This is a genomic window from Wolbachia endosymbiont of Armadillidium arcangelii (genome assembly GCF_040207875.1).
GTDB lineage: Bacteria > Pseudomonadota > Alphaproteobacteria > Rickettsiales > Anaplasmataceae > Wolbachia.
In genome coordinates this window covers 807,402-865,072 of record NZ_CP157942.1, presented here as the reverse complement: position 1 = coordinate 865,072, position 57,671 = coordinate 807,402, and the positions used below count along the sequence as shown (strand labels likewise).

At 34.6% G+C, this 57,671-nt stretch carries 47 protein-coding genes, 1 other RNA gene and 9 pseudogenes (1 of these 57 only partly in view); 39 read left to right on the top strand and 18 right to left on the bottom strand.

Going from position 1 to position 57,671, the window contains the following annotated elements; all coding sequences use genetic code 11:
• Together ABLO99_RS04325 and ABLO99_RS04320 are read right to left on the bottom strand one after the other, a co-directional pair.
• On the bottom strand, positions 1–682 hold the beginning of the coding sequence (locus ABLO99_RS04325; RefSeq protein WP_349966869.1) for an ankyrin repeat domain-containing protein. Its footprint begins 4,283 nt before the window's first position; 682 of the gene's 4,965 nt are visible here — the first part of the coding sequence; the start codon lies at positions 680–682; its stop codon lies beyond the left edge, outside the window.
• Positions 669–4,622, bottom strand: coding sequence for an OTU domain-containing protein (locus ABLO99_RS04320; protein WP_349966868.1), 3,954 nt, complete (start codon positions 4,620–4,622; stop codon positions 669–671). Before ABLO99_RS04320 ends, ABLO99_RS04325 begins: the two co-directional genes overlap by 14 nt.
• A gap of 360 nt (positions 4,623–4,982) precedes the next feature.
• Between ABLO99_RS04320 and ABLO99_RS04315 the strand changes: the two genes are divergently transcribed.
• The 10 genes and pseudogenes from ABLO99_RS04315 to ABLO99_RS04270 all read left to right on the top strand — a co-directional run bounded on the left by ABLO99_RS04315 (position 4,983) and on the right by ABLO99_RS04270 (position 11,233).
• Positions 4,983–6,260 (top strand): IS4-like element ISWpi18 family transposase, encoded by a 1,278-nt coding sequence (locus ABLO99_RS04315; RefSeq protein ID WP_349966866.1) that lies wholly within the window; start codon positions 4,983–4,985, stop codon positions 6,258–6,260.
• Positions 6,261–6,756: 496 nt separating this feature from the next.
• Entirely contained in the window at positions 6,757–6,894 is a 138-nt protein-coding gene (locus tag ABLO99_RS04310; RefSeq protein ID WP_153295389.1) for a hypothetical protein, read from the top strand.
• Positions 6,891–7,406: a recombinase family protein gene (locus tag ABLO99_RS04305; protein WP_349966864.1), complete on the top strand. Its 516-nt coding sequence runs from the start codon at positions 6,891–6,893 to the stop codon at positions 7,404–7,406. The genes ABLO99_RS04310 and ABLO99_RS04305 overlap by 4 nt, the downstream gene beginning before the upstream one ends.
• Positions 7,366–7,512, top strand: coding sequence for a recombinase family protein (locus ABLO99_RS04300; protein WP_153295385.1), 147 nt, complete (start codon positions 7,366–7,368; stop codon positions 7,510–7,512). The genes ABLO99_RS04305 and ABLO99_RS04300 overlap by 41 nt, the downstream gene beginning before the upstream one ends.
• 73 nt (positions 7,513–7,585) lie before the next feature.
• Entirely contained in the window at positions 7,586–8,029 is a 444-nt protein-coding gene (locus ABLO99_RS04295; protein WP_349966862.1) for a zinc ribbon domain-containing protein, read from the top strand.
• Entirely contained in the window at positions 8,019–8,360 is a 342-nt protein-coding gene (locus ABLO99_RS04290; RefSeq protein WP_349966860.1) for a hypothetical protein, read from the top strand. Before ABLO99_RS04295 ends, ABLO99_RS04290 begins: the two co-directional genes overlap by 11 nt.
• Before the next feature lie 218 nt (positions 8,361–8,578).
• Complete coding sequence (locus ABLO99_RS04285; protein ID WP_161794178.1) at positions 8,579–9,010, top strand: group II intron maturase-specific domain-containing protein; 432 nt, start codon at positions 8,579–8,581, stop codon at positions 9,008–9,010.
• A 14-nt stretch (positions 9,011–9,024) separates the two neighbouring features.
• Positions 9,025–9,246 carry a hypothetical protein gene (locus ABLO99_RS04280; RefSeq protein ID WP_153295372.1) on the top strand — a complete coding sequence of 74 codons (222 nt, stop codon included), beginning with the start codon at positions 9,025–9,027 and terminating at the stop codon, positions 9,244–9,246.
• Between the two features lie 77 nt (positions 9,247–9,323).
• Positions 9,324–10,040, top strand: a complete 717-nt coding sequence (locus ABLO99_RS04275) for a hypothetical protein (protein WP_349967255.1) — start codon at positions 9,324–9,326, stop codon at positions 10,038–10,040.
• A 97-nt stretch (positions 10,041–10,137) separates the two neighbouring features.
• A pseudogene (locus ABLO99_RS04270) lies at positions 10,138–11,233 on the top strand (IS256 family transposase).
• 19 nt (positions 11,234–11,252) lie between these two features.
• Here the strand turns inward: ABLO99_RS04270 and ABLO99_RS04265 are convergent.
• Positions 11,253–12,074: a hypothetical protein gene (locus ABLO99_RS04265; RefSeq protein WP_349968427.1), complete on the bottom strand. Its 822-nt coding sequence runs from the start codon at positions 12,072–12,074 to the stop codon at positions 11,253–11,255.
• A 291-nt stretch (positions 12,075–12,365) separates the two neighbouring features.
• Positions 12,366–14,915 (bottom strand): valine--tRNA ligase, encoded by a 2,550-nt coding sequence (locus tag ABLO99_RS04260; RefSeq protein WP_349968425.1) that lies wholly within the window; start codon positions 14,913–14,915, stop codon positions 12,366–12,368.
• A gap of 157 nt (positions 14,916–15,072) precedes the next feature.
• Between ABLO99_RS04260 and ABLO99_RS04255 the strand changes: the two genes are divergently transcribed.
• A complete protein-coding gene (locus ABLO99_RS04255; protein WP_349968422.1) occupies positions 15,073–15,759 on the top strand; it encodes a hypothetical protein in 687 nt (228 codons plus the stop codon).
• A gap of 100 nt (positions 15,760–15,859) precedes the next feature.
• Positions 15,860–16,175: pseudogene (locus ABLO99_RS04250) on the top strand (IS66 family transposase); the annotation flags it as partial.
• Here ABLO99_RS04250 and ABLO99_RS04245 read toward each other — a convergent pair.
• Together ABLO99_RS04245 and ABLO99_RS04240 are read right to left on the bottom strand one after the other, a co-directional pair.
• Positions 16,166–16,699 (bottom strand): annotated as a pseudogene (locus tag ABLO99_RS04245) (GTP-binding protein); the annotation flags it as partial. The pseudogenes ABLO99_RS04250 and ABLO99_RS04245 sit on opposite strands and share 10 nt — an antisense overlap.
• Before the next feature lie 396 nt (positions 16,700–17,095).
• Positions 17,096–19,567 carry an ankyrin repeat domain-containing protein gene (locus ABLO99_RS04240; protein WP_349968421.1) on the bottom strand — a complete coding sequence of 824 codons (2,472 nt, stop codon included), beginning with the start codon at positions 19,565–19,567 and terminating at the stop codon, positions 17,096–17,098.
• A 478-nt stretch (positions 19,568–20,045) separates the two neighbouring features.
• Here ABLO99_RS04240 and gltX point away from each other — a divergent pair, with 478 nt between their 5' ends.
• On the top strand, positions 20,046–21,380 hold the full coding sequence (gene gltX / locus ABLO99_RS04235; protein ID WP_349968419.1) for a glutamate--tRNA ligase: 1,335 nt from the start codon (positions 20,046–20,048) through the stop codon (positions 21,378–21,380).
• Here the strand turns inward: gltX and holA are convergent.
• From holA to ABLO99_RS04210, 5 genes are all read right to left on the bottom strand, one after another.
• Entirely contained in the window at positions 21,364–22,395 is a 1,032-nt protein-coding gene (gene holA, locus ABLO99_RS04230) for a DNA polymerase III subunit delta (RefSeq protein ID WP_349968416.1), read from the bottom strand. The two genes, gltX and holA, sit on opposite strands and share 17 nt — an antisense overlap.
• 5 nt (positions 22,396–22,400) lie before the next feature.
• Positions 22,401–22,544 (bottom strand): hypothetical protein, encoded by a 144-nt coding sequence (locus ABLO99_RS04225; protein ID WP_349968415.1) that lies wholly within the window; start codon positions 22,542–22,544, stop codon positions 22,401–22,403.
• Between the two features lie 165 nt (positions 22,545–22,709).
• Complete coding sequence (locus tag ABLO99_RS04220; RefSeq protein ID WP_349968414.1) at positions 22,710–23,519, bottom strand: metal ABC transporter permease; 810 nt, start codon at positions 23,517–23,519, stop codon at positions 22,710–22,712.
• Positions 23,513–23,860, bottom strand: coding sequence for an Mth938-like domain-containing protein (locus ABLO99_RS04215; protein ID WP_047758823.1), 348 nt, complete (start codon positions 23,858–23,860; stop codon positions 23,513–23,515). The genes ABLO99_RS04220 and ABLO99_RS04215 overlap by 7 nt, the downstream gene beginning before the upstream one ends.
• A gap of 3 nt (positions 23,861–23,863) precedes the next feature.
• The gene (locus tag ABLO99_RS04210) at positions 23,864–24,730 is read right to left on the bottom strand and encodes a 4-(cytidine 5'-diphospho)-2-C-methyl-D-erythritol kinase (protein ID WP_349968413.1); all 867 of its coding nucleotides are present in this window, start codon (positions 24,728–24,730) and stop codon (positions 23,864–23,866) included.
• Positions 24,731–24,804: 74 nt separating this feature from the next.
• Between ABLO99_RS04210 and ABLO99_RS04205 the strand changes: the two genes are divergently transcribed.
• The gene (locus tag ABLO99_RS04205; RefSeq protein ID WP_349968412.1) at positions 24,805–28,089 is read left to right on the top strand and encodes a UvrD-helicase domain-containing protein; all 3,285 of its coding nucleotides are present in this window, start codon (positions 24,805–24,807) and stop codon (positions 28,087–28,089) included.
• 89 nt (positions 28,090–28,178) lie between these two features.
• Here the strand turns inward: ABLO99_RS04205 and ABLO99_RS04200 are convergent, their stop codons facing one another.
• The 5 genes and pseudogenes from ABLO99_RS04200 to ABLO99_RS04180 all read right to left on the bottom strand — a co-directional run bounded on the left by ABLO99_RS04200 (position 28,179) and on the right by ABLO99_RS04180 (position 31,922).
• Positions 28,179–28,568 carry a cytochrome c-type biogenesis protein CcmH gene (locus tag ABLO99_RS04200; RefSeq protein WP_047758821.1) on the bottom strand — a complete coding sequence of 130 codons (390 nt, stop codon included), beginning with the start codon at positions 28,566–28,568 and terminating at the stop codon, positions 28,179–28,181.
• Entirely contained in the window at positions 28,552–29,583 is a 1,032-nt protein-coding gene (locus ABLO99_RS04195; protein ID WP_349968411.1) for a hypothetical protein, read from the bottom strand. Before ABLO99_RS04195 ends, ABLO99_RS04200 begins: the two co-directional genes overlap by 17 nt.
• A complete protein-coding gene (locus ABLO99_RS04190) occupies positions 29,576–29,938 on the bottom strand; it encodes a ferredoxin family 2Fe-2S iron-sulfur cluster binding protein (protein WP_047758819.1) in 363 nt (120 codons plus the stop codon). The genes ABLO99_RS04195 and ABLO99_RS04190 overlap by 8 nt, the downstream gene beginning before the upstream one ends.
• Positions 29,939–30,072: 134 nt before the next feature.
• A pseudogene (locus ABLO99_RS04185) lies at positions 30,073–30,810 on the bottom strand (IS481 family transposase); the annotation flags it as partial.
• 236 nt (positions 30,811–31,046) lie between these two features.
• Positions 31,047–31,922, bottom strand: coding sequence for a hypothetical protein (locus tag ABLO99_RS04180; RefSeq protein WP_047758818.1), 876 nt, complete (start codon positions 31,920–31,922; stop codon positions 31,047–31,049).
• A gap of 151 nt (positions 31,923–32,073) precedes the next feature.
• Here ABLO99_RS04180 and ABLO99_RS04175 point away from each other — a divergent pair, with 151 nt between their 5' ends.
• The 8 genes and pseudogenes from ABLO99_RS04175 (at position 32,074) to cgtA (ending at position 37,621) form a co-directional block, all read left to right on the top strand.
• Positions 32,074–32,712, top strand: coding sequence for an HAD family hydrolase (locus ABLO99_RS04175; RefSeq protein ID WP_047758817.1), 639 nt, complete (start codon positions 32,074–32,076; stop codon positions 32,710–32,712).
• The gene (locus ABLO99_RS04170; protein ID WP_047758816.1) at positions 32,712–33,188 is read left to right on the top strand and encodes an RDD family protein; all 477 of its coding nucleotides are present in this window, start codon (positions 32,712–32,714) and stop codon (positions 33,186–33,188) included. The genes ABLO99_RS04175 and ABLO99_RS04170 overlap by 1 nt, the downstream gene beginning before the upstream one ends.
• A 59-nt stretch (positions 33,189–33,247) precedes the next feature.
• Complete coding sequence (gene bfr, locus ABLO99_RS04165; RefSeq protein WP_349968408.1) at positions 33,248–33,724, top strand: bacterioferritin; 477 nt, start codon at positions 33,248–33,250, stop codon at positions 33,722–33,724.
• A gap of 1 nt (position 33,725) precedes the next feature.
• Complete coding sequence (locus ABLO99_RS04160) at positions 33,726–34,337, top strand: SURF1 family protein (RefSeq protein ID WP_349968407.1); 612 nt, start codon at positions 33,726–33,728, stop codon at positions 34,335–34,337.
• A 39-nt stretch (positions 34,338–34,376) separates the two neighbouring features.
• Positions 34,377–34,511: pseudogene (locus ABLO99_RS04155) on the top strand (zinc ribbon domain-containing protein); the annotation flags it as partial.
• 240 nt (positions 34,512–34,751) lie between these two features.
• Positions 34,752–35,336, top strand: a pseudogene (locus tag ABLO99_RS04150) (glutamate ligase domain-containing protein); the annotation flags it as partial.
• 6 nt (positions 35,337–35,342) lie between these two features.
• Positions 35,343–36,620, top strand: a complete 1,278-nt coding sequence (gene eno, locus ABLO99_RS04145) for a phosphopyruvate hydratase (protein WP_349968405.1) — start codon at positions 35,343–35,345, stop codon at positions 36,618–36,620.
• Positions 36,608–37,621: an Obg family GTPase CgtA gene (cgtA, locus tag ABLO99_RS04140; RefSeq protein WP_047758812.1), complete on the top strand. Its 1,014-nt coding sequence runs from the start codon at positions 36,608–36,610 to the stop codon at positions 37,619–37,621. Before eno ends, cgtA begins: the two co-directional genes overlap by 13 nt.
• Positions 37,622–37,681: 60 nt before the next feature.
• Here the strand turns inward: cgtA and ABLO99_RS04135 are convergent, their stop codons facing one another.
• Positions 37,682–37,954, bottom strand: a complete 273-nt coding sequence (locus ABLO99_RS04135) for a hypothetical protein (RefSeq protein ID WP_161794182.1) — start codon at positions 37,952–37,954, stop codon at positions 37,682–37,684.
• Positions 37,955–38,183: 229 nt separating this feature from the next.
• Between ABLO99_RS04135 and ABLO99_RS04130 the strand changes: the two genes are divergently transcribed.
• The 9 genes from ABLO99_RS04130 (at position 38,184) to ispG (ending at position 45,517) form a co-directional block, all read left to right on the top strand.
• Entirely contained in the window at positions 38,184–38,336 is a 153-nt protein-coding gene (locus tag ABLO99_RS04130) for a hypothetical protein (protein WP_349968404.1), read from the top strand.
• Positions 38,312–38,734 carry an ankyrin repeat domain-containing protein gene (locus ABLO99_RS04125; protein ID WP_349968402.1) on the top strand — a complete coding sequence of 141 codons (423 nt, stop codon included), beginning with the start codon at positions 38,312–38,314 and terminating at the stop codon, positions 38,732–38,734. Before ABLO99_RS04130 ends, ABLO99_RS04125 begins: the two co-directional genes overlap by 25 nt.
• A gap of 458 nt (positions 38,735–39,192) precedes the next feature.
• Positions 39,193–39,533: a transfer-messenger RNA gene (ssrA, locus tag ABLO99_RS04120) on the top strand.
• Positions 39,534–39,555: 22 nt separating this feature from the next.
• Positions 39,556–39,984, top strand: a complete 429-nt coding sequence (locus ABLO99_RS04115) for a ClpXP protease specificity-enhancing factor SspB (RefSeq protein ID WP_349968400.1) — start codon at positions 39,556–39,558, stop codon at positions 39,982–39,984.
• Positions 39,985–40,409: 425 nt separating this feature from the next.
• The gene (locus tag ABLO99_RS04110) at positions 40,410–40,688 is read left to right on the top strand and encodes a YggT family protein (protein WP_153295411.1); all 279 of its coding nucleotides are present in this window, start codon (positions 40,410–40,412) and stop codon (positions 40,686–40,688) included.
• A complete protein-coding gene (locus ABLO99_RS04105) occupies positions 40,689–42,797 on the top strand; it encodes an FtsK/SpoIIIE family DNA translocase (protein ID WP_349968399.1) in 2,109 nt (702 codons plus the stop codon). It abuts the gene before it with no gap.
• Positions 42,798–42,925: 128 nt separating this feature from the next.
• Positions 42,926–43,420 (top strand): hypothetical protein, encoded by a 495-nt coding sequence (locus ABLO99_RS04100; RefSeq protein ID WP_349968397.1) that lies wholly within the window; start codon positions 42,926–42,928, stop codon positions 43,418–43,420.
• Between the two features lie 176 nt (positions 43,421–43,596).
• On the top strand, positions 43,597–44,211 hold the full coding sequence (locus tag ABLO99_RS04095; protein WP_349968396.1) for a TRP75-related protein: 615 nt from the start codon (positions 43,597–43,599) through the stop codon (positions 44,209–44,211).
• Positions 44,212–44,236: 25 nt separating this feature from the next.
• Entirely contained in the window at positions 44,237–45,517 is a 1,281-nt protein-coding gene (gene ispG, locus ABLO99_RS04090) for a flavodoxin-dependent (E)-4-hydroxy-3-methylbut-2-enyl-diphosphate synthase (protein ID WP_047758805.1), read from the top strand.
• Positions 45,518–45,787: 270 nt separating this feature from the next.
• Here the strand turns inward: ispG and ABLO99_RS04085 are convergent, their stop codons facing one another.
• Positions 45,788–45,958 (bottom strand): hypothetical protein, encoded by a 171-nt coding sequence (locus tag ABLO99_RS04085; protein ID WP_238580339.1) that lies wholly within the window; start codon positions 45,956–45,958, stop codon positions 45,788–45,790.
• A 234-nt stretch (positions 45,959–46,192) separates the two neighbouring features.
• Here ABLO99_RS04085 and ABLO99_RS04080 point away from each other — a divergent pair, with 234 nt between their 5' ends.
• From ABLO99_RS04080 to ABLO99_RS04040, 8 genes and pseudogenes are all read left to right on the top strand, one after another.
• The gene (locus ABLO99_RS04080; protein WP_047758804.1) at positions 46,193–46,525 is read left to right on the top strand and encodes a hypothetical protein; all 333 of its coding nucleotides are present in this window, start codon (positions 46,193–46,195) and stop codon (positions 46,523–46,525) included.
• 147 nt (positions 46,526–46,672) lie between these two features.
• Positions 46,673–48,235, top strand: a complete 1,563-nt coding sequence (guaA, locus tag ABLO99_RS04075) for a glutamine-hydrolyzing GMP synthase (RefSeq protein ID WP_349968394.1) — start codon at positions 46,673–46,675, stop codon at positions 48,233–48,235.
• Between the two features lie 334 nt (positions 48,236–48,569).
• Positions 48,570–51,188: a pyruvate, phosphate dikinase gene (gene ppdK, locus ABLO99_RS04070; protein ID WP_349968393.1), complete on the top strand. Its 2,619-nt coding sequence runs from the start codon at positions 48,570–48,572 to the stop codon at positions 51,186–51,188.
• 524 nt (positions 51,189–51,712) lie between these two features.
• A pseudogene (locus tag ABLO99_RS04060) lies at positions 51,713–52,988 on the top strand (hypothetical protein).
• Positions 52,975–53,127 carry a hypothetical protein gene (locus ABLO99_RS04055; protein ID WP_349968388.1) on the top strand — a complete coding sequence of 51 codons (153 nt, stop codon included), beginning with the start codon at positions 52,975–52,977 and terminating at the stop codon, positions 53,125–53,127. The pseudogene ABLO99_RS04060 and the gene ABLO99_RS04055 overlap by 14 nt, the downstream one beginning before the upstream one ends.
• A gap of 684 nt (positions 53,128–53,811) precedes the next feature.
• Positions 53,812–55,055, top strand: a pseudogene (locus tag ABLO99_RS04050) (IS110 family transposase); the annotation flags it as partial.
• Positions 55,056–55,098: 43 nt separating this feature from the next.
• Positions 55,099–56,086: pseudogene (locus ABLO99_RS04045) on the top strand (IS110 family transposase).
• 349 nt (positions 56,087–56,435) lie between these two features.
• A complete protein-coding gene (locus tag ABLO99_RS04040) occupies positions 56,436–57,383 on the top strand; it encodes an IS110 family transposase (protein ID WP_349967103.1) in 948 nt (315 codons plus the stop codon).
• The last annotated feature ends 288 nt before the right edge of the window (positions 57,384–57,671 follow it).

Below are 57,671 nucleotides of genomic sequence, written 5' to 3'. Positions count from 1 at the left end.
AATTCTTATCTCCATCTTCTACTCGGAAAATATTAGAGCTATCTTTAAATCCTCTAGCTTCATCTTTACCTTTCCCTAAAGCAAAGTAAGTACCATTCCCCGTTCTGTTAACTTGATAAGATAAACCTATTGCATCCTTACAAAAATAAGTTGGACCATCTGCAGATTTATATTCATTGGAATCACAATGTGATTTACAACCAGGTTGGCAAAATATCTCTCCTTCTCTTGGATTATCTGGCCTAGCTCTGTTCCATTTTATATCACTACGTTTAGCATCTAATAATGCTGCATTATTATCATCTAACTTAAATTTTTCATCACATCTTATCACATTATGTTGGGAACAGGTCTCAAAAATTGATTCTTTCTTAGGACATCCTCCATCGTATTCATCACTACTCCTTCCAGGGTCAGTAGGATAAAACATTTTATGGACGAGCCTATTTATGCAGTTAACCTTAACTAATCTTTCAGTAGGAAAAACATACCTTTTAATATCAGTATAATTTTTTAAAAATTCAATGGCATCTTTAACTAACTGGTCATCAATTTGTTTCTCATCCATTAGCTCTTTTATATATTCTTTAGGTGGAATATTAAGAAATGCACGCCACCCTTCTTTAAACTTTTCCCACCCTGTTAAATGGACAATCTCATCTTCTTTTTCAACTGTCTTCACAGCCATGTAAATATCTACACCTATAAATACTACAAGCTCCTATGGGCCCAGTAATTGATGATACACCTTCTAATATTCCATAAACTTCAGCGACTTCTATGCCAATCTCTGCCACATCTGTTGTTATAGCAACACCATCACCTACTATTCCTGCTAAAGCATCCTTATTACCAGCTTTGTAAGCTTTAACCTGATTTACCAAATCATAGATCATATAACCTAAGGTGGCACGACCAAGGAAAGATGATCCTGCTTTTAGAAGTTTACCTATGCGCCTACCCCCTAAAGCAAGAAGTTCTCCTTTTGCATACGTAACTTCTGCAAGTTTACTAAGCACTGGACCACCCCCAATAAAACCTAGGTTAATAGCTACACCTTTAGCATTATCACTTATAATATCCCCTATAAGATTTCTATACATCATACCATGCATAGCCCAGCCAGATATTTTGCCTACTCTACCAAGATGATTCATGGCTTCTTTATTATTAGTAATCCTGCTGATAAAATTGCGATATTCACTCTTCTCATCATTTAAGAATTTTCTATAAGTAAGGCCTGCATCTCCTGCCACCCTCTCTATTTTTTCCTTTAATCCAGAGCTTCTTAGAATATTTTTTATTTCTTCTTTATCTTCTTTCATCTCCTTCACAATATCTCTAATCTCTGGGTCTATTGAATCCAGATCTATGTCTTTAATCTTTGCTACAAATGCTTCTTCAACATTTTTGTCTATAATTTCACCTTCAGATATCTTCTGAGAAACCTTGAAAAGCTGATCATAAAACTCAATATTCTTTACTCTTTCTGCTACCTTGTCAGCATTGAATAACTCTTTAATACATTGTTCTTTTTCTTCTTCTGTTATGTCTTCTTCATCACGTGAGTCTACACAGATCATACCTATACTACGTCTATTTCTTCCAGAGCATTGACCTACATCAAGCAACACATATTCTGAGCTATGAATTACATCAACAGAAATAAATCCTTCCTCGTTTGTTCTGCTTGTTAAAATAAGTGAATTTGCATTATGAGCTCCTTTGTCGAAAACAACACCGATAAATTTCACCTCATCACCATCTGTTAATGTTTTATAAGTAACACCTTTTTCATACTCTTTATTTATCTGGTCATTTGCTTCCTTCAACAGAGCTTTAGCTCCTTTACCCTGCCTTGATGTCTTAAGCTCCAATCCTATTGGAGTGTACTCCTCAGCATTTCCACCTTGAGCCACAAACTTAATACCATGAACTAGCATGTCAATACGTTCCCCTCTACCAGTTTGAAACTCAGTTAAAACTAATGCTCTAGTTTCCGGTGATTCTTGTAATTTTAAGTCACTATAATAACTAAACACTCCATTCAATATTCCCTGGAAATGAGCTTCTTTATTAACGAGAGTCTTAAAAGGAAATATTCCCTCTCCAATTTTTTCTAACAATCTGTTATATTCGTTTACTGACGAAGACTGAGCATCTAGTGCTTTATCAAATGTTTCTTTTAACTCATTAGGATAGGGAACATTCTTAAAAGTACCTTGAAACTTATCAACTCCTCTTTCATTATACTGCTCTAGAGAAATAGGCTCATTAGCTTTAACAGTAAGGTATCTTTCAAATTTTAACTTGTATCTAGTATCAAAATTAAGATTTAATTCGACTATTTCCCTATCTCCTATCTCTCTACCTAATCTATCAAGAGGAAGCGCTTTATTTAGTACATCCTTTCTGTTAGCTTCAACAATATTTATTACATAAACCAACTTCCCTGTATTTTCTGGAATAAGCACCATTGTTACAGCTGCGTGGCTCGCATCAAGGTTAGTTGATGATTCTTCTCTGTTTCTTTGAACTACTAGACGTACAGGTCTACCAGAATCGGGATGCACTTCGGTAGGTATATTATCTCCATAAATAAAAATGTACTTTTTTAAACTTGTTCCTGAATCTTCACTTAATAATAATGACTGCCCTAGCAAAAACCTACTGAAATAATGATTATCTCCCTTCTCTGGTGTACCAGGAAATGTATGATAAATACGCTCCAAATTATCTTTTACCCGTTCTTTTAATTCTTTTTTACCGATTGTCTGTGTGTCCCAATCCTTAGTAGATTCTAGTATATCTTGAAAAAGAGGAATTATTTCTCCCCCACGATTTGATACTTTAATATCAGAAATAGGAGATGGACTATCAAGATTGACACCAACATATAAAATATCATCTGCAGTGGTTAAAACTCGCTGAACATTTGGTTGGAAGCCTTGTGCATACTTTTCTGCTTGTTCCAAAGCCTTATCTGGAGTAGAATTAGAATCTGCTCCCGCTTTTAATTCAATAATAATGGGAATAGAATTTAATGCACGATCAGGACCACGTGGCACTAAAACAATATCTGCATAACCCCTTCCTGCAAATTGCTCTGGGTAGACTCTAAGATTATACCTATAGTGGAAATTCATGAAAACGCCTACCATAAATCCATGATGTGCTGCTTCGCGCGCTCTACTGGCATAGATTAGTGAGTCTACATATTCAGAGTGAGTTGTGTAAATCTTATCAAGAATTCTCCTTAAAGACGCTTTAACTGTTCGCTGATTGGAAATAGCTAGCTTCGCTATATCGACTTCGAGACCCCTCCATAACCCTTTTCTCACTTTTTTAAACTGAACTTCAGAATTATGTTCTATGTCCACTCCTTTATCTTTTACGTCAACAACTATTTTTCCCTGATGAACGGTATCCTTAATAATTTCTATTGATTTAACTTTAATTTTATCTAAATGATCTTCAATAAAAGAATAATGTTTGCCTAATACTCCCTTTAATTCACCTTGATCAAACTCTTGAGTGTAAGTGCGAGAACCGCTTTCTGAGATAACAAATAATTTTACTTTATCGACTACATCTTCCTGACTATTTATCTCACCATTTTTTATGACAGCTACCTTCAAAGTCTTTGCACCATCAAAGCGAAAATAAATCTCCTTGATACCTAATTTTTTGGCCACCTCTGTGTCCAGCAAAGTAGAAAAGCTCCCTAAGAAAAAGTGTGTAAAAAATCCTGCTTTTCCTACAGAGTGTAAATAAGATGGAATCTGATCCACAAATGACTGAAATCTCAGTTCAAAAGACTTAAAGTCTTCATCTTGCCGGCTTATACCGACTTCTTTACCTGCTTCCTCTATTAATAACTGTATTAGTTCAAAATCTTGTGGCTTTCCTTTACCCATGACTTTTTTTAAACCTTTCGCAAGCTCTACATCATTATCGACAATACCTCCCTCAAGACCAAAGTTATAATGATTTCGTTTACCTGGTGCGCCAACATGAAATAACTGTATTTGAATATTCCCACTGTTATATTGACTTCTAGTTGCACCAGAAACACTAATCCTTGCACTAAGCATCTTGCTCATTGCTTTTATTTCAGGTTCACCTCCCCAAGTATTGGATTTCCTCATGTTTTCTAAATAATTCTCAAAACTGCCTGTAACAAAACCTCTAAACTCGTTCTCATGAGAACTTATATGATCAACTACTCGGTTGCGAAACACGTTTCTCACTAAGTTTGCAAATGCATCATCATAATTGGCAGTACTTAAATTCCGGACCAAACTCCTAATATGATCTAAGTTTTGAGTTACAGCTTCTTCACTTCCAAACAAAGCTTCATACCTTTGCCGAAATAGAGCACCGTCGTCTCTGGCAGGTATTAAGTAAGCCATAGTAACAGACCAAAATAAGCAACTACCGTCTCCTGGAACATCGATTCTTTTAAATCTACTTTCACTTTCGGAATCAGACCTCCGATAACGCTTAAATTGAGGAAATTCTTTAGCTTGTTCTATATATTGTATTTTATCCGATAATTCGGTAATCTTTAAATTAACGCCTTCTTTTTTTAGATGATTTGTTGGATATTGTGTCTTAAACATAAAGCCCCCTTCATTATATTATGCTAAACTCACTATTTACTATCAGAGATATCAACAATATAAGCTTTCCTTATCTACATGCTAACTTGCGCATACAACATTTGTATTATAACGCAACACCTTTTTGATAGAAGCTAAAGTAGTAACAAGAAACCACCACCTGTTTTATAGAATTGCCTTATAAATACCTCTTAATTACCCAACCCTAATTGCTCACATGCTTTGCTTAATTTAACCTTAGTTAAGCCGGTACTTAAATCACTGCCATTAAGTTAAGGGAAAGTGATGGACTGTATTGTAAAATCAGGTAAGATCCACAAATTAAAAGAAGTAATGACATGAGTAAAAAAAAGAATAATCATGTTTATAAAAAATAAATTGATGAGTTTAAACTTTATAAACGCACACAGAGCATCCTCAAAAGACTTCTCACGAAAAAGAAAGCTGCCCTTCATTAATGTATTTCTCCTGATTTTTAGAAAGAGTGTAAAGTCATTACAAGTAATGCTTAATGAGTTTGTTCTGCATACAAGAAAAGATTACACAATTACGGCAAGTGCATTTACTCAAGCAAGAAAGAAGCTAAAGCATACTGCGTTTTCAGAGTTAAATGATGATATAGTTTCCCTATACTACCAAGATCAGGAATTTAAAACCCACCATGGCTTCAGAGTACTTGCATTTGATGCTTCAATACTGATTCTGCCAAAGAGCGACAAAATAATAGGCGAGTTTGGCTCAAGAGCAGTATGGAATGGAATCCAGAGATTTGAAGACTATACAAGTGCAACCTTTGAAGTTTGCTACGATGTGCTAAATAATATTGCAATAAAATCTGTGCTAAGTAGAGGTGACAGCTATGAGGTTGATTTAGCGATCGGTATGCTTGAATCCATAAAATCAGACGATTTGTTAATCTGTGATAGAGGATACGTATCTTATCGATTTCTTGCTGAGCTTACAGGAAGGAAAATCAATTATATAATTCGCTGTCCAAGTTCGTCTTTCAATGAAATAAACGCTATGTTTAAGCCGGAAAGCCCATCTAGTATGGTGGTAGTGTCTACCGCACCTATTAAAGTAGCAAGACAGCTACGAAAGCTAGGATTACCTGATGAGATGAAATTCAGGTTAGTCAAAATAATACTTTCTTCTGGAGAAGTTGAAGTGTTAGTAACATCTCTGTTAGATGAGCAAAGTTTTACAGTCGAAGAGTTTGAGAGATTATATTACTTGCGCTGGGGAGTAGAAACATTTTTTTCTAGGCTGAAGGGAAGATTAAATTTAGAGAATTTCACAGGAAAAAGTATTGAAACTATCAAGCAGGATTTTTGGTCAACTATCTTCATCAGTAATCTAGAAAGTATCATGATAGAAGATGATGAAGAGACATTGAGCGCACAGAATAGTAAACTAAAAAAAAGCATCAATAAATCTGTCTCATTTAATGCGATTAAAAACTTAGCCTTTGATATTTTTTCTACAGAGTCAGACATAGACTGCATTATGGATCGACTATCACAGTTATTTTTGATGAACACTTTAGTGGTAAGAAAAGGGAGAAGAGTTGATCGTCATAAGATATCTGATATTCGTTCACTCAACTACCAGAAAAGAGCTAGAAAACATGTGTTTTAAATTCAAGATATCTTTTCAGTATCATTGCATTAGTACATTCTTTGCAAAATAACCTGCAATTATTACTTTTTTAAATAACTTGCACTTTTCAGACTCCCTTTTCTTAAAAATTCACCCTAGTATTTACCATAATTATCAATCGCTTCAAATTTTTTGTCCAATCTTAACTTCTCTTTCCCTTAACTTAATGGCAGTGGTGTAATTACCCCGCCAACAATGTTGCAAAAAACGTAAAATTAGAGAAAAGCATTTCTCGAAAACTTCTATGTCCAAAAACAAGAGTGCCATTTATTTATAGTGCCAACAATCAATTAACCATCAGTTTCAATGAATGATATGAACATATTATTTCAAGGAAAGTTCATGGGGAATAAGAGATTAGCTATACGGATTAGCTGTAGCTATGAAACTAACCAGTTGGCAGAAAAGTATTTGTTAGATGCTTATGAAAAAGCCGTGTCAAAGCAAGTAAGCCAAAAAAATTTAAAACATAAAAATGGGATTCAAGGAGGATCAAATGGTAACAGTGAGTTTATATGCAAGAGTTTCTTCAGGGAAACAAGCACAAGAAAATACAATAGCAAGTCAAGTTGCAGCTTTAGAGAAGCAAATTAGTACGGATGGGTACAAGTGAGTATAAATTTATTGACAATGGCTACAGTGTTAGTCCGTCCTGATCTAGAAAAATTACATGATAAAGTAACAGAAGGTAAAATTGATAGATTCATTCACCTGATCGCTTATCTAGGAAATATGCATATCAAATTTGAAGAATTTGAGAAAGCAGGAGCAGAAACGGTTTTCTTAAATTATGAGATTAACAATAATCCAGAATCTCAGTTACTGTTACAAATGCAAGGTATGATAGCAGAATATGAACGAGCGAAAATTATGGAACGAAGTCGTCGCGGAAAGATTTACGCAGCTAATAAAGGTTGTGTAAGCGTAATGGGAGGAGCTCCTTATGGTTATCGTTATATAGATAAATATATGGGAGGAGGACAAGCTTTATTTGAAATAAACGAAGAAGAAGCTAATATTGTTAGGAAAGTATTTTTGTGGGTAGGAAGAGAAAGTTGGGGAAGTGTGTCGTCGGCTAAACACTATGTCTATTATAACACGAACAGGAAAAAAGTGCTGGGATAGAAGTGTGATTTGGGGTATGTTAAAAAATCCTGCTTACAAAGGACAAGCGGCTTTTGGTAAAACAAAAGTAGGTACAACATATCAGACCACAGAAACATTCTTGTGAACAACCGAAAGATAATTACTCTACCTATTCTGTTGAAAAAGCAAATTGGATTTATGTTAAAGTGCCAAATATAGTGGACGAAGATGTATTTGATATAGCTCAAGAACAATTAGCTGAAAATAGAAAAATAGCAAGGACAAGAGAAAGAGGAGCAAAACATTCACTACAAGTATGTAAGCGTTGTCGTTATGCATATTACGGAAGTCCTGTAAGAAATAAGCGAGGAGAAAAAATTGATCATTATGCTTATTATCGTTGTATAGGTAGAGATTCTTACCGTTTTGGTGGTAATAAAATTTGTGATAATAAACACATTCGTACAGATGCATTAGAAACAGCCGTGTGGGAAGAGGTTAAGCATTTATTGAAAAATCCAAATAGGGTTTTGGAAGAATACAGGCGTAGACTTTCAGAGCTTAAAAAATCATCATGGGATCAAAAAAGCGATTTACTAGAGAAACAAGAAAATAAATTAAAACGTGGTATTGCTAGACTTATTGATAGTTATGCTCAATAATCAAGAAGAATTTGAACCACGAATTAAAGCAATGAAACAAAGTTTAAAAACAATTGAAGAGGAGAAGAAAAGGATATTCGATCAAAAGAAATTAAAACAGGAATTAACTTTGGTTATAACCAATTTAGAAGACTTTTCTTCCAATATTACATCAAACCTTGATAACGCAGGCTGGCTAACTAAACGTGATATTATTAGAACGTTAGTCAAGAGAATTGAAATTAACCTTGAGGACGTAAATGTGGTATTTCGTGTAAAAGAGCTACCAAACTCTCCTGGAAATAATCGAGAAGAAAAGAAAAATTTGCAACATTGTTGGCGGGGTAGTTAGTCCTATCTTAAGCAATCTATTCATGCACTACAGCTTTGATGCATGGATGAGAAGAGAATATCCAAGTGTAAAGTGGGCAAGATATGCTGATGATGGTGTTATACATTGTGTACCAAGCACAACTATTTTTAACTCAACTTGAACAGAGACTGAAGATTTGCAAATTGGAAGTAAAGCATACAAAGACCAAAATTATCTACTGTCAAGATGGAAAACGAATGGATAATCATGAGAATGTGTCATTTACATTTCTTGGATATGAATTTCGAAAAAGACTTGTACGAAATAGAAAAGATAGTAGTCTGTTTGTAAGTTTTACTCCAACTGTAAGTAAAGAAAGCCTGAACAAGATGAAGAAAGAAATTAGAAGCTGGAAATTTGCTAGAAGAACAAACTTGGAAATAGAAGATATATCACGAATATGTAATCCAATCCTGAGAGGGTGGTTTAACTATTACGGGAAGCATCATATAACTGCACTAGATAGCATAATAAGAATGTTTAATAGGAAACTCAGAAAGTGGTTGCAGACAAAGTACAAGAAGCTGAATAGGCATAAGACCAAAGCAGCTAAGTTACTAGAAAGAATCGCAAAGAGTAGACCAAATCTTTTTGTGCACTGGAAATTAAGTATAGGATTAGGGCAATGACTAGTGGGAGCCTTATGAGGCAAGAGTCTCGCGTAGGGTTCTGCGAGGGGCCAGGAGGGAAGTTCTCCTGGTCTACTCTCCTTGAGATTGTAGACGGTAGAATTGCGGGCAGTTGTCACGGCAATTCTGAATGTGATAGATGCGTAGAGGCGGTGAATAACTCTATAGTAGATAGAGAACTTTTCTTTTCTGCTTACAATGTGTCAGTGCCAGAAAGTACTGTTTATATTATATGAAAGTAGTGAAATATGTACATTGTTAGTACACACTTCATTTTATGTTTAATAAATTTATTTACTAATGGAGTCATTTTATGTTAAAAAGTACCTATTTTTATTCAAATCAAAAAAATACAAGTCGTGCATGTTCATTACCACCTGATACATGTTCTGTTAGTGACATGGTGAAAGTTAATTTGTTCACAAAATTGGATGATTGTAAAGTCAATAAGAGTAAGTTGATTTATGATAAATATGGTAAAGATCTTAAGTGTAAGATTGATGATAAGACTAAAAATGAACTGAAAGAAGATATTAAGAGTGAGCTAGAGAAAGGTCTTAAGTTTGAGATTGGTGATAAGACTGAGAATGAATTGAAAGAAAAGATAAAAAATGAGATAATGAAAGATCTTAAGTTTGAGATTGATGATGAAACCAAGGATGAATTAGAGAAAAAAATAAGCGAAGAAGTAAAAGCAAACATAAATTGTGACATATTAAAAAAGTGTAGCCTTGAAGAGCAAATTGATGAATGTGATCGAAGAGGATGTGAGAAGAGCAGACAAGATGGCGAATATATTGATATAGATAAAAAGTATACGATTCACATAAGAGAAGCGTTAAATAAATTTTACCCTAACTTAAGTCTAGAGATTATAAAAAAAATTGAGGAGGGAGTCTTGGAAGCAGTAAAAGATTTAGAGTATGGCGATATAGTAAACTCTTCGTCAAATTCCTGTAGAGAAAGTTATGCAGAAAATCAGGGTGCTAGTATGAACTCAAGTCACTCAGTGCAGCAACAAGTGAAGTGAAAATAGTAGGAGTTTAAGTATTTCAGTGGGAGTGTTAAATAAACTGTGTCAAACCAAGAAATAAAAATATAATTGATATAAAAAACGGAGGTTTGACATGAGTCAAGTAAATAAAACTACCGGTTTGGTAGATTATAAAGAATTAGAAACCTGTCGTCTATACGAGAAGGAAGACCGCTAACAGGAAGAGATGACACCGTTTATAAAAAAGCTGCTTGAGGCAAGTCTGGAAGGTGAAATAGAACACCACTTGTCTGGTGAAAGCGAAGAAAATAATCGAAGAAATGGGAAAAACTTTACGTACAACTCATTTGAGTTGTTAACACCTAGAGACAGGGAAGGAAGCTTTGAACCCCAAATAGTTAGAAAAAGACAAACAACAGAACTTGAAGCAAAGGTCTTAAGCACATTTGCCAGTGGCATGGAGATATAGCGTCACATATTGAGGAAATTTACGATCATAAAATATCGGCGGCAGAGATATCAAGTATTACTGACAAACAGTAATCAACGAATGGCGTAGTCGTCCGCTGCAGTCTGTATATCCGATAGTTTTCATGGTTTTTTAAGGAGTTGTGTAAGTAAATGTATGTATAATATATTAGCAAAATGGCAGAAAAGAAGTTTTATTTAGCTGAAAGTGAAGTTCTGGTTGGGAGTACTAAATGATCTCAAAGAGAGAGGAGTGGAAGATATTCTAATTGCATGTGTAGATGGGCTAAAAAGCTTTCCTGCAGCAATAAACGGTGTGTTCCCTAATGCAGAATGTGTATAGTGCATCAGATACGTAACTCACTGAAGTATGTAGCTAGTAAAGAGTTTTTTGAGTGATTTAAAGAAAAGCTTCAAGTAAGGAAATTGCCGAGAATTATCTGTTGGAATTAGATGAAAAATGGGGCACAAAGTACCCTATAATCTTGGCAGAATAATTGGGAAAACCTATCTGGTTATTTTAAGTATTCCGACCCAGTTAGGAGGATGATCTATACTACTAATCCCATAGAGGGGCTACATAGGCAAATTAGGAAATTCACCAAAACCAAGGGCTCATTTACTAGCATAAATGCCTTGTATAAACAGGTATATTGTGCTATAAAGAAAGTAGAGCAAAAATGGCTCTGCCTAATTGGGCTTTAACTGTATCTCAACTTGACATCTTCTTTCCTGGTAGATTGAAAATTGAGTTGAATTAAAAATTCGGTTTGACACAGTTTATTTAACACTCCCTCTTCTCTCCTTAACTTCACTCTCTACCGCATCACTTAACTGCTTGAGTTTTTGTGTTGCTTTAGCTAACTCTTCAGTTTTCTGATCTAAATTTTTTTGTATGATAGCTTTTAATTCCTCTACCTCTCTCACTTTCTGCTGCAATTGTTCTGATATAATTTCTTTATCTTCAGTCAATCTTGTATTTTCTTTTTCCAATTTATTAATCTCTTCGTTTAAGCTGTCATCTATAGCTTGTGTACTTTTGTCTTGCATTTTAGTAGCACTTATCTGAGTTTCTTTGCTATCACACTCAATTTCTTGAGTTGTTTGAATGTTAATATTTCTATTACCATTTTCTATCACGGTTTCAGATGATTTATGATTGCCTTCCTCCTTATTTTTAAATTTTATTTGATACAAGAATAAGTTACCTATTTTTACATCTTTGTTCGCTTTCAACTGATCGTCAGTAACACTATTACGCTCAATGAGTTCTATACCACTAGCATCAATGTTAATTATAATAGTACACTTTTTTCCATCCTTATCATACCAGTTCAGAGTCATTTCGTATGAACCATCAGTTACAATGTAATACCTTATCCCTTCTTCAGAAACAAAGCCGTGTATTCCACTTTTTCCATTGCTATGCAGCGTTGAAAACCCTAAAATTCCATTATCTTTACAGAAATTACTATTTAAAAACTCACTGATTTTGAATTCATGTTTATTAGCCCTCAATTCAATTTCTGCACAACTTCTATATATTGAGACTGTTTCAACACCATTTTCAATATATCCATTCAACACTTTTTTTAGCCTCATCTTGAAGCTCTGGTCTAGCTATACTATTGTAATCTTGGATAATGGCTTTATATACTTCATCTTCATTAAAATTGGTATTATGTTTTATTAAAAAACATAATACGTTAAAATTAGCTACAGCAGTGTGAATTGATTGATTTATTTTTTTCTTTTATCTTATTGAGCAAAAACAAAAATTTTTGAACGAAGTTATGATAATCGTCTTCTTGTCCTTTAGCTTTACTATAATATGAACCACCCATCACCATTCCCTCACAGCTAAATAATTATCATGCTAACACGAATGCTAAGTTATGCAATCAATACACTTACAGTAAATTTTCCATTCTCAGTTATAAGCTCTGCCTCTGTACTCTCAACCCATTCTATCACTTCAGCATTGCAAATTGCTTGCAAATCATCCTGTGCAGATTGATTTAACTTATCCTCTTTTGCATTTGCTTTTATCATCAATTTTTTTATCAAGTGCTTAACTGACACATTATTATCCGCTTTTATTTTTCTCACTAAGTTTAACATCTGCACGAAATTATCTCCCATTTCTTCAGAATGCTTATCATAGATCAGCTCTTGCTTGCTAGGCCAATTACTTTTATTGTGCACGGAGTTATAACTATACAACCGATGATATATTTCTTCTGTAATGTATGGCAAAAAGGGTGCAAATAACCGCAAAATAATGTTCAACATATATGTTAAACTCTGTTTAGCGCTTGAATTTGTTTCACTGCTACCGTATGCACGTTTTTTTACTAGCTCTAAGTAATTATCACAAAAATCTTTCCAAAAAAATTCTTCTACCGCACTCAAAGCTTCGCAATATTCAAATTGCAATAGGTTATTTGTTGCTCTTTCTATAGTTTTGTACAACTTAGACAATACCCACTTGTCCATCGTCTCACTGATGGAATTTATGCTCATAGTTTGATGTTTTTCCATGAATATGGAAACAAATTTGCTGGCATTCCAAAGTTTCGTAACGAGCCGTTTGCCAATTTTGAAGATATTTTCAGAGTAGACTGTGTCAACACCAAGTCTTGAGTTTGCTGCCCAATAGCGAACCACATCAGCTCCATAAGTATCAAGTATTACATGAGGAGTAATGATGTTACCTTTTGATTTACTCATCTTTTTTTTATCATCAGCCAAACACCAACCGCTAATCATAATGTTTTTCCACGGCAGTGAATCTGCATGATAATGTGCCTTCAAAATCGTATAAAAAGCCCAAGTTCTTATTATCTCATGGCTTTGGCTGCGCAGATCTGCAGGAAATATCTTGTCATAGCGATGGTTTGGCAAGCTGAGCTCACTGTTTACTGCTAGTGCACTTAGCTGAGGAGTAATTGCACTTGTAGCCCAAGTATCCATTACATCTTGATCTGGAACAACCTCTTCTTTGCTATAGCCTTTCGGCAAATCTTTAAGTGGATCTATAGGCAAATCCTTTACTTCAGCTAGAATAATTTTGCCTTCCTCTCCTTTACGCTTTGAATACCATACCGGAAATGGCACACCAAAATAGCGCTGCCTTGAAATGCACCAATCCCAATTTAGCCCTTCTATCCACACCTCCATACGTTTACGCATAGACTCTGGATGCCAATTACATTCTCTTACTTTATCTAATACTTGAGCCTTTTGCTCTAAAATCTTGATAAACCATTGATAAGTAGGTAATATTTCAAGTGGTGTACCAGATCTTTCCGCACATTTGACAGAATGAGAAATACTAGTACTTTCTATCAAGAGGCCCTTTTCAGTTAGGATTTCAATAATTCTCTTTCTTGCTTCTTTAACTTTTAGTCCATGGATCCCAGTGTCAGCTGCTCGGATGACACCGACATGTGTCTCCTCTGTCATCTGAGTATCTTGACACTGAGCATCTTTCTCCCCTGTCATCCCAGTGCTTGACACTGGGATCCATTTTTGATCACACACTGCATGCAGATTCATCCTTCCATTCTGATCAATGATAATTTTCATCGGCAAGTTATGTTTTTGCTGCCAATATATGTCAAGCTCATCACCAAATGTACAGCACATAACAAGCCCAGTACCTTTATCTATTTTTACCTTATCATCAGCTATTATTGGAACTTTTTCCCCTGTAATTGCCACTATGGCTATTTTTCCAATCAGATGGGCATATCGTGCATCTTCTGGATGACAAAAGACTGCAACACATGCAGGAAGTAATTCAGGTCGCGTAGTTGCAATATGAATCTGCTCATTTTTTTCAGTGGAAAAAACTATCGTGTTCAAAGATGACTCAAAGACTTTATCCTCTATTTCCGCTTGCGCAATTGCAGTTTTATCAACTGGGTCCCAAAGAATAGGTTGCATTTTTCTGTATGCATACCCTTTGTTATATAGATCAATGAATGACATTTGAGAAAGTGCCACAGCTTCCTTGCTGATCGTGTGATATTCCAAACTCCAATCATAACTAATGCCGACCGATTTAAATAACTCCTTGAATTCTTGCTTTGACTTCTCAATAACTTCATGGCACATCTCTATAAATTTTTCTCTGCCAACTTCTTTTGCACGGGTTTTATAGGTTTGCTCAACTAACCTTTCAGTGGGAAGCCCATTATCATCAAACCCAATTGGATAAAATACATCTTTCCCCAGCATACGTTGAAACCTTGCAATAAAGTCCGTATGGCAATAGCTAAATATATGACCAATATGCAACTTTCCAGATATCGTTGGTGGAGGCGTATCTATAGTAAAAGTATTATCCTTTTCACCATTCCATTTATAAACTTTACTCCTTTCCCATAATATGTTGTATTTGTCTTCAATTTCCCTAAAGCTATACTTTTCTTCTAACATAAATATTTCTCAGTTTTAAGCTTTAAGTTAGCACAATTGAGCAAATACAGCAATTTTAATGTCTACCATTTAATTTAGCCTTGTTATGATACAAATTTTTCTTGATCTTATAATTTTTAATGTATTACATAATAAATTTTTAGTATTGAGGTTTATTATGCTTAACTTTCATAACTTAAAAGAGCTTATAGATATTCTAAGTAATCCATACTATGTGCCTCACCCAGCAAAAGTAGACTTAGCAGAATTGCTTGAAGACGTGCTGGAGTTAAAAGGTAAAAAAAGCTCAGAAGAAGCAGTAGCTACATTAAAAGATAAAATAAGAAATGAACTAAAAAATGAAATGAGCAGTGAAATGAAACAAAAAATAAGTAAGCTTGAGCAACTAAAGGCGGAAAATAAAGACTTACAAACTAAAAAGGATAGAGCTGAACGGTTAAATAGATCCTTAGAATATGCAAGGAAGACAGCTCAGAACGAAAATATAGAATTAAAAGCTGAAAAAAATAAACTAAATACTCAAATCCAGCATTCACAGCAAGAAAAGAAAATATTAGAAGTCAAAAATGAAGAAACTGAACTGAGAGAAAAAGCAACATACATCGCTAATGCTAGTACTGTTCTTGCTGTTGGGTTAGCAACATATATTGCACTTGAGCATACAACTAAATTAGATATATGGTTAATGGTTGGTATAGCAATAGTATCTGCACTCGTAGCTGGTTACGTTACACATACAACACTAAGACCTAATACTCAAGTAAATGAATCAAAGGAAGTACAGATAAATTGTAAAAGACAAAACTTAATCTCTACAAGTAACATACATTTAACAGAATGCTGATATTAGTTTTCAATTCTTCTGTCAGTTAATTCTCCGTATCTATTCAGGGGAATAGCAAGGTAGACAAGGCGGTCTAATCATAGAATAGCTACAAGGTAATATGGTAAAACTTTTAGAACTTTGCGAAAACTTAAAAATAGAGGTAGAAAATTTAAAAGCCGAAAAAGAAGCTCTGAGAATGCTCAAAGAAAGGAAAGGCTTGGTTTAAACTCGAAAAATTCATCAATGCCAAGTTCAAAAGAATTGTATAAAATAAAAAAGGATAAGCAAGAGGAACATTGGCGGTCAGGTTGGGCATCTAAAATGGAAGGTAGTAAAGGTAGAATTCTTGCGAATGTGGTGGGGAATTCACCAAATCAAGTCTTATGTAGTAGAATATCAGTTGAAGGTGTGGAAAAAGAAGAAGTAGCTCCTTAGCACACCAACCATTTCTACCTGAAGCATAGAGTACTGGAAAATCTAGTTGCTCGTTGGTTGCATCAAGGTTAAAAAATAACTCATATATTTCATTTAGTACTTCATCAATTCTGCTGTCTGGTCGATCAACCTTATTGATTATCACAATCGGTTTTAAATTTGCCTTTAGTGCTTTTGACAACACAAACTTAGTCTGTGGCATTGGACCTTCTGCAGCATCAACCAGTAGTAATACACCATCTGCCATGCAGAGCACCCTTTCCACTTCTCCACCAAAATCCGCATGTCCTGGTGTATCAATGATATTGATTTTCTCATCACCCCACATTATTGACGTACATTTTGCAAGTATTGTAATCCCACGTTCACGTTCTTGATCACCACTATCCATCACTCGTTCTTGAACTTCTTGATTCTCACGAAACGTGCCACTTTGTTTTAACATGTTATCAAGTAAAGTAGTTTTTCCGTGGTCAACGTGTGCAATTATTGCAATATTGCGGATTGATTTAAATTCACTCATTTCTTATCATTTCAAATTTAATTTAATAATAAGTATACGTATAATATATTTAGAGTAAATAACTGATTAGTTAAGTGCCAGGTGTCAATAATCAATTTATATAATTAAGGTTTCTAATATAGAAATATCACGATAGAGTGTGGTAAAATATGATCACTGAATTAATACATGACTTCTTTGACTACTCTCCTGAACAAGAGCTCCCTATCTTAATAAGAAAGACTGTACTTAACACTTTCTCTAGAATTTTTTAAAAAATTCTCATTATACTAATACCTCAATTTGTGTGTTCTCATATCATTCAACGGAGCAATCTAGCATAATACTGCACACTTTCTAGCCTTGCCATAATCTACCCACTTACTGTACTTTGCTCCTGAAACTATCTTACTATTTCTAGCCTTGCTGTGCTACCCGATTTACTCCTACGTGCTTAACAAGTACAACATGAGATAAATTACCAGCTTCAGCAGCCAAACCTTCAGTATATACGCATATATAACCTAATAGTGTTGCAGCTACTTCCCTGTCATTCGGTTTTGGATCCAAACAATAATCTACCAATTTACTGATTGACTGTTTATCTGCAATTTGACCCTCAAACTCTCTGAGAGGCCCTACTCTCTCTCCTAACTCTCTAACAAGTTGCTCTGTTTGTTTCGGTGTAAGTTTACCTACTCTATAATCTAACTCATTTGCAATTTTTGCGTGCTCTACTTCTTCATGTCCATAACAGTTGAGTAAGTTATTTATTGCCCGCATTGTACCATTTAAGCTATCTGCAAGTTCTATTCCTAAAATTCTACGTAATGACTCTTGTACCGATGTCGTATAAACTTCATCAATCACTTCTTTCAGGCAGACCAGAGTATAGATTATAAATTTTCTTTCTTCTTTTGACTCCGACAAGCTCTTTAAAATATCAGTAAGAGTTGGTACTATAACGTTCTGCATAATTTCTTGATTTCTTATTAAGTTTGGTACTGTATCTTTTAATACCTTAACCCACTGCTTATTTCCAGGCAATCTTCTTTCACTTATGGCAGTTAAAATCGTACTTACAAGAGTTGGATCAGTTATTGCATGAAAAATAACCCGTAATACTTCGAATAAGGAACGATAAACAAGTGACAGCAGGTATGAAATAGAAATGTTAGAGCTTATCCTTAGAACATCTTTTACAGCAGCATAGAATTTTTTGAGAGCACCAGAATCTCTAGCATCTTGAAATTCTTCAAAATTACTTAACTTCTTAATAAAATTCTCTTGTTTAAATTTTAATGTTATTTTTTCAACTACACTTTCAGCCTTTTCCTTTACTTCCAGGAATAGTGCACCTGCTTCTGCTCCTTTTTCTGCTACAGTTGATAACCCGCTAAACAAATCATTAGCTGCTTCTCTTAGGCTCATGTTAAATTCAGTATTATTCTCGTGCATGCGTTCTTCTTTTACTTCTTTTACTCTCTTATATAACACAAACAGAGACATAGCTGCTATTGCAGTCAAAAAGATGGTTGTAGCTACTATCGCTAACGGAGACATTTTAATTAAAGTAAACGTAGCTGCAGCTCCCATACCAAGTGAAAACATCGCTACACACCCAACTGCTACTTGGAAATATAATTTACCATTTTTCTTATTATTTAAAACATCTGCTCCATTTCGCAAAAGAAACTGAATACCTTCTATATCTATATTTTGAAGAGCTTGCCTCAGTAAAGATGATCCATTACGCGAAACATTCGCTCCTAAATTTATGCAGGATTGAGCACTATCAAATAATTTATTGTTGAAAAAATACTCAAGTAATGTTTCACCAGAAGGTAATCTAAAATTTTTCACTAACTGTGTATTTTTATCCTGGTCACCTTTTTCTATATATAGCTTGAATAAATAAACGGCTTTCCCAGGAGCTACTCCTACATGAAAAGCATATTCAAATGCTGTAAGGTTGTCATGATTTTTTATATAGAAATCTGCGCCATTCTTAAGCAAATCATAAAAAGTAGCGTCAGCTGTACTGACAACAACATAGTGTAATAAACTATTTCCATTATTATCTGGTATATTAGCGTTAACTTTCTGTTTCATGAGATATTTTGCATGATCCAACTTATCTTGAATAATTGCATTTAGTAATAACGTTCTTCCTTCAGCGTCTTGAGAGTTTATTTCTCCAAGTGCTCCCCTTTCAAGCAGTAGCACAGCATTTTCAACATCACCTTTTGCAGCTGTGATACTCAGTAGTGCTTGATTATCTTTAATAACATTAATGTTGGCACCATTGTTTAGTAACCAATCTATAGTCTCTTTCTTCTTGTATGTATCTTCAATCTCCAATGCTTTTGTAAATATATCAAAGCAGTAGTTGTTATCAGAAACAAGTTTATTTAAATCTAATTCTTCTATGTTAAGGTTACGTAAGTATAAAAATTTTTCACTATGTTGTGCTCCATATTTTTGCAGCAGGCTATACATTTCACTGCCATGATGAGCATAATCTAAGGCAGTAAAATTGTCATTATCCTTAGCGTTGACTTCTATTGGATGATATAGCATAAATGCTAAAAAGAGTCCTGCTAATGGATGCCGAAGCACTTCTTTTTTATTAGCTTCTAAAAGCACCTCAACAACTTTTCTATTTTTATTCTTAACAGACCTATGCAACACAGTACGGCCGTCAGCATCTATAGTATTAATCTTACCACCATTGCTTACCAATGACTTTACAATTTCTGGTGAGCATCTTTTTTCTATAGCAATACCTAGAATAGTTTTGCCATCTTTCGTAGCATTTATGTTTATATCATCTTTGATAAGCTGCTTAATTTTGTTTTCCCTATCGATGTTGTTTTTTATTTTTAACACATCTTCAAAATACTCAAAATCAGATTTTGAATCATAAAATGCTTCATTTTCTAATGCATCTCCAAAGCCAGATTCTGCATCGTAAAATACTTCATTTTTTAATGGTCTTTGTATTCTTTCTAAGTAAGCAATATTTTCCGCTTGCTCACATGCTATAGTAATTCTATTACTATTTTTCTGTATTTGTTGTCATATACCCTCTATAAAGATTAGTTTTATTATACCATATTTGTGAAACTTGTAAAGACTCTAATTTACAGTTGGAAAAAATTAGAAATGCTGATTTTTCATCCAAGTGGAAATGTATAATTAGTTAAGAAGAGAATAAACGATTAAAAATAACAATTTTATCGCTATAAATATTTAGCAACTTTTTTTGAAGTTTCGTACCAACTGTATATTAAAGAGAAAGAATCTTGCTTTAGCAGTACATTTATATAAAATTAAAATAAACTAAAGTAATTATTTTACAATTTAAATGCTAACAAGATTCGCTCCAAGCCCAACTGGCTACCTCCATGTAGGAAATATACGAACTGCACTTATTTGCTGGATGTACACACGTAATCAAAATGGAAAATTTTTACTACGTTTTGATGATACTGACCTTGAGCGCTCAGATATCAAATATGTAGATAATATCATAGAAGATCTAAAATGGATTGGCATAAATTGGGATTCAAGTTTCAAGCAATCAGAGCGTTTTGAGCGCTATAACGAGGTGTTCTTACAGCTAATGAAAGAAGGTCATATTTATGCATGCTATGACACAAGAGAAGAGTTAGACATTAAACGAAAATTGCAATTAAAACAAGGTCTTCCCCCTGTTTACGATAGAGGTGCGTTACTTCTAACTGAGCAAGAGAAAATTCGTTATGAGCAAGAAGGACAAAAACCACATTTCAGATTTAAATTGGATAGAAATGAAATTGTAAAATGGAATGATGAAGTTAAAGGTGAAATAAATATTGCAACAATTCATATCAGCGATCCTGTGGTAAAAAGAGAAGATGGAATGTATACGTACATGCTACCTTCTGTTATTGATGATGTTGATTTTAATGTAACCCACGTTGTACGTGGAGAAGATCATGTAACTAATACCGCAGTTCAGATTCAAATGATTCAAGCATTAAAAGCGAAAATTCCTATCTTTGCTCACCTTTCCCTACTACATTTTGATGATAGCAAGATATCGAAACGGAAAGGCGGGCTGGATATTAAGTCCATAAGAGAAGATGAGATTGAGCCAATGGCGCTAACTAGCTATTTAGCAAAACTTGGCACATCTGATCCGATAGAAGCTCATGTTGATATGCAGTCTTTAATTAACTCATTTGATATTAAAAAATTTAGCTCAGCATCTGCACAGTTCAGCTTGAGTGAAATGTATAAGCTAAATAGTAAAGTGCTGCAACAAATGCCATTTGAAATGGTGCAAGACCGCTTAAGTCAAATTGGTTCAGAGTTTTGGTATTTTATAAGAAACAACATAAACAGGTTTTCTGAGGTGGCTAAGTGGTGGAAAATATGCAAATCCGATATAGAGCCTGTGGTTCTTAATAAGGAGTTTATAAAAATAGCGCTAAGTTCATTACCTCAAGGTGATTGTAATGAAAACACATTATCAGAGTGGGTCAAAAATATTCGACAAACAGTAGATATAAAGGCAAAAGACCTATTTACGCAGTTGCGTCTCGCTTTAACAGGAACAGAAACAGGTCCAGAACTCGCTAAATTATTAATTTTTATCGGTAGAGAGAGCATTGTTGCAAGATTAGAAGAAAGTCAAAGAATTATACAAAAGGTTTAAATGCACTGGATGTATTTGAATGACACCAATAGTTAATCTCATGCTGAAAGATCATTTTATGATTTAGATCAGTTTTTTTGCAGCTCACTTCCAAGCTCATCAATTTTTCCAAGATCTTCTTAAGTTCTGAAAGTTGCAAACTTTTCAAATGAGATTTAAAACTCTGCAATTGTTTGAAGAACAATGGAGGATTTAGCTGGTCAATTGCAGCTTGTCCACTCATTCCACCTTGTATTAACAGCAAAACGCTTTCCAGTCGTAGAAAATAATTTGATATAATACGGATTAATGCTATCGGTGAAAAATTCTCTTGTAATATCAATGTATCGGAAATTTTGATGAATTGTGCCATGTCTTTATTCACTATTGCAGAGCACAGATTATCAAGTGTAACATAATCATTGCCGGAGGTCGAAAAGCATAGATCTATATCAGCAGGTTTAAGGTCTTTTCTCTCTCCTAGGTATAAAACTAATTTCTCAAGCTCTCGATGTATGGGCAGTTTGCTACGATTAAAGTAAGACTGCAAGTGGTAGATTATCTCACTTGTGTACTCTATATCATTTTGCTTCAAGTAACTTGATATAATATCACAAAGATTACTAACGCTGTCCTTATAGCAGGTAATTACACCAAAAATTTTTGAGCTTTCCATATAACTTTTAGTTGCAGAATTATATGGAAGATCATTTGCTATCATCACTACATAATGACCGCCTATATTATGATCCAATATGTTTTTTAACTCTTTAGATATACTTCCACTTACATTTATCAGCTTAACTAATCTTTTGTTAGTAAACATTGAAATGTTTGCCAGCTCGGAAAATAACAAACCGGGCGACTTATTCACTACTGCAAAATCCATCACCTGGACTGAATACTCATCCAAGTTGGCAATTATTTCTTGTATGAAAATATCGATTTTACTATTGTCACTTCCATGAACTAACACACCACTTAAAGTATCAGGTTTCTCAAGGAATTTTTTAACTTTAGATGGCGTTATTCTCATGCCATCTATATTATATCATTCTCATTTGATTGTACATCACTTGGTTGCACATCAATGTCCAAAAATTCTGAGCTTTCTTGATTTGCTGTATTCTTCGTATCATCTGACACTTCTTTCTTTCCTGTAATATGATTATAAAATTTTTTCACAGGCTGCCCTACATACCTAAAAAAAAAATCCTTCTTCGGCCATATCTTTCACTCCATAAAATTAACAATTTATTATTAGCACATAAAAACAATGTAGCAAAAACTACTTTACGCTAAGATGGTTACATTCCTTTATTAATGAATTATGAATACCCAAGACCAAAATTAAGTCGATCTACTTAACACTAACCTTATAAAATAAGCAATGATTAAATACACAGCTGCAATAAGTATAATTGCAGGTCCAGTTAATAAATCAAAACTTGCAGATAATATCAGACCCGATACACCAGAGATCACAGAAAAAACTGTTGCAATAATAATCATTTGCATTGGAGTTTTTGAAATGAGCCTCGCTGATGCAGCAGGTATTAACAAAAATGCAGCAATGAGTAATATTCCTATTAATTGAGCAGAAATTGCAATAAAGATAGCAAGTACAATTAAAAATTCTAGCCTAACAAAATTAACATTAACTTTCTCAACTGCTGCCAAGTCTTGATTAATTGAAATCATCAGCCAATAGCGCCATCTAAATATTAATATCAAAGTAACTATTAAGGAGGTTAGAAAAATTGATATTATATCACTTTGGTCAATCATTAATATATCACCAAACAATGAGCTAATAATACTATTATTACCTGATGGAAGAAAAGACATAAGTATTAAACTCGATGATAAAACTACATTGGTAACTATGTTCAATATCGTATCAGCAGAATATAATTTATTAAAATTAAGAGAAAGTAGTATCGCAAACATAATTGCAATGAGCATTATGCTTACCGATGGGCTGATATTAAAGATCAAAGCAAGTGCAATACCAAGCAATGAAGAATGAGACAAACTATCACCCAAATACGATAACCTTTGCCATATCATAAATGACCCTAAAGCTCCTGTTACTAGGCTAATCATAACTACTGCAATTAGGCTATTGATAAAAAAACTCTGTGTAAATATTTCTAACATGCTATCAGATAACTGACAACAAACCTATCTTCAGATATTAAAACATTATGGGTTCTGCATGCTGCATCAGTCGTCATAAATTCAAAATTTAAATTCTTTTGCTCCATAAGATAAGACTTCATTGAACAATCGAATATTTTACCAGTACCTATTATCAAAATCTCTATTTCCTTTGTTAAAAAAGATTTAAAATACTCCTTATTATTTATATCACTTTCTTTCAATTCAACCACCTTTTCAGGAAAAATTATAATTGAGCCATGATATTCTTGATTATTTACCCAAAACCTTCCTTCCCTGTAACCATTTATAAGATTTTTCTTCTCAGAAACTAAGGACATAAATTAAACTATTAATTGCGTATCGTACACCCACCATTCTGGATATTCCTTTTTGATATTTGCCGCTGCAGCTTTTGCACTTTCTTCACTATTGAACATTCCAAAGCACGCTACACCGCTGCCTGACATGCGAGAAAGTATAGAGCCTTCTTGTGACTCTAGTGTTGATATTACATCCTGAATTTCAGGTACAAGACTTATTGCTGCTTCTTGCAGGTCATTTTTTGTCTCTTTAAGAAGCTCTAACAAACCCTCCTCAGTGTTATTACTCCACTTAATTGGCTGAGAGAAATCCCCTTTATACTTGGAAAATACTTCTGATGTATTTAAAAACTTTTTTTTCGGTTTCACAAGTACCACACTTGTGGGTAAAGAGCATTGTTTAACGGGGCATAATTCCTCACCAATACCTCTAACAAAAACTGGCTTACTATCTATGCTTGCAGGCACATCAGCACCAACGCTTAAAGCTATATCATTTAAAATTTGCCTATCAACCTCCCATAGCTCTCCTAGCGTGCGTATCACAGCTCCAGCATCTGAGGAACCACTACCAAGTCCCGCAGCAATTGGTATATTTTTTATAACCCTCACAGTGACTTTAGTGCGTGCAGGAGCATACCTAAGCAGTAAATTAACTGCTTTTGTTACAGTGTTATATCGATAATTTATTTTAAACTCAGAATTTACAGATTCAACTGTAGAGTGATCATATCTAAATTTTTTTTTTCCTACTTTTATTTCTAAAAAATTAGAAAGCTTAGCAAAAACAACCAAGCTTTCGATCAAATGATACCCTCTTTCCTCTCTATTTATAATATGTAAAAAAAGATTGATCTTTGCAGGAGCCTTTACACAAAAACTTTCCATTCGTATATCTTCACTAACACTACCTTATTTACTATACTTGAAATGCCACTTCAGTCAAACTTTATACACTCCTAATGAGATTAAATGCCATAAATCCTAATTTCTCTGTATGGGTAAGTGCATCCGCTGGTACAGGTAAAACAAAAATCTTAATAGACAGAGTATTAAGACTTTTATTAGAAAATAAGAGAAATATTCTCTGCTTAACATTTACCAATGCTGCAGCAAATGAAATGGAAGATCGCATTTACAGTACACTTAGTAAGTGGGCAATATGTCCAGAGGGTATATTAGTTGCAGATTTAGAACAATTAGATTTCTTTCCGATGTCATCTCAGTGCGTGACCAGAGAAAATAAAGATTATTTAACAAGAGCAAGAAGGCTTTTTTCTGAACTGGAAAATCTTGGTCTTACTATTCAAACTATACACGCCTTTTGTTACAAGTTAATCTCCAGCTTTCCTACAGAAGCTGGTATCGCTCCAAATTGTACGTTGAGCGAATGTAAAGAATTGCATTCCATCGTTTTTGACAAAACGCTTCATAACGAAATTGTGCAGAACGATATCAATATCATTGCAGCTGAAATTGATGAAAATAAGCTGCGTGATTTGCTCTATACCTTATGTGTAAAGAGATCAGTTCTAGAAAATAATTTAGAGTATATCAAAAATAAATTGAGTGCCCCTGATAAGATTCACGATTTACAGAATGAAACGATTGAGCAGATAAAAAGATTGGCTGAAATATTAAGCAAGGGCAGCAAAAGAGATCAGAGTTATAGTACAATGCTCTATGATTGGTGTAATAGCATAAAATCGTCCGTACCAAATGGTGTCAGCTACTTGGATGATAATGGAATAAAGTGGGATAATACCGGAATAAAGTGGAATAACAACAAGATAGAGAGCTTAGCTAAAGTATTTTTGAAGTCAGAATCATATGAAAAGAAAAACATATCATCGGTCATAACAAAAAGTACTTTGGAAAAATTTGAAGACGCAGAGCAAATGATAGAAAGCATTCAAAATGCAGTATTTACTTATATAAGAGACATGAATTCTTATCAAATATTCAAAAGAACCAGTAGTTTACTTAGTATATTTAAAGTATATGTTGATCTATATAATAATGAAAAATCAAAAAACGCACTGCTTGACTACAATGATCTCATCAATTTAGCAACAAATCTCCTTAGCAACCCAGGCTATAAAGATTGGATATTGTTTAATCTAGACCAAAAAATAGATCACATTCTTGTTGATGAGGCACAAGACAATAGTATCAGTCAATGGAAAATTATAACAAATCTCTGTGATGAATTTTTTACCGGTGGTGATGAAAAGCGAACCTTATTTGTTGTTGGTGATGTAAAACAATCGATTTACAGATTTCAAGGAGCAAATCCCCACCTATTTAACTACATGCAACAATACTTTTACACAAAAACTAGTGGTAGAGACTGGATATCATGTCAACTTGAAAAGTCATTTCGCTCAACTCCAGAAGTTTTGATTCTTGTAGACAGGATATTTAACAACTTCCGTGAAGAAATATCTTTCAATGATAACGAGATAAAACATGTTCCGCATAGAGAAAATGATCAAGGGTACATTGAAATTTGGCCGTTATTACCAAGATATAAAGAGGAAGAGCAGCAAGTCTTACAAATTCATTTAACACAGAGGAAAGATTATGTAGTAACAGATCGATTGCTTGCTCAGGCAATAGCTCGCAGAATTCACAATTGGTTAAACGAAGGGCGGATTTTAGTCGCTAAAGATCGCCATATAGAACCAAGGGACATTATGATTTTGGTACGGCAGCGAAATGTGTTAGTTGATTACATAATAAGTGAATTAAAAAAAGTAAATGTACCAGTTATAGGCCGAGATTATTTCAGAATCATGGATTACATAGCTGTGCAGGACTTAATAGCTTTGGCTGAATTTTTGCTCCTCCAGGCAAATGATCTTGCTCTTGCAAATGTTTTAAAATCACCACTATTTAACTTCACTGAGGATGATTTATTCAATATTGCATATGATCGTAAAGAACAGTCGTTATGGGAAAGAATTCAAGATTATCATAAGGTTATCTATAGTGAATTAAACTATCTGATTAACTTATCTCAGACAGAATCCCCTCTTACATTATTCACGCATATATTGCGCACAGGTAAGAAAAAATTTGCTTCAAGGCTAGGTCTTGAGTGCTTCGAGGTTTTAGACGAATTTATGAACCTCGTGTTGCAATTTGAGAACCCATCTCTTCAAGCATTTGTTCAGTGGATCAAGGAAAACAATCCTGAGATTAAAAACGATATGCAATCAGAACGCAATGCTGTGCGAATAATGACAATTCATAAATCAAAAGGTCTACAAGCTCCCATAGTGTTTTTAGTTGACACAAATACGGTGCCAAGAAACAGCGAAAGTATTGTGTTTGATGCAACAGAAGCGCCATTTTGGTGTGGCAAAAATAATAATGCTTATTGCGATCAAGTAAAAAGAGAGAAAAAACTAGAAGATTATAACGAATATTTGCGTTTGCTATACGTGGCACTCACGCGTGCTGAAGATGAGTTATACATTTTAGGTAAAGAACCGGTACAAAAGGGCTCTTGGTATGATCTAGTTATTCAATATGGAGAATTATATGAGAAGAAACAAGCACACTTACAGCCAATATTTAAAGAAAAAGTTGAAGTACTATGCATGAATGCAAATTACCCTTACACTTATAAAAAACGTGATTATTTCGACGTTCCAGTGATTTCACCTCCGCCAAACCTGTCAATGTCATCCCAGTGCTTATCCAGTAAAAAAGAAGGACAGCACGTAACGCTAGAATCTGGAGAAAAAAAGCCAGTGTTGGAGCATTGGGATGACACCAAAAAGAGCAATGGGATAGCAGACGGTTATGCAAGAGGCTTAATAATCCACAGTACATTGCAATATATGCCCAAGATAGAGAAAGACAGGAGAAAAAATTGGGTTAGGAAATATCTTAATAGCATAAACACTAGTGAAGATAAAGATGAAATTTACAGCAAAATATTAGCCTTTAATGAAAAATATGATTATCTATTCGACTTAGAAGGCAAATCAGAAATTACACTGAGTGGAACAATTGACGACAAACCAGTATTAGTACGGCTAGACAGGCTATGCATAACAGAAGATAAAGCAATCATAATTGACTATAAATCACACCATAACGTTTCTGTTTCCTCATTAAATGAAATAAAAAAGCAAATGTTGATCTATAAAACCTTAGTGCAAGAAGTCTACCCAGATAAGCAGGTAGAGTGTGCGGTTATTTGGATAGAAGATTTAACCTTACAATCTTTGATCTAAACTCAATAATATAGTATAAAGTTCGCACATTGCATTTGTTGTAAACTCACTTTACTCTATGATTATCTTTTTATACTGCCTTATCTATCTTATTTTGCCGCTCTCCTGCTGTACTTTCGTATTAGAAAACACCCAATAAGCAGAGTTATAAGTGGAATAAACCATAAAATGTAGGTACTAGATTTTACAGGTGGTGCAATTATAATTGAATCTCCATAAGAATTTTTTAGCTCTGAAATTATTTGCTCGTCAGTATATCCATCACTGATCTTCTTGCGAATTGCCTTGCGCATACCATATGCAACTTGAGACTCAGATTCGGATAATAATTCACCAGAGCATACTGGACACTTTATCACTACAAATAAGCTAATTGCTCGCTCTTCCATGCTTTCGTCTCTTAGTTTATCATCCAAAGTGAAAGCATTTATGCCTAAATGGAATATCAGTGTAAAAAGTAAGCTAATTACTATTCTCATTCTTGGTAAATTCAGCAAATTGCCTCATAAAATCAATAGTGGATAATTTTCCAATAAAACCTGAACCTACATTATCGTCGTACTTTATTGAAAATTGAATATCGTTATCAGTTGTTTTTTCTGATAAGGAAGACATTGATTTTTCTAATGCATCTGCAGTCTTTAAATCACCAGTCACAAACGAAATTAATTCTTTATAATTTGATATGGCTATGTTGATTTTGTCTTCAAATGAAGATGTGATTAAATTGTAATTATTTATCCCGCCATTCGCAATAATAGAAAAGTTATTACTCTGGATCAAAAATTTTTCTATGTTGAAATTAATCTTGGAGGCTGAAATATGATTTACAAATTCATAATCGAATTTAGCGTCGAAACTAAGGTAATTTTCAGGACTTGCAGTATGTTTATACCGATAAGTATAAAAATCAAACCCTAGTTTAGTATTTCCATTCAGTTCTTTATCAAGGTGAAATTGAATGTAATTACTTTTATCACTCACTTCAGTTATAACACTTTGCTGATTTTCTGAAACATCACATTTCAATCCGTAATCTTCGTAACGAAGTGCATCTATATAGTCTATCACAGTGCTATTTCTGTTGAATTGTAATGAAGATGGTAAATCATTTAGTCTAACAACAAAGTGGCTGCTATCGTTTGTGTGACATTTTATATTCTTTTTTTCATCACCACGGACAGTAATATTGACTTCATTGCTTGGTATGTAGATATATGCTGATTTATCAAACAATTTATTTCTTATCAATAAAGCTTCAGATGAAATAGTTAATTGCTCATTGGAGATCTTTGGGTTCGTTAGACGAAAAACTAGGTTAAAAGGAAATCCGCTAAAATCATGTGAAATATCAAACTTTTCGTCGTTAATGTATAGTATTGTTTCAGCTAAAAGATTTTTTACCTTACATGCGGAAAAATACCAAAAACCACTATACGCTACAGGAATAAATAAAAGTAAAGAGAAGACAATATAGATAAAAATCTTACGCATCGTTTCCTTGTTTATCTAATGATATGTTTCTTGTACCTCTTGGCACGGTTACACACAAACCGTCAATATCTTTTGTGATTTTTATTTGACATCCAAGCCTCGATGTCTCTGTTAAGCCGAAAGCTAGGTCCAACATATCATTTTCCTCATCAGATATAGGATTATGTGTTTCTACAACATCATAAAATTTTGGATCAACAATTACGTGGCATGTAGAACAAGCAAGAGAGCCTTCACATGCACCTTCAAGCAGATCTGGATCACTTCTGTGGGCTAAATTAAGCAGAGTTTCTCCCTCCGCAGCTTCATAGCTTTTCTTGCTTCCATCAGGTAAGATAAAAGTAACAGATGGCATACTATTTTCCTATTGAAATCCCTACTAATTTCTCTACATTCTACAAATAATAACTAGTACTTGCAAACTCTTTTGTGTTTCTATTAGGAGAGTAGGCCAGTGCCACCAGCATCTCACAGCATTGTAAGCAAAGGCAGCCAATGATCAACGTCTATCTGCAGATCTTCCAAAGAACTGTAGATTTTCTTGCGAAAAATAATATTATAACACTCATCTTCTATGAAATCTCTCGCATATGCCATTAGTTTACGAAGTTGGTTCTAGAATGATCAACATTTTCAATTCCTAAATATAGCTGTGATTTTCTGGTAACAAGTCAGCAGCAGTAATTGCTGTTTTATCTACATAAAGTTTGGCAAATGCAACTCGAGAATAAGTATCAATGAAAGTCTGCTGGTCCTATACCCTTCTACATAATAGGTATCTTGAGAACCCAAATAACCCCTGAGTGTCAATTTCACCACCTTCGTTCTTTCACTTTTTCTAAGGCTACAAGTTGTTCTTCAATTAAAATGATTCCGTCTTGGGCTACTTCTGTCTCCAGTGCCTTAAGTCTCTTTTTCAAAATTTCAAGGTCATTTCTTAGCTATACATCCACCTTGGGATACCTCTTTTTCTAAGCTCATTTGCAGCTCTTTCTTGTCCATATGCTGGAAATTCTGTAGCTATGCCAATTATTGTTCTTTCTATATCTTCGGAAACTCTGTTTGCTAATAGCGGTTTTTTCTTACTTATTCCATGTTTCTCCCCCATTTTCATATAACTACTTGAACCTATAAAATGTATCACGTCATCACTTTACATGCTTGTGATACGTTACCTAATTGCTTTGCTAGTTCTCTAGCTTTGGTTTTAATATTTTTGTTTCTCATTTCTAACACTCCTTTCTTTTATTATTCTATAACTTACTTTTTTAAAGTAAGTCTTGTTTAATACAACTTATTCCTGTTTAGTTATTTGCTTCCTATCTGTTATACCTAATTTAGGTAACCAAAAACTAATTGTAACTTTATTCCAGATTGAGATTTTATCTTCTTTTTCTTTCCAACTTTCTTCTCAACTTGGCTCCTATGCTTTGTTTCACATTCTTCTTTTATTTTAAGGTGAATTATCTCTCACGTCCTGTTTGCACCTCATTCACTTCAGGAGTATTAACAGGTGTTATCGTTGGGTTTTCAAGTTGTGTTGCTTGCTCTAAGCCCTTGCTTATACTTTGGTCCTGATTTAAAATTTTATCAAAGTGCTTACTCTTTTGTTGCTCTTCGTTATTTGGCGTATCTCTTTGAGCATCTTCTTTTATGCCACGAGCATTTTCCACACTCTTTTTACCCTCACCTAAAAGTTTTTCTAATATTTTCTTAACAAAGCGCTTCAGAAGACTCAAAAACCCTTCTTCTTTTTGATTTTCTTGTGGTTGAGGTGTGTTATCTTTTTTGTCCGACTCAGTGTTGAGCTTCTCTTTTACAGAACTCTTGCTCACTGAGGGACTAACGATGTGCTTTGATGGCTGTGTATCTGTTTGCGCAGAAGCTTCAGAAGTCTTTTTTTGTCCACTCTGTTCAACACTTTTACCTTCTGCTATAGTTTCTCTAAGAGTGTTAGTCACTTCTTGAAATTCTTTATTATCACGCAACCCTTCAATCCTTGATAGTTGCGTATCTTGCCTAGCTTCTTGCAGTATTGCACCTGATCTACTTCTTTTACTTGTACCAAACTCTTTCCTTAACTCTTGTGTTGATCGTCTAAGTTTATCTATTTCCTCATTTTCTTGCCTTTGTCGTCTTTCAAGTTCTTTGTTTAACTTTGCAATATTTTCCATTTTGTTTTCGAGCTCTTCACTTTTCATAGCCCTTAGAGCCTTTGTTCCTTTTGCTATACGATCAACCTTCTCTTCCAGCGACGTACCCTCTGGAAAAGCACCCGGAGAACGTTCAAAAACATCTTTAAACTTTTTTTCAACACTTTCTTTAGATGTCTGCGCCATACCTGTTACCTATTAAAACATATCATATAACCAGTGTATTAGGCTATTATGTAAAAATGATTAACATAACTTGCAATAAAGACCAACTCTTTATGCTTTTTTCATCAAAATATCACTTACTTATTAACTTAAAATACGTAACAATATAAAAATGAAAAATAGCCCATTAGCAGTAGTATTCGATTGGGATAATACCTTAGTTGACACTCAAGATAATATTTCTAATGCTATTCAGCACACCTTGAATTCAATGGGGTGCAGCAACAAAGTTGCTGATAGAAACTCTAATGAATCAAGAAAGAGCTACATGGTCAATTTGTTTGGTGATCAGTGGAAAAAAGCAAATCAGATATATCAAAAATACTTAGATAATGCACTACTGCAAAACATTACTCTGAACCAAGGAGTAGAGAAAATGCTGCAGACACTGAAAAATCACAATATTTATCTAGCGATAGTTAGCAATAAGAAAAATACTAATTTACGTCAAGAAGTTGCCTATTTTAAACTAGATTCTTACTTTGAAAGAATAGTTGGTTCATGTGATACTGCAGAAGATAAGCCATCTGCAACTCCACTGCTATTTGCACTTGAAGAGAGTACGTTACCTGTAAATAGAGAAAATGTGTTTTTTGTTGGTGACAGCATCACAGATATTCTATGTGCACAAAATGCCAATTGCTTACCTATTATATACGGTCAATCGATAAGCGGTTATGAAGATTTGTTATGTTTTCAACATTTTGATAAACTTACAGAATTCATAATAAAATATTTGAAAGACAGATAATGACAGAAATTGCTAGTATACAAAGACGCTTCTGCGCATATTTAATAGATGTAGCAATTTTATTAATTCCAAGCTTACTAATTGTATTGTTAATAGGGGATTTTCCATTGATTTTACACGTGTCATACATGTGTATAAATTGTAGTTACTTTACATACTTCATATCTTCAACAGCCCAAGCAACTCCAGGTCAACAGTTACTAAATATATATACCAAAAATTTAGATAATTCTAAAATAGGTTTGAGCTTAGCATTTGATCGCAGTATCTCTCAGTTTTTTCTTCCCCTGCTACATAATTTTATTATCACCCTTATCAAACTTTTTCATACGTTAGTAAATGTTTTAAGTACACTAGAAACAATTATAGTTATGCTTACTCTCTGTTGGTATCTAGTTGCTTGTTTTTCTAAAAAGAAACAGACATACCACGACATGCTATTTAATACGGTTGTTATCAAAGGAACTATTAAATGAGTTGCTATAACTATCGTTATCATATAAATTATGCTGATAAATTGAACTAAGGGAAGATTATGAATGAAGAGATAGTAAAACATTTGAACAAATTATTAACCAATGAGCTGACCTCTGTACGCCAGTATCTTTTGCATTTTGCGATTCTCAAAAACAGTGGAATTAATAGACTTGCAGAAAAGGTAAAAAATGAGCTTAACGAAGAACTTGAACATGCAGACAAGCTAGCAGAAAGGATTTTATTGCTTAGAGGTGTACCAAATTTTCAAGATACAAATGAGATATCAAAGTGTGATGGAAAATTTACAAAAGATACAATACAGAAAATCTTAGAAGCTAATTTGAAATTAGAGGACAAGGGTATCAAAGATATCAGAGAGGCAATTTTTGTCGCCGAAAAAGAAAAAGATTTCGTTAGTGTAATGTTATTAGAAGAATTATTGAAAAATGAGGAAGAGCACTTCCATTGGATTGAAAAACAGATTGACCTTATTGAACTAATGGGTGTTGAAAACTATTTAAGAACACAAATATAGGGTGTTAAGAAAAACAGTATTTGTTTTCATTATACCTTTTCTACTTCTTTTTTCACTAGGGTTATGGCAATTATTTAGATTGAGCTGGAAGAATAATATTATCAAAAATATGGATCTTCCAGTTGTTCATTTATTGCCTAACGATGACCTCGCACAATTTAACTACAGACACGTCAAAATTGACGGAGTTCTAAGCGACATAGAGCTATATGTTTTTGCAGGACAACGTGGCTATCATGTACTGTCTCCTATGTTGCTTACCACTGGACATTACATGTTAATAAACAAAGGGATAGTCAGAGAAAAAAAAGAGGAAAAAACAAAAATTGAAAAAGTAGCTGCCGATGGAGTTTTGTATTGTGATGGTAGCAAAAATTGGTTTATCAAAAATGATATTGCTTCAAATATGTGGTTTACTCTAAGTACAGAAGAAATTTCCAATGAGCTAGGTATTAAGCTAGAGAAGTGCATGTTGTGGAAGCAAGGTTTCAGCGGTAAATTCACTGTACAGCCAATTAAGCATTTGGAATATGCAGTTACTTGGTTTGCACTTTCTTTGATTTGGCTCATTATGTGCGTATTTTACTATAGGCAAAATAGATATAAGTCGTAGAGATACAGCGTGGAAAAAGAAAAGCTACAAATAGAAAAAATGCAACAAAGTGGAAGAAAATACTTATTACAAGAATTAATTGTATGTCAGTATTGTAAATCCATTTATTATGGAATGAGTAATGCTAAGGGAGGAAGAAGTTACTATCGTTGTCCTGGAAAACGTTTTGGTGAATGTAATAACAGATCAATACGCGCGGATATAATAGAAAAGGTGGTATGGAAAGAAGTTAAGATGGTAAGAGGGCACATAGCGAAGGAGAAGTATGATGCAGATTGGGAGACTAAGCTTAATATAATTAGAAAATTAGTGCAACGCATTGAAGTTGATGATGATAATGTACATATAGTGTTTCAATTAAAAGAACTCGCTTTTGAAAGACAAAAAGAAAATGTGCAACCTTGTACTAGGATTATAGAAAACATAGTGCTATCAAATGCAATAGGAATGCATAAAGTCAGCAACGCCCTAGCTGCAATATCGGTTGCAGTAAAACTCAGAATTAGCGATGAGGACATTAAAAAAGGTCTTTTGGAATTTAAAGGAGTAGCAAGGAGATTTGCTTTAATTGCCGATATTAAAGGTGTTAAGTTAATTGAGGATTACGCTCATCATCCAAACGAAATACAGGCAACCCTGGTAGCAGCACGTTCGATTGCTAAAAAAAAGGTAATAGGAATTATCGAGCCGCTTCGTTTTGCTCGTATTCGTAATTTTTTTGATGAGTTCGTACGAATTTTCATGATGTTTGATTATGTAATTCTCACTCCTGTCCATCCTCCAGAAGATAAGCCTATTCCCGGCTGTGGAATTGATGATATACAAAAAGCTTTAATTAGTAATGGGTTTAATAATGTAAAGATTATGAATGATGCTCTGCTCATTTCACATTTTATTAGTAATTCGACAAATTCCGGTGATATAGTATTATTTATTGGTGCTGGTAGTAATATAGCTAAACTAGCGAAAGAAACTGCAGTACTTATGGCAAAAGTATAGGTTAATATGAGAACAATCAGCAGCGTATTTGCAAGAGAAATTTTAGATAGCAGGGGTTACCCAACCATTGAGGTGGAAATAGAACTTTGTGATGGAGCAATAGGTAGAGCAGCTGTGCCTTCTGGGGCTTCAACTGGTAAACTAGAAGCATTGGAGCTGAGAGATCAGGATGAAAAAAGGTATTGTGGTAAAGGAGTGCTGAAAGCTGTTCAAGCTGTAAATGGAGTGATAGCAAATGAAATCATTGGCATGGATGCAACAAATCAAAATGCAATTGATAAAGCTTTGATTGAGCTGGATGGAACAAAAAATAAATCTAAACTTGGAGCAAATGCAACTTTGGGTGTGTCTCTTGCAGTTGCAAAAGCAGCGGCAAACAGCTTTAAAATGCCGCTATATAGATATTTTGAAAAAGAGCAGTTAGTGGAAGAGCAGACGCCAGTTCCACTCATTAATGTAATTAATGGTGGAGTACATGCGGACAATAAACTTGACTTTCAAGAGTTCATGATTCTTCCGGTTGGTGCTGAAACTTTCAGTGAAGCAATCAGAATGTCTGCAGAAGTATTTCATAACTTGCGCAGCATTCTTAAGAAAAAAGGTTATAGTACAAATGTAGGGGATGAAGGTGGTTTTGCACCAAACATTGAGAGCACTGAAGAAACTCTTAATTTGATAATTCAGGCTGTGGAATCTGCAGGTTATTCGATGAAAAATCATTTTGCACTGGGTCTTGATGTCGCTTCATCTACTTTTTATGAAGATGGAATTTACAAATTTGAAAACAGAGAGCTCACTTCAGAGGAATTGGCTCAGTACTATTGCGGCCTTGTGGAAAAATATCCAATAATTTCTATAGAAGACGCAATGAGTGAAGACGATTATAAAGGTTGGAAATTACTTACTGTAAAGCTAGGAAATAAAATTCAACTGGTTGGGGATGATTTGTTTGTTACAAATTGTGACCTAATACGTAAAGGAATAGAGGAAAAAATGGCAAATTCTGTACTAATTAAACCAAATCAAATAGGAACACTTACGGAAACTTTTGCTGCTATTGAAATGGCAAAATCAAATGGCTACAAGGCTATTATTTCTCACCGCTCAGGTGAAACAGAAGACACAACGATATCCCACATAGCAGTTGCATCAAATTGTGGACAAATAAAGACTGGCTCCCTGTCGCGCTCTGATAGGCTTGCGAAGTATAATGAATTAATGAGAATAGAAAGTTCATTGAGAGAAAATGCTAAATATTATCGTGGGTTGGCATGGACTTCATAGATGAAGTAAAATTATATTTAAAAGCAGGTGATGGTGGCGATGGCTGCGCGAGTTTTCGTCGAGAAAAATTCGTTGAGTTTGGTGGTCCAAATGGTGGTAATGGGGGCAGGGGAGGAGACATAATTTTCATCAGTGATGCAAATCTCAACACTTTGCTTAACTTTCGTTGCATGAGGCACATTAAAGCCGGTAGTGGAAAAAGTGGTGCAAGCAGAGATAGATCTGGCACAGCAGGAAAAGATGTTATACTTAAAGTTCCAGTTGGTACACAAATAATCGATGAAGCAAGTGAGGAAGTGATAGTAGATCTTGATAAACCCGACATGGAATCTCAAGTAGTGCAAGGTGGAAAAGGTGGGCTTGGAAATACTAACTTTAAATCTTCTACTAATAGAGCGCCAAGATATTTTACTCATGGTCAGCCTGGCGAGGAAAGAAATATAATATTGAAGTTAAAAGTTTTATCTGATGTTGGCATTATTGGTATGCCGAATGCAGGTAAATCGAAATTTTTAACCCGCTGCTCAAATTCTGATACGAAAGTAGGCGATTATGCATTTACTACTATAAGACCACATTTAGGTGTAGCAAAAGTGGATTATAGTGAAGTTGTCATAGCAGATATTCCTGGGATAATCGCTGATGCTCATCTTGGAGTTGGGCTCGGGCACAAGTTTTTAAAGCACATAGAAAGATGTAGAGTTTTGCTACATTTAATCGATGTAACTCACGATGACATTATCTCAGCTTATAATTGTACACATAGTGAGCTGAAGCTTTACAATAGCGACCTTATTAAGAAGGAAGAAATTGTAGTATTAAGCAAATGCGACTTATTGGAAGAAGCAGAAATTCTTGAGAAGAAGAATCATTTGGCCAATTATCTTGATAGAGAAGTACTGTGCTTATCAATCGACGATGATTTACAGCCCATCTTGAGATTATTAAACGAGAAAGTGAAAACTAAGGAAATTAATGTGTATGATCCTTTTAAGATATGAATTTTTTATTTGACAGTTGGTGAATAGCTTACTTAAGGTAAATCCGATTCTCTTAGTATATTAACCACTGCAAACGACCTTTATACCAGCCTTAGCTATATTCACATTTGTAGATGTAAGTTCTTGACTTGGGTAACCTTGAATTTTCTTTAAGAACTTCGTATTGTCAATAAAGGCAATATCGTTATGAGACCACATTTTTTTATTTAGAACTGCTACTAATTCACTTAGTGTAAGGTTAAATCTAATGGTGTCATTCCAGTGCTTGACACTGGAATCTAGCTGAGCTATTTCAACAAAAATACTACATTTCAGATGAACTCTTATTCTCACCAAGACCATTATCCATTATACTTATTTACAAGTATAACAATCAAAGTCTGGATTCCAGCGTCAAGCACTGGAATGACACTACTCTTGCTTCAATATTTACGATACCCACGAACAGATACTAAAATTATATTAACATCTATAGAATAATAGTGATTACACCGAATACTTTTACTTTCAATAGCTTGATTTATACTATAATTAACATTAATCTTAAAAATCGGAGAACGTTATGAGTAACACGTCGATATTACAAAAAATACTATATAGGATTGATAATGATGACAAAGTAAGCTCATCTAACATAATTGAAAAATTTAAAAGTGAGCTGCAGCAACATGATGTTGATATGTATAATGCATGGAAGATGATGAATTTAATATAAATGCTAATTCATTTGGTGGAAGTAACTTACTGTGTTTAGCATCTAGAAATGGCTGTGCAAAAGTAGTAGAGCTTCTTATAGAAAAGGATGCGAATGTTAATATACGAAATAATGAAGGAAAGGCTCCTTTACATTATGCTGTTATTATTCTAGGACAGAACACATGGATAGCAGAGAGGCTACTAAACAAAGGTGCAGAAATCAATATACAAGATAACGAAGGAAAGACTCCATTGGATTATGCTATTTCTAGTGAAAGGGAAGACGTAGTAAAGGTTCTTACAGAAAAAACTATTTTACCTGATGAAGAAGCTTCTCTGATGTTATCAGAACACAAAGCGGTAATTGATTCACAAGATCAATACGAAAATGATTTTCCATATCCACTTTTCTTCTAGTGCAGCTGCATTGATTTAATTATGAGAAGCAAAATAGCCTAGTTACGCAGGCAATTTTCCACAATTGTCTGCATTTTTTGTTCCACAACTCATCTTTTTTCGGTTTATGTTACTTCTCATACTGTCTCTTACTTTCTTGAATTCAGTAAATTCAATAGCTACACAAGCATTTGAGCAATTTTTTGTTAAGAATTAGGCATAGAATCCCCCATGTTAATAAAGAACAGAAAAAATGCAACGCACACACGACAGAGATTAAGCATATGTGTGCACCCATGTGCGCTGAAGAAGATACGCTACATTTTTTACTTAGTTTGAATTATTTTATAAAAAAGTCTGCAGACGAAGATAGATTTTGAGCTCTAAAAATACCTCTACTGTGAGTATACTAAGATTAGATAAATAGGCGAAGTAATTTTTATATTAGTTTTTTAGTTGCCAATCAATTTGGAGTTCAATAACTTGACATTTATTCAATACTACTGTATAATAAGCATGTGTGTGTTTTTTATGCACTATGGCAATAAAATTACCTTGTAATAGGTGTATTGGACCCGAGGGCAGTACTCGGCGCCTCCACCATGTTTTTTGATTGATACGGGGGCGAGTAAGGATCGACATGCATAGTAAAGATGGTAGCTTTGCTCGGTTAGATACCACCACTAAGAGTTCATAATTTAGATGCAAACGATAACTTTGCTGCTGAAGACAATGTTGCATTAGCTGCTTAATTTAAGCACTATAACTTCATTGTGAAAAGCACGGTTTAGGGAACGCCGGGTAACAGAAGTTCCCTAAAAATTTACACATGTAAGGGTTATATGGATAAAACAGATTATCAGAAGTCGCTTAATTCTAGCAAATTTCAAGTTGTCAAAAAGGTTTTAGATACTATATCAGTGAGTGGTTTCACTCCTCACTTAGAAATACTATTTTCTACGCACTTTGATGGTGTTGTCATACCAGACTCCTTGAAAGAATCATACCCTACTCAAATGCTTGTTATATTACAGCATCAATTTTATGATCTAAGAGTTCTTGAGGATAAGTTTAGCGTCAGTTTGAGTTTTCATGGAAAACAAGAACAAGTCACTGTACCGTTTTTTGCTATTAGTGAGTTTCATAATAAAATTTCAGGAGATATTTTAGTATTTAGTGTTGATTCTAATAAAGAATACGAAAATGAAAAATCTGCTAAAAAATCATCAAATGGTAGTATTATATCTATAGATCAACTTTATGATAAGTAGTTACTTAATTTTATAAATAAAAAATATTAATTAAAAGAAGTGGTCTTATTAAGTAATGGGGTAAGAAAAATGGTGCAAAATACCTGAATCTTATCTTGCATATAATATTGAAAAATTATTCATATAATATACATCTCTCCGTTAATTTATCAATAAATTTTTTATCCACTTGGAATCAAAGATTACAATATCCTATAGGTTATTGTTTATTTTTATTTTAGCATAAAAATGATTGGATTTCTTGCATAACCTTATGAAAAATTAGCGGCTCACTCTTCTTTGTCATTCCAGCGCGTGACGCTGGAATCCAAAAAAAGAACCAGTGTCAAGCACTGGGATGACAGGAGGTAATGCAAGAAATCTATTGTAAGACTTGATTTTATACATATCACTACACATAATAGGTTTTAGTATAAATTAGTAATATGCATCCAATCATATACTTGCTTAACCTGCTACTTGATCTTTACAGCTTCATTCTAATATGCTCAGTTGTTCTCGATTTGTTGATTAAACTTAATGTGGTTAACATGTATAATGAAGTTGTAAGCAACATAATGCAAACTTTAAATCGACTCACCTATCCTCCACTAAAGGTTATCAGAAGGTATATACAACCGTTCAATGGGTTAGATTTATCCGTAATGATATTGCTAATAATGATTCACTTTGTAAAATATACAGTAACTTACTACTTTAAGTAGATGTTAAAAAAACACCTAAAATCAGCGATATACCTGTCGCTCTTAATATATATATGTATATCAGTTTTTAGCTATAACTATAAAGATCCATCCTTAAACACAGCTACAAATGAGGAAGTAACAAATTTAGGTGGAGTAGTTGGTTCATATTTAGCTGATATATTAGTTCAACTTCTTGGACTCACTAATATTACAATAGCTACAACTATAGTTTACTTTTTGATATCAAAAAGGCTGCTGAAAATTCTCTATTTAATATTAATCAATTTAGGAATATGCGCTACATTAGCACAACTTTCGCTCAGCATCACTGCAAGGTACATGCACGGTGGAATAATAGGAAATGCACTAATTAATAACTTCCAATTTTACATATTTGCAGTAGTAGCATCAATAGGTATTGTAGGACTGATTGGTTGGAAGAGAGTGATTTATTCTCTACTCTTCTTATGTAAAAAAATGATTTACCTTTTTGCAAAGGTTTTGTTTTTCAGATTACGCAAAACTGCTGAATATTCAGTTGCACCATTAGTAGTAGAAGAAAAATATAGAACCACTAGACAACAACCAAAAGAAAAACAGAAAAAGGCTACTGAAGAGATTTTTAAACCACTTTCTAGCGAGTTTGAGTTTCCAAGTATTCACTTACTTTCTAAAGTAGAAGAATCTGTGCAGAGAAAACAGCTGAATGAAATAGAGAGCAATAAGAATTTATCTCTGCTCGAACAGGTCCTGAGTGATTTTGGCGTGCAAGGAAAAATTATCAGTGTATGCTATGGGCCAGTTGTGACTTTATACAAACTTGAACCACAAGCCGGCACAAAATCTGCAAGAGTGATTGGCCTTGTAGATGATATTGCACGTTCAATGAGTGCACTCTCTGCACGTATTTCAATAATTCGTGGACAAAATGCCATGGGAATAGAATTGCCAAACAAAGAACGAGAAATTGTTATGCTGCGTGATTTACTTGAATCGCCAGAATACCAAAATGCAAACTTAAATCTTCCGATTGCGCTTGGCAAGGAAATAAGTGGAAAATCAGTTATTGCAGATCTGACTAAAATGCCCCACTTGCTTGTTGCTGGAACCACAGGTTCAGGTAAATCAGTTGCAATTAACACTATGATTCTGTCGCTCGTTTATCGATTAAGTCCTGATGAATGCAAGATGATAATGATTGACCCAAAAATGCTTGAGCTTTCAATATATGATGCAATACCGCATCTAATAACGCCAGTGGTAACAGAGCCAAAAAAAGCTGTTATTGCTCTTAAGTGGATAGTAAAAGAGATGGAAAATCGCTACCGTATGATGTCGTATTTAAATGTGCGCAATGTAATAAACTATAATCAAAAAATCACAGAAGCGATGAATAGTGGAATAGAGTTGGAACGTGTTGTGCAAATAGGGTTTAATTCAACAACAGGTAAACCTTTGTTTGAAAAAATACCGATTAAAATGGAAACATTTCCATATATTGTGGTGATTGTGGATGAAATGGCAGATTTGATGCTTGTTGCTGGCAAAGATATAGAATGCTCTATTCAACGTTTAGCTCAAATGGCTCGTGCTGCAGGAATACACATCATAATGGCAACACAACGCCCATCTGTAGATGTGATAACAGGCGTCATCAAGGCAAACTTTCCAACAAGGATCAGTTTTGCTGTAACTTCTAAAATAGATAGCCGTACAATACTAGGTGAACAAGGAGCTGAACAGTTACTCGGTATGGGTGATATGCTTTATATGGCTTCTGGTGGTAAGATTATTCGAGTTCACGGTCCATTTGTGAGCGATGATGAGGTACAAAATATAGTTGATCATCTGAAAACGCAAGGTGAGCCAAACTACATGGAGGAAATCACTAAAGAAGATGAAAATTCTTTCGCAGAATCAGAAGGTAAAACAGAAGATGAAGAGAACGATCTATACAAGCAAGCGGTGGCCATCATTCAGAGGGATCAAAAGGTTTCGACTAGTTACATTCAAAGGCAGCTTAGAATAGGCTATAACAGAGCTGCAAATATTGTTGAAAGAATGGAGAAAGAAGGTATTGTCAGCACTCCAAGTTACTCAGGAAAGAGAGAGATATTGGTAGAATAATCGCTAACTTAAACCTTCAGGTCGAGGAAAGTTATTTTAAGATCAATGTATAATGATAGTTAATTTAATAATAATTTAAACATTGGGAATGTAAAATTATAATATATTAATTAGCTAGGGGGTTAAAAATGGGTATAACTAAATTTGTGTTCGGTTTTGATAAATCAGATGTAACAGCATTGCAGGAAAGTCAAAAGATAGATGCTGAGCAGTTTGAAAAAGTTTTTTGTGCATTAAAAGAATGGCAAGAAGCTCAAAAGATAGACGTTGAGCAGTTTGAAAAAGTTTTTGGTGCATTAGAAGAAAAGATTGGTATTGAGAAGTTTCAAGGTATGCAAGAGCACTTAAACGGCCTGCAAGAAAAATTTACAGGCTTAGAAGAAAAAGTAGAGACATTTGCAGAGATAGTAGGGGGGCAAGAACAAGCAATAATAATTTGCACCATAGCCACTGCTTTTGCTGTAACAGCGATAGCTAGTTTTGTTGCATTCTGTATCTATCAAGGAGTTAAGCTCGATAAAGAAAAGAAAAGCGACTTATCTCAAGATAAACCAAATGGGAAGTTTAGTAATGTGGGTGATACCGAAAAACTGAATAATAACTTACAACAAAGAAAAGCATAATGCTCTTCTTGAAAAGGTGTTACGTAAAATTTGTAACACCTTAAACTTCCTTTAGATTATGTAGGTTTTGATAGTAAATTTTTTAGAAAAATGTTTGTATTATAAAGTTAGTAAAGATTCAGGTTTACTTAAAGTTTGTTAATTGCTATCTTTTAAGGCACGATATTCACTATGGTATGTTCAAGTTCTTTTCTAAAATTTTCTTTATATTAATGTTTCTAGTTTCTAGTTCCTTTATTGTGCATGATGCTGAAGCTAAGTCTAAAGTAAAGCTCAGTAAGAGGTACATACCTCCTGGTAACCCTGGTGGTACAAATTTTCATATAGATGAGGATTTTGCTGAGTCGTATAAATTATATGAAAAGCGTGGGGAGATTCTCAAGAAAAAAAAGTTACAAGGTCAATCTAATGCTAACGTGAATAAAGAAGATCTAATCAAAAAATTAAAAGAAAAAAAAATTGCTAGCCTTGATAATGAGCCAAACGACGTAAGAGCCTGCATAGTTGAAGATGAAGAGGATGCTATGATAAATCAGCATGGTATTAATCTTGCCCGTTTAAAGGGTGCTGTATTTATAGATCAAGAGCCAGTTTCCCAGTATGAAAGCGAGCAGCATGAACAAGAAGGGAATTCAACACGAGAAAAGAAAGTTTCTCCTATAAATATCACTATAAAAGAAACTCCTTCAAGAAGAACATGCTCACATGATTCTATCACTGATTTGAATAACGTAGATTCTAGTTTTAATGGTTCAAATTCATTTGGCAGTGTAGCTGACACAGTAAAATAGTATCACAATATTGGCGACTAATGGTATGCTAGATAAAGACTTGATATTGAGTGATGATGCATATGAATTATCGCCGATTTCCAGGCATAAAACTCATACTGTAAAAGTTGGACAAGTGAAGATAGGTGGAAATAACCCTATAGTCGTTCAATCTATGGCGCTTGGTGTACATATAGATCCTGACAACATAAAAAGCAGTGCTAAGCAATATGCAAAAGAAATAATAGAACTAGTGCATGCAGGTTCAGAGTTGGTGCGAATTGCTTTGAATTCAGAGGAGGTAGCAAAAGCAATACCTTATATCGTAGAGGAAATAAATAAAGAGGGTTTTGATGATAAGATATTAGTAGGCTGCGGACAATATGAGCTCTACAGGCTAGTTCAGAATTATCCAGACAACATTAAGATGCTGGGTAAAATTAGGATGAATCCAGGCAATGTAGGCTTTGGCGACAAACGTGATGAAAAATTTGAAAAAGTTATAGAGTACACAATAACGCATGATCTTCCTGTCAGAATTGGAGTAAATTGGGGTAGTTTTGATAAGTACCTTTCACAAAAACTAATGGATGAAAACTCCTTGTCCAGTGATCCAAAACCTTCTGATGTTATATTGCGTAAGGCGCTTGTAATGTCTGCTCTTGGCAGTGCAAAAAAAGCTGAAGAAATTGGCCTTAGTGCAGATAAAATAATCATTTCGTGTAAAATCAGTAGAGTGCAAGATTTGATTTTAGTTTATACGGCACTTGCAAAATCTTCCAATTATGCGCTGCATTTGGGTTTAACTGAGGCTGGTATGGGCGATAAAGGCGTGATAAATACCACAGCGGGGCTTACTTATTTATTGCAAAATGGTATTGGAGACACTATACGAGCTTCTTTAACTCAGCGTCCTGGTGAATCACGCACTAATGAGGTGGTAGTGTGTCAGGAAATACTACAGTCTGTAGGCTTGCGCTACTTTAACCCTCAGGTTAGTTCATGTCCTGGTTGTGGGCGCACAAGTAGCGATCGTTTTCGTACATTAACTGAGGAAGTAAATGGCTACATAAAAACTTATATGCCGATATGGAAGAAAAAGAATCCAGGTGTAGAGCATATGAGCATCGCTGTTATGGGATGCATAGTAAATGGTCCCGGAGAGAGCAAACATGCAAATCTGGGGATCAGCCTGCCTGGATATGGGGAAAAACCTGTTTCAGCAGTCTACAAAGACGGCAAATATTTCAAAACTTTACAAGGTAATAATATTTTTGAAGAATTTAAGGCAATTATTAGTGATTATGTGGAAGAACATTACACGTAACAGGTTCACGCTTACTGTAAATTAAATGCAAAAAATAGTATCTGTTTAGTGGAGCGCGGCTTTGTTGCATAGCTCCTTAATTTATTAAGAATGATAAAACTTTACATAACTATCTCAAATTTAGCAGTACCAATTTTAGTAAATTCATTTATTAAATAGCACTTGATTGACACACGATTTATTTCAGACTTATTTTTTAAACTAAATCCAAATGTTTTTTTAAGTCTAAAGAAAAAGCTTGTATCTTCAAGAAGTAAGGCATTGTAGCTTTCAACGTAGGACCTCGCACCATTTCTTCTTCCAATTTGCTATGCCATCTTTATAATTCTCACTCAACCTTATTATACTAATATTTTCATTTCTTTCTGACATGTAGATTTTTGCATCTTTTCTTGGCCGTATTATAGGCTTTATATTATATTCTTTACATATTTTATACACATTCGTTGCATCATAAAATGCATCTGCGTAGAGGGATAAGATATTGTACTTATCTCTCTATTTTTTTTAGCATGTTATATGCTAATGTACTATCACGTGAAATAGCATTAGTGTATTCCGTAGCTATTACTTCTTTATTTTTTATATTTTAAACAACATGTACCTGATCAAGTTGATTATTTCCTTAAACTATTACAACTTAAGAGAAGAGAACCTTGCTGCAAGACGGTCCCTATGACCAAGGTTGAATACGGTTCCTCTTCTCTACACATCTTTATATTACCACTTTGTAATACTTATAAAGACTTATTTTTAACATATAAAGTACAAAATAAAGAGGTCATCAAAGCTATATTTATAGGAAAAATACTTGTATGGGATCGCTCAAATAGTGACCAGAAATACGAAATTAAAGTTGAGGGAGTGGAAGAGTTTGTAGATAACAAAACTGGAAAAGTGATTAAGGCTAAGTCTCTATCCGGAGTGTGTATAGCATTGGTTGGTGGTGGAAGTTATAGTGGTTGGGAAGAATTGGAAGTATGTCTTAACCCTAAAGAGGGGTTCTGAAGTACCACCGTAAAAAGTTCTTCTTAGATAAAAATAGATCATAGCCAACCCACGCTGTCCGTCAAAGCTTTAAAACAGGTCTTAGTTTACTTACTCCATTATTTTCTTTATTATCAGACATTGCTTTAAATAATATGGAGGAGCACATTGTCAGCAATTGCCATTATTGATTTTGGTTCACAATTTACACAGCTGATCGCAAGACAAATCAGGGAAATGGGCGTTTACTGTGAGATATTTCTAAGCAACATCAATTTTGAAACAGTATCAAAATTCAATGGATTTATTTTTTCTGGAGGGCCGCAATCTGTAAATGATAATTGCTCTGAAGTAAGTGAAGTAGCACATAAAATTATAAAACTTAACGAGACAATAAACGCTCCTATACTTGGAATATGTTATGGACAGCAACTTATTTGTCATTATTTCGGGGCAAAGGTAAGAAAAGGATTCAATCAGGAATTTGGCAAAACTAAAATCAAGATACTAAAAGAATCTCCAATTATAAAGGATACTTGGGAAGTTAATTCCGAAGTCGATGTGCTGATGAACCATGCAGACAGTGTCGAAACTATACCGCAAGGATTTACTGTTATTGCCTCAGGTGTAATAAATCAAACAATCGCAATAATTGCCAACGAAAAGCGGAAGATTTACTGTACTCAGTTCCACCCTGAAGTTAAGCCTACAATAAATGGTAGTAAGCTGCTCTCTAATTTCTTGGATATTGCGAATTGTGAGAGAGATTGGACAATGAAGTCGTTTATTGAAAAGCAGAAGGAAGAAATTAAAAACTTAGTAGGGGAGAAAAAAGTAATTGCTGCAGTAAGTGGGGGGGTTGATTCAAGTGTTGCATCAGTTCTCACACATAAAGCTATAGGAAAGCAATTAAACTGTATTTTTATCGATACTGGGTTATTACGCAAGAGTCAGACCACTGCTATGTTAAAAGAGATTTCGATAAATTACGTTGATAAATCAAACTTGTTTTTAAGTAAGCTAAAGGGAATAACTGATCCAGAAGAAAAGCGAAAGATTATTGGCAATACTTTTATTGAAGTATTTGAAGAAGAGGCGAAAAAAATAGGTGATGTGGATTTTTTAATGCAAGGCACAATCTACTCCGATGTAATTGAATCAGGGCACGCTTCAGCAAATACTAGTACAATTAAATCTCATCACAATGTTGGTGGGTTGCCAGAAAAAATGAATCTGAAACTAGTAGAACCTTTACGCTACCTCTTTAAAGATGAAGTAAGGCCGCTTGGCAAAGAAATAGGTCTTTCAGATGAGATAATATTTCAACATCCGTTTCCTGGACCTGGGCTTGCAGTAAGGATCATAGGTGAAGTCGATGAGGAAAAGGTGCAAACATTGCAGGAAGTAGATGAAATATATATCAACACAATGAAAAATTATGATCTATATGATAAAATATGGCAGGCTTTTGCTGTACTGTTACCAATAAAAACTGTGGGGGTTATGGGAGATAATCGTACATATGGATATGTTTGTGCTTTGAGAGCTATAACATCATCCGATGGTATGACGGCAGATGCATTTCCATTTGAAAATAAAAGTCAACATTCGTTAGTATTTTGGGATTTTTTGCAAAATGTTAGCAACATAATCGTTAATAACGTTTCCGGAGTAAATAGGGTTGTATATGACTTAACTTCCAAGCCACCAGCAACTATTGAGTGGGAGTAGCGAATAAGATTTCATCCCAGTGTCACACGCATAACTGTACACACATTGCAATTTGCAGGAGGAAAGTAGCTGACACTGGTTCCTTTATGATGGCAGTACTGGGATCCAGCTCTTTCATAGTCATCGAAACGTTGTATTTCAACATTACTTTTATGCTTACCAACTTCCAGTGCCAGCTACTTTCATGACACCACAGAGGCCTGGGATGACAATAGGGACACTGGAATGAAAGGAAAAGGGGCTACTTAGTTGTGCTGAATTTTACAAAATTTATTACTCTCACCTGACAAATTTATTAGAATAGTATGTATATTAGTGAAAATCTGGAAAGAAAATGAGAGAAAAGTCAGTATATTACTTTAGCCGAGGCAAGTGTGAAGGCAGTGCAGCAATGAGAAATCTACTAGGAGGGAAGGGAGCAAATCTAGCAGAAATGTGCAATATTTGCATCCCCGTTCCTCCTGGTTTCACAATCTCCACCTCTGCTTGCACAGTCTATTACCAAAGTGACGGGTTACCTATTGATTTATGCAATGAAATTAAAAACTATATGGCGATGCTCGAAAATGACATCGGTTGTAAATTTGGGGATTCAAATAATCCTTTATTAGTTTCAATACGCTCTGGTAGTGTTAGTTCAATGCCAGGCATGCTTGATACTATTTTAAATGTTGGTTTAAATGATGAAACAGTTATTGGACTTGCAAAAAAAAGTGGCGAACGTTTTGCTTACGATAGCTACTGCCGTTTTATCATGATGTACTCCAATGTTGTACTACAGCTTGATCATCACCTATTTCAAGATGTTGTTGATAATGAACAGCAAAAGAGTGGAGCAAAAAGCTTAGCTGATCTTGATGTTAATGTTTTAAAAGAAATTGTTAGCAATTTCAAAAGGATAGTACATGAAAAAACAGGAAAACACTTTCCGCAGAATATTGAAGAGCAATTGCTCAGCTCAGTGAATGCAGTATTTGCCTCTTGGAAAAATGATAGGGCTGTTTCCTATAGAAGAATACATAATATTCCTGAAAACCTTGGAACAGCGGTCAACGTGCAAGCAATGGTTTTTGGTAATTTAAATGATAATTCTGCAACTGGTGTGATATTTACACGAAATCCTTCAACTGGAGAAAAAAAGCTTTTTGGTGAGTTTTTGGTTAATGCTCAGGGTGAGGATGTGGTTTCTGGTGTTTATACTCCTATGCCAATTGACGGAGAGCAGAAAAATACCATGGAGAAGTTGCTGCCAAGTGTCTACCTGGAATTATGTGCGGTATGTGAAAAACTTGAAAGGCATTATAAAGACATGCAGGATATCGAATTTACTGTACAAGACGGTAAATTATGGATTTTGCAGACTAGGTCTGGCAAGCGCACGGCTGAAGCTGCTATTCGCATAGTAGTTGATATGGTAAACGAAGGAAAGATTACAAAAGAAGAAGGGATATTGAGAATTGATCCAAAAACTTTTGACAATTTATTGCATCCAGTTCTTGACGTTAAGAGTGACCAAAAAGTAATAGGGAAGGGACTACCGGCTTCTCCAGGGGTTGCTTCCGGATATGTAGTATTCAGTGCAAGTGATGCTGAAAAAGCTGCAGAACAGGGTAAAAAAGTAATTTTGGTAAGATCAGAGACGAGCCCTGAAGATATTAATGGAATGAATGCTGCAAGTGGAATAGTAACAGCGCGGGGAGGTATGACCTCGCATGCCGCTGTTGTAACTCGTGGAATGGGTAAGCCATGCATCTGCAGTGTGAGTGGACTTTATATCGATAAAGATGGAACTTTCCTTTCTATAGGGGATATAAAAGTAAATAAAGGTGAACCGATTACCATCAACGGAGGAACGGGGGAGGTTATGCTTGGCATTCTTCCTACAATTTCACCTGAATTATCACAAGAATTCAAAACGATAATCAACTGGATAGATGAAATTAAAACGATCAAAGTGAGAGCGAACGCTGATACTCCAAAAGATGTAAAAATTGCAAAAGGATTCGGTGCAGAAGGTATAGGCTTATGTCGCACAGAACATATGTTTTTTGCTAGTGATAGAATCGAATTCATTCAAAAGTTGATAATAGCTGACGATGAAAATGAAAGGGCAAATGTGCTCATTAAACTGGAGGAAATGCAAAAGTCTGATTTCAAAGAAATATTTTCTATTATGGAGAGCAAGGAAGTCACTATACGTTTACTTGATCCACCTCTACATGAATTTTTACCCAATAATCAGTCTACTATAGAAAAAATTGCTAAATCGCTCAATAAGTCAGTTGAATCAGTAAAAAATAAAATAGCACAGTTATCAGAAAAGAACCCCATGCTTGGCCACCGGGGCTGCAGGCTTGCTATTTCTCATCCTGAAATATATAGAATGCAGATTAGGGCAATACTCAGTGCTGCAAATGAGCTAAAGAAGGAAAAAAAGGTAGCTGAAATCATGATCCCTTTTATCATGAGCGAGAAAGAGTTTGTTCTGATTTGCGAGTTAATAAAGAAAGAAGCAGAAAATTTCGATGTGAATTATTCAATCGGAACGATGATAGAACTGCCAAGAGCAGCACTTATTGCTGACAAACTGGCAAAACACGCAGAATTTTTTAGTTTTGGCACTAATGATTTAACGCAAACAACCATGGGACTTTCAAGAGATGATTCAGTTAATTTCCTCGATTCCTATAAGGAAAACAACATATTCGAAAATGATCCATTTGAAGTGCTAGATGTCGAAGGGGTAGGGGAGTTAGTCAAGATAGCCATTGAAAGAGGCAGAAAAACCCGAAAAGAAATTAAACTCGGTATATGTGGAGAGCATGGAGCGAATCCACAGTCCATAGAATTTTTTATCAAATCAGGGGTCGATTATGTGTCATGCTCACCCTATAGAGTACCGGTTGCAAAGTTAGTGGCAGCACAGCTTAGCATAAGCTTGTTGGGTAAGTAGAGATAAATGGTGTTATGAAAGTAGCTGAAACAGGTTCCTTTATAACGTTGTCATGCCAGTGCCCAGACACTGGTTTTTGACCGAAAATGTTGTCTTGTTTGTGATCAATTTTGCTGGATGCCAGTCACGCACTGGAATGACAAAAGAAGAAGCACTGGGATGACAACAAAGGAGCTACTTGAATGACAAGAGAGGAAGTACTGGAATGACATCTTCCTATGATAATAGCTGTGCGTGGAGTTTCTCTTTAATTGTCATTCCAGTGCGTGACACTGGAATCCAGCTGAATTGGGTAAGCACGAAAGCACTTTTTTAATGATGAAAAGACTGCTTTCATGACATCTTCCTGCATGAAATCTAGGAGTATATGGCTGAACAAGTTGCAGCGCTAACAAGTAGCGGAATGACGATTTTTCACATTGTTGGTAGCTGTCTTGCTGACGCTTTTTCTTTTCTTAAAATCTTAAGAAGTTGACTTTTTGTCTAAAACAATATAAGATAAAATAGTAACTGGTAAGGTAAAAGTGTTAGTATCAAAAGAACGTAAGGAATATTTATTAGGAAAATTTAAATATGCTGCCAAAGAATTTGGCAAATCTGGTACAAAGTCCGATCATGAAACAGTACCAAAAGAACAGCAACTCTCTATTGATTTAGATAACGAAAAAGTTTTTGGTATTATAAACAGAATTTTGCACTGGATAGAAAGTAATTTTACTTATTTTTTTCCACGATATAATTTTTTTCTAGAAGTTGGAGTTGAAGGAAGAAAAATTCCTGGAACTAATACAAGGGTTAAGTGTTTTACTCCAAATGATCAAGCAGAACATACTAAAATTCCTTATAAAGGAAAATTATACGTGGACTTAATGCCAGAAGTGGAAGGTAAAGGCAAAACATATGATACAACTGATAAAATTAGTAAGGGCAAAAAAGGTTGTGTTAGCTTATGTGATTACGCTTGATGGAAAACTAGTAACACATGAACATATTAATATTAATGAAAGCGAATGGGCTTATCGTCATTCAACTCTTGCAGGTGGTAGGCCAGTTTTATGTTCTGGTCTAATGAAAGTGGTAAATGGTAAAATAACTTATATAGACAATAATAGTGGGCATTATAAACCAGAATCAGCAAACTTATACAATGCAGTGAAAAAATTAGAAGGTCTATTTTCAAAAGATGCAAAAGTTGTCTGCTTACCATATTGGGTTATCTTACAAAAACAAATTCCGCTTATGCGTAAAATTACTCCAGCCAAACAAGAGCCTGTAGAGAGATTTTTGAAAAAGATGGAGAAAAAAGGAAAAGATGGGTTGACTCAATATGAAAGACATTTTAAAAGGGTAAAAGAATTTAATGAACAGCATGAACAAAAATTGCTTCTTGCAAGCTATAAGTCACCTACAAATGAACCGTCCTATAAACCAACTGTATATAAAAAACACAGATTGAAATACTCTGAATATGTTAACTTACACCTTAATTTTCTGAAAGAGTTTGATGAAAATCCCGAAGTGCAAAAAATGGCAATAGAACACTCAATAAGAAGAGTTATTGGAGCAAATTATGGCCATAAACCTACAGTTGCGCTTGCTAAGGCACAGATAATAGATAAAGATGGAAAGTTGCAAGAAACGGACAAAATAGCAGGTATAAATGTGGCCTTTCACCATAAGAATGATCGTGATAGCTTTGCTAAACTTCTGGATCTCAAAAAGCATAGCTATGATTGCACATTTTATCTGAAGGACAAAGAAATTGATGAGCTTCTTAAATCACGTGATGAAGGAAGTTAGAGCTACTGTAAAAAGGTTAATACCTAATAAATATACAGTTTTTATGAGTGCAGACCAGGCTAATAAATTTATAAAGGACACTTTACAAATTGAAATTGATAGTGTTGAACAATTGGGTACCCGTTTAGTGGAGCGTTAAAGCTCCATTTAAGGGAATGTTCAAAAAAGCATACGAATCAAGTTAAGAGAATACGCCCAATATAGCAACCATTTAAGGTTTATTTGTTATATTTATTTTTTAAGAAATCTTGATCTAAAATAAGATAATTTTTTTTAAGAGTCTATAAATTACTAATTTTATCGTTTAATGTCTAAAATAATTTTTACCGCTTCCCTTCTTGTATCTTGTAAAAAGCATCTAATGTTTTAAGCTTAAGCATTAGGTGGAGGAGGGAAGAACTCTGTTTCTCCTCTTAGATATAAAATCTGTAAGAAAGATAAGAGTTCCCTCCTCAAAAGTATAGGCTGGACGGTATCGTAGAAAGACCTAAATGGCTCTAATTCTGTATCCACAAGGTTAGCATCGGACAGATATAAAACCTGTCAAACCAGAAAGAAACTCCTATTTTCTACTTTTTTGAATATAATTTTACGGAGAAGCGCTTCTGCAGTTATAGCCGAGTAGGCAATGGTGCCTTAGTGCCCGTAGGTTAGCATGGTTTTGGAAGGAAAATCACTGATGGAGTCTTTGAGACTACCTCGATTAGAAGAGCGTATAATTCAACCGTTCCAAGCTGAAGTGCTTTTCAATTATTATATGATGGAGGTTAGAAATGGCAAAAACAAAAAGTAAATTAGAGGTCTGATGCGGCAGGAATAGATATCTGTGCATTATGTATGTGTACCAGAAGGAAGAGATAAACAGAATATACAAAAATTCTGCTGCTTCACAGAAGATCTTTATAACTTAGCAAAGTGGTTAAAGAGGTGCAAAGTTACTACAATAGCCATGGAATCAACAGGAGTGTATTGGATCCCCTTGTTTCAAGTACTTGAATCATATGGATTTGAAGTAAAATTAGTAAACGCAAAATATGTTAAGAATGTGCCTGGAAGAAAATCTGATGATTGCCAGTGGTTACAACAACTGCATAGCTATGGACTGCATTTAGACCAGATAATCAAATTTGTGTATTACGCAGCTACGCTAGACAACGAGATAACCTAATAAAAAGTGCAGCAGCACACATTCAACGTATGCAAAAAGCGTTAATTCAAATGAGCATTCAATTGCATAAGGTGATAAGCGATATAACAGGAGTTACTGGCATGCAAATTATTAAAGCAATACTTGAGGGTGAAAGAAATCCAGAAAAATTAGCTGAATTAAGAGATGGACGAATAAAAAATGATAAATCTACCATTGCAAAAGCATTAACTATAGAGAGGAACACCTGTTTACACTAAAACAAGAGTTTGAGCTATACAATATTTATCAGGAAAAAATAGCAGAATGTGATAGAAGTATTGAAGGATATTATAAAACATTTGAGACAAAGTCAGGTGGGAACAAGCTATGTAATAAAATAAAGCGTAAGTCTACAAAACATAGGCCAAATTTTGCTATACACGAAGAACTGCATAGAATTACAGGTAGGGAAAAGTTCCAGGACTTGATGTAGTAACCATACAAACAATAATTTCAGAAACTGGCATAAACCCTAATAGATGGCGGACAGAAAAACACTTTTCATCGTGGTTAGCCCTGCCAATAAAATTACAGGAGAAAAAGTGTTTAGCACAAGAACGCGTAAAGTCATTAATCGTGCTGCAAATGCATTTCGAATAGCTGCTCACTGTGTATCAAGAAGCAACAGCGGAATAGGTGCGTACTGTAGAAGAATAAAGAGACGACTAGGTGCACCAAAAGCAATCACGGCTACCGCAAGAAAACTAGCATGCATTTTTTATAGTATGCTAAAGTATGGGTAAGAATATGTTGAAAAAGGAATGAACTATTATGAAACACGTTACAAAGAGAGAGTTAAAAAAAACTTGATCAAAAAAGCACAGGAATTTGGCTACATCTTAGTTCAAAAAGATGAACTGGTTGAGGGAGTTTCTTAGAAGGCTTACTTTTCGTTTTAAATGGTAACGTATGGGGTTATATATGATCAACAACTTTCTTGGAATTGATGTATCAAAAGATCGCTTTGATGTTTTTCTTTCATTCATAAGTAAAAAAGAAAAGCGTGAAACTAGGAAAAGGAGCTTTAAGAACGATGATCTTGGGTTTCAAGGTCTGCTGAGTTTTCTACAAAAGCATAATGTGGAAGAAGTAAAGGCATGCATGTGGTTGTTATAGCGAAGCTTTGGCTGAATTTCTGCACAATGCTGGACATTTTGTTAGTGTTGTAAATCCTTATTGTATTAAATCTTATACAAGGAGTAAGCTCGTAAGACAAAAGAATGATCAGACTGATGCAGAAATTATTGCTGATTATTGCCAAAGACAGGAACCAACTCGTTGGACACCACCTTCTTCTGAAATGAAAAAATTAAAACATCTTTATCGTTGCTCAGTTGCGTTAAAAGAATTAGTAAATAACCACCTAGAAAAAAAAGAGAGACTGCCTAAAGAAGTTGCAAATGCTTGGGAGGATCTTGCAACGAATATAGTTAAAAAAATAGAAATAATAAAAAACTCCATACGCAAACTATTAAAGCAGCACAAAGAATTGTTGGAAAATTTTCAGCTTCTATTGACTATTCCAGGAATAGGAGAGGAATCAGCAATAGCTATTTTAGCTGAAATCCCTGACATAAAAGCTTTTAGAGATGCCAGGCAATTGGCAGCATATACAGGAGTTATACCGAAAAATATAACATCAGGTTCATCTGTACATTCTAAACCAAGATTAAGTAAATCAGGTTACAAACATTACGTAAGGCCCTTTTCTTTCCTGCCATAGTAGCCAAGAATCACAATCCTATCATTGTGAGTTTTTGCCAAAGACTAAAGAAGAAGGGTAAGCATAATATGGCAATTGTGGGAGCGTAAGCTACTCCATATCATTTTCGGTATCCTGACATCCAAAAGTGCTTTTGATCCAAATCATATCAAGAATTACAGAACTAGGATGTTGACTGTAGTTTAAAATCAAAAAATGCTTCCAATCCATTCAACATATTCACTAACTGTAATCTGTGTACTGTTACACAATCAGAAGTATTTTTTGATTTTATGATACAGCTTGAGTAATTTTTTTGTTGACTAGCAAGACGGTTGTAAGTTGGAAATATGATATAAAAGAAGCAAGAAGGAAGGTAGCTCTATAAAAAAATATAGTTATCAAAGGCTTGAGCGACCGTAAGACGGTAGTATTACACATACGTAGATATCAAGGTACTCAAGCCTATCCTTCGAGACGTTTGAATAGTTGTTTGGGACATACATATGCACCCGTTTACAATCTTAAATTTTAACTTAAACTCTCGAGGTTCTTTATGGTTATATCTTATCAAAATTTTATTGGCATTGATATCGGAAAACTTGAATTTGTCATTGCAGTGAATGAACAAAAAAGTGTTATCAAGTTTGACAATAGTTGTTCTGGCTGGAAACAATTTTACCAAAAATTTTCAAATATCTTACCCAATTCCATGATAATTTTAGAAGCTACAGGAGGCTATGAGCTTGGCTTATTGTATTTTCTTATTGACAGAAACATTGCTGTGCATCGTGCTAATACTCGTCAAGTTAAAAACTTCATTCTATCTCATGGAACTTTGGCAAAGACTGACAATCTGGATGCAAAAGCGCTTGCCCAATATGGTGTTGAGCGTTGTGGACGTCTGCAGCTATTTACACCTATCTCAAAAGAACAAACCACCTTATTTACACTTTGTCAGCGTCGTGATGATATTACGAAAATGCTTGTTCAAGAAAAAAATAGGCTTAAAACTCCTGGAAATGATTACATTAAGGAAAGTTGTCAACAAACTATTGAATTCCTCAATAATCAGGTAGAAAAGCTTGATCAAGCTATACAAAAAATAGTCAATGAAAACCCTGAACTGAACCGATACCAGAAGATTCTTGAAACAGTTCCTGGAATAGGTAGAAAAACCTCTCAATGTTTATTGTGCCTTATACCGGAACTTGGTTCCTTAAACAAAAGGCAAGTTGCAAGCCTTGCAGGTGTTGCACCTCATCCTAAGGAAAGTGGTAAAGCTATTGGTTACCGAAGGATTATAGGTGGAAGAAGTAACGTTCGTTCAAAGCTTTTCACAGCTGCTATGGCTGCTAGAAACTCCAAGTCAGAACTTGCTGCTTTTTATTGTAAGCTTATTGATAGTGGTAAAAGAAAGATGGTAGCACTCACTGCACTTATGCGTAAAATTATAGTCATCGCCAATGCCAGACTTAAAGAAGCAATTAATTTGCATGTTTAGAAATTTACATGGCAATAATTAAAATTAGTTAATGAATATGTGCGTCCACACACACACTAAACGCACATATTCATTGGCTTAAGCAAGGTAGTAGCTGTTTGATATAAAATTCTATTCTTATACGACAAAACGGGGTTTTATTGCCCATATGAAGTTGCAAAATTACACAAATAAAAAATTTTTAAACATAGTTGATATCTTTCTTTTCTATCTTAACCGATTGCTTTTTCATTGAAAATTCATTGAGGTTCTTTGATGAACGAGTTATTTTATTCATTGTTGCTTCTC

Coding starts and splice junctions, on each gene's coding strand:
- ABLO99_RS04320 (WP_349966868.1), bottom strand. CDS start 4,622: ATGTTTAAGACACAATATCCAACAAATCATCTAAAAAAAGAAGGCGTT.
- ABLO99_RS04315 (WP_349966866.1), top strand. CDS start 4,983: ATGTTTATAAAAAATAAATTGATGAGTTTAAACTTTATAAACGCACAC.
- ABLO99_RS04310 (WP_153295389.1), top strand. CDS start 6,757: ATGGGATTCAAGGAGGATCAAATGGTAACAGTGAGTTTATATGCAAGA.
- ABLO99_RS04300 (WP_153295385.1), top strand. CDS start 7,366: ATGTCTATTATAACACGAACAGGAAAAAAGTGCTGGGATAGAAGTGTG.
- ABLO99_RS04290 (WP_349966860.1), top strand. CDS start 8,019: ATGCTCAATAATCAAGAAGAATTTGAACCACGAATTAAAGCAATGAAA.
- ABLO99_RS04285 (WP_161794178.1), top strand. CDS start 8,579: ATGGATAATCATGAGAATGTGTCATTTACATTTCTTGGATATGAATTT.
- ABLO99_RS04280 (WP_153295372.1), top strand. CDS start 9,025: ATGAGGCAAGAGTCTCGCGTAGGGTTCTGCGAGGGGCCAGGAGGGAAG.
- ABLO99_RS04275 (WP_349967255.1), top strand. CDS start 9,324: ATGTTAAAAAGTACCTATTTTTATTCAAATCAAAAAAATACAAGTCGT.
- ABLO99_RS04265 (WP_349968427.1), bottom strand. CDS start 12,074: ATGAGGCTAAAAAAAGTGTTGAATGGATATATTGAAAATGGTGTTGAA.
- ABLO99_RS04260 (WP_349968425.1), bottom strand. CDS start 14,915: ATGTTAGAAGAAAAGTATAGCTTTAGGGAAATTGAAGACAAATACAAC.
- ABLO99_RS04255 (WP_349968422.1), top strand. CDS start 15,073: ATGCTTAACTTTCATAACTTAAAAGAGCTTATAGATATTCTAAGTAAT.
- gltX (WP_349968419.1), top strand. CDS start 20,046: ATGCTAACAAGATTCGCTCCAAGCCCAACTGGCTACCTCCATGTAGGA.
- holA (WP_349968416.1), bottom strand. CDS start 22,395: ATGAGAATAACGCCATCTAAAGTTAAAAAATTCCTTGAGAAACCTGAT.
- ABLO99_RS04220 (WP_349968414.1), bottom strand. CDS start 23,519: ATGTTAGAAATATTTACACAGAGTTTTTTTATCAATAGCCTAATTGCA.
- ABLO99_RS04215 (WP_047758823.1), bottom strand. CDS start 23,860: ATGTCCTTAGTTTCTGAGAAGAAAAATCTTATAAATGGTTACAGGGAA.
- ABLO99_RS04210 (WP_349968413.1), bottom strand. CDS start 24,730: ATGGAAAGTTTTTGTGTAAAGGCTCCTGCAAAGATCAATCTTTTTTTA.
- ABLO99_RS04205 (WP_349968412.1), top strand. CDS start 24,805: ATGAGATTAAATGCCATAAATCCTAATTTCTCTGTATGGGTAAGTGCA.
- ABLO99_RS04200 (WP_047758821.1), bottom strand. CDS start 28,568: ATGAGAATAGTAATTAGCTTACTTTTTACACTGATATTCCATTTAGGC.
- ABLO99_RS04195 (WP_349968411.1), bottom strand. CDS start 29,583: ATGCGTAAGATTTTTATCTATATTGTCTTCTCTTTACTTTTATTTATT.
- ABLO99_RS04190 (WP_047758819.1), bottom strand. CDS start 29,938: ATGCCATCTGTTACTTTTATCTTACCTGATGGAAGCAAGAAAAGCTAT.
- ABLO99_RS04180 (WP_047758818.1), bottom strand. CDS start 31,922: ATGGCGCAGACATCTAAAGAAAGTGTTGAAAAAAAGTTTAAAGATGTT.
- ABLO99_RS04175 (WP_047758817.1), top strand. CDS start 32,074: ATGAAAAATAGCCCATTAGCAGTAGTATTCGATTGGGATAATACCTTA.
- ABLO99_RS04170 (WP_047758816.1), top strand. CDS start 32,712: ATGACAGAAATTGCTAGTATACAAAGACGCTTCTGCGCATATTTAATA.
- bfr (WP_349968408.1), top strand. CDS start 33,248: ATGAATGAAGAGATAGTAAAACATTTGAACAAATTATTAACCAATGAG.
- eno (WP_349968405.1), top strand. CDS start 35,343: ATGAGAACAATCAGCAGCGTATTTGCAAGAGAAATTTTAGATAGCAGG.
- cgtA (WP_047758812.1), top strand. CDS start 36,608: ATGGACTTCATAGATGAAGTAAAATTATATTTAAAAGCAGGTGATGGT.
- ABLO99_RS04130 (WP_349968404.1), top strand. CDS start 38,184: ATGAGTAACACGTCGATATTACAAAAAATACTATATAGGATTGATAAT.
- ABLO99_RS04125 (WP_349968402.1), top strand. CDS start 38,312: ATGGAAGATGATGAATTTAATATAAATGCTAATTCATTTGGTGGAAGT.
- ABLO99_RS04115 (WP_349968400.1), top strand. CDS start 39,556: ATGGATAAAACAGATTATCAGAAGTCGCTTAATTCTAGCAAATTTCAA.
- ABLO99_RS04110 (WP_153295411.1), top strand. CDS start 40,410: ATGCATCCAATCATATACTTGCTTAACCTGCTACTTGATCTTTACAGC.
- ABLO99_RS04105 (WP_349968399.1), top strand. CDS start 40,689: ATGTTAAAAAAACACCTAAAATCAGCGATATACCTGTCGCTCTTAATA.
- ABLO99_RS04100 (WP_349968397.1), top strand. CDS start 42,926: ATGGGTATAACTAAATTTGTGTTCGGTTTTGATAAATCAGATGTAACA.
- ABLO99_RS04095 (WP_349968396.1), top strand. CDS start 43,597: ATGTTCAAGTTCTTTTCTAAAATTTTCTTTATATTAATGTTTCTAGTT.
- ispG (WP_047758805.1), top strand. CDS start 44,237: ATGCTAGATAAAGACTTGATATTGAGTGATGATGCATATGAATTATCG.
- ABLO99_RS04080 (WP_047758804.1), top strand. CDS start 46,193: ATGACCAAGGTTGAATACGGTTCCTCTTCTCTACACATCTTTATATTA.
- ppdK (WP_349968393.1), top strand. CDS start 48,570: ATGAGAGAAAAGTCAGTATATTACTTTAGCCGAGGCAAGTGTGAAGGC.
- ABLO99_RS04055 (WP_349968388.1), top strand. CDS start 52,975: ATGAAGGAAGTTAGAGCTACTGTAAAAAGGTTAATACCTAATAAATAT.
- ABLO99_RS04040 (WP_349967103.1), top strand. CDS start 56,436: ATGGTTATATCTTATCAAAATTTTATTGGCATTGATATCGGAAAACTT.